Origin of the sequence: Bradyrhizobium lablabi (assembly GCF_900141755.1) — a bacterium.
GTDB classification, from domain to species: Bacteria; Pseudomonadota; Alphaproteobacteria; order Rhizobiales; family Xanthobacteraceae; genus Bradyrhizobium; species Bradyrhizobium lablabi_A.
Window position 1 is genome coordinate 7,671,810 of sequence record NZ_LT670844.1, and the last position, 57,671, is coordinate 7,729,480.

At 62.1% G+C, this 57,671-nt stretch carries 53 protein-coding genes (1 of these 53 only partly in view); 39 read left to right on the forward strand and 14 right to left on the reverse strand.

The features are described from left to right. Positions 1-245: 245 nt before the first annotated feature. The 5 genes from B5526_RS35980 to queF all read right to left on the reverse strand — a co-directional run bounded on the left by B5526_RS35980 (position 246) and on the right by queF (position 4,525). Positions 246-473, reverse strand: coding sequence for a cysteine rich repeat-containing protein (locus tag B5526_RS35980; protein WP_079544364.1), 228 nt, complete (start codon positions 471-473; stop codon positions 246-248). A gap of 133 nt (positions 474-606) precedes the next feature. Then, complete coding sequence (locus tag B5526_RS35985) at positions 607-840, reverse strand: hypothetical protein (RefSeq protein WP_079545943.1); 234 nt, start codon at positions 838-840, stop codon at positions 607-609. 458 nt (positions 841-1,298) lie between these two features. Then, positions 1,299-2,459, reverse strand: a complete 1,161-nt coding sequence (locus tag B5526_RS35990) for an IS30 family transposase (RefSeq protein WP_079544645.1) — start codon at positions 2,457-2,459, stop codon at positions 1,299-1,301. Between the two features lie 163 nt (positions 2,460-2,622). Beyond that, the gene (locus B5526_RS35995) at positions 2,623-3,663 is read right to left on the reverse strand and encodes a Spy/CpxP family protein refolding chaperone (RefSeq protein ID WP_244562148.1); all 1,041 of its coding nucleotides are present in this window, start codon (positions 3,661-3,663) and stop codon (positions 2,623-2,625) included. A 385-nt stretch (positions 3,664-4,048) separates the two neighbouring features. Beyond that, entirely contained in the window at positions 4,049-4,525 is a 477-nt protein-coding gene (gene queF / locus B5526_RS36000; protein WP_079544366.1) for a preQ(1) synthase, read from the reverse strand. A 134-nt stretch (positions 4,526-4,659) separates the two neighbouring features. On the opposite strand from queF, the gene eno reads away from it, so the two are divergent. Next, a complete protein-coding gene (gene eno, locus B5526_RS36005; protein ID WP_079544367.1) occupies positions 4,660-5,943 on the forward strand; it encodes a phosphopyruvate hydratase in 1,284 nt (427 codons plus the stop codon). 350 nt (positions 5,944-6,293) lie between these two features. Here eno and B5526_RS36010 read toward each other — a convergent pair whose 3' ends face one another. Then, positions 6,294-6,989, reverse strand: a complete 696-nt coding sequence (locus B5526_RS36010) for a hypothetical protein (RefSeq protein WP_079544368.1) — start codon at positions 6,987-6,989, stop codon at positions 6,294-6,296. Positions 6,990-7,325: 336 nt separating this feature from the next. Further along, a complete protein-coding gene (locus B5526_RS36015; protein ID WP_079544369.1) occupies positions 7,326-7,742 on the reverse strand; it encodes a VOC family protein in 417 nt (138 codons plus the stop codon). Positions 7,743-8,062: 320 nt separating this feature from the next. Here B5526_RS36015 and B5526_RS39835 point away from each other — a divergent pair, with 320 nt between their 5' ends. Next, positions 8,063-8,296 carry a BrnT family toxin gene (locus tag B5526_RS39835; RefSeq protein ID WP_433994674.1) on the forward strand — a complete coding sequence of 78 codons (234 nt, stop codon included), beginning with the start codon at positions 8,063-8,065 and terminating at the stop codon, positions 8,294-8,296. Next, positions 8,253-8,627, forward strand: coding sequence for a helix-turn-helix domain-containing protein (locus B5526_RS36025; RefSeq protein WP_349642754.1), 375 nt, complete (start codon positions 8,253-8,255; stop codon positions 8,625-8,627). Before B5526_RS39835 ends, B5526_RS36025 begins: the two co-directional genes overlap by 44 nt. 536 nt (positions 8,628-9,163) lie before the next feature. Here the strand turns inward: B5526_RS36025 and B5526_RS36035 are convergent. Continuing rightward, positions 9,164-10,048 carry an alpha/beta hydrolase gene (locus B5526_RS36035; protein ID WP_079544373.1) on the reverse strand — a complete coding sequence of 295 codons (885 nt, stop codon included), beginning with the start codon at positions 10,046-10,048 and terminating at the stop codon, positions 9,164-9,166. A 171-nt stretch (positions 10,049-10,219) separates the two neighbouring features. Between B5526_RS36035 and B5526_RS36040 the strand changes: the two genes are divergently transcribed. The 15 genes from B5526_RS36040 to B5526_RS36110 all read left to right on the forward strand — a co-directional run bounded on the left by B5526_RS36040 (position 10,220) and on the right by B5526_RS36110 (position 27,012). Continuing rightward, on the forward strand, positions 10,220-11,362 hold the full coding sequence (locus tag B5526_RS36040) for a zinc-binding dehydrogenase (protein ID WP_079544374.1): 1,143 nt from the start codon (positions 10,220-10,222) through the stop codon (positions 11,360-11,362). A gap of 110 nt (positions 11,363-11,472) precedes the next feature. After that, positions 11,473-11,865, forward strand: coding sequence for an MAPEG family protein (locus tag B5526_RS36045; protein WP_079544375.1), 393 nt, complete (start codon positions 11,473-11,475; stop codon positions 11,863-11,865). Between the two features lie 158 nt (positions 11,866-12,023). Continuing rightward, positions 12,024-13,022 (forward strand): MBL fold metallo-hydrolase, encoded by a 999-nt coding sequence (locus tag B5526_RS36050; protein WP_079544376.1) that lies wholly within the window; start codon positions 12,024-12,026, stop codon positions 13,020-13,022. A gap of 209 nt (positions 13,023-13,231) precedes the next feature. Continuing rightward, complete coding sequence (locus tag B5526_RS36055) at positions 13,232-13,789, forward strand: NADPH-dependent FMN reductase (protein ID WP_079544377.1); 558 nt, start codon at positions 13,232-13,234, stop codon at positions 13,787-13,789. 55 nt (positions 13,790-13,844) lie between these two features. Beyond that, on the forward strand, positions 13,845-14,162 hold the full coding sequence (locus B5526_RS36060) for an FtsB family cell division protein (protein ID WP_079544378.1): 318 nt from the start codon (positions 13,845-13,847) through the stop codon (positions 14,160-14,162). Positions 14,163-14,366: 204 nt separating this feature from the next. Continuing rightward, positions 14,367-15,395 carry a pyruvate dehydrogenase (acetyl-transferring) E1 component subunit alpha gene (gene pdhA / locus B5526_RS36065; RefSeq protein ID WP_079544379.1) on the forward strand — a complete coding sequence of 343 codons (1,029 nt, stop codon included), beginning with the start codon at positions 14,367-14,369 and terminating at the stop codon, positions 15,393-15,395. Positions 15,396-15,444: 49 nt separating this feature from the next. Next, positions 15,445-16,872, forward strand: coding sequence for a pyruvate dehydrogenase complex E1 component subunit beta (locus B5526_RS36070; RefSeq protein ID WP_079544380.1), 1,428 nt, complete (start codon positions 15,445-15,447; stop codon positions 16,870-16,872). 22 nt (positions 16,873-16,894) lie between these two features. Beyond that, a complete protein-coding gene (locus tag B5526_RS36075; RefSeq protein WP_079544381.1) occupies positions 16,895-17,347 on the forward strand; it encodes a nucleoside deaminase in 453 nt (150 codons plus the stop codon). A gap of 10 nt (positions 17,348-17,357) precedes the next feature. Then, positions 17,358-17,663: a DUF5076 domain-containing protein gene (locus tag B5526_RS36080; protein ID WP_079544382.1), complete on the forward strand. Its 306-nt coding sequence runs from the start codon at positions 17,358-17,360 to the stop codon at positions 17,661-17,663. 2 nt (positions 17,664-17,665) lie between these two features. Beyond that, on the forward strand, positions 17,666-19,024 hold the full coding sequence (locus tag B5526_RS36085) for a pyruvate dehydrogenase complex dihydrolipoamide acetyltransferase (protein ID WP_079544383.1): 1,359 nt from the start codon (positions 17,666-17,668) through the stop codon (positions 19,022-19,024). A 4-nt stretch (positions 19,025-19,028) separates the two neighbouring features. Then, on the forward strand, positions 19,029-19,439 hold the full coding sequence (locus tag B5526_RS36090; RefSeq protein WP_079544384.1) for a hypothetical protein: 411 nt from the start codon (positions 19,029-19,031) through the stop codon (positions 19,437-19,439). After that, on the forward strand, positions 19,432-20,850 hold the full coding sequence (gene lpdA / locus B5526_RS36095) for a dihydrolipoyl dehydrogenase (protein ID WP_079544385.1): 1,419 nt from the start codon (positions 19,432-19,434) through the stop codon (positions 20,848-20,850). Before B5526_RS36090 ends, lpdA begins: the two co-directional genes overlap by 8 nt. 205 nt (positions 20,851-21,055) lie before the next feature. Continuing rightward, a complete protein-coding gene (locus B5526_RS36100; RefSeq protein WP_079544386.1) occupies positions 21,056-22,297 on the forward strand; it encodes a threonine synthase in 1,242 nt (413 codons plus the stop codon). Positions 22,298-22,459: 162 nt separating this feature from the next. Continuing rightward, entirely contained in the window at positions 22,460-23,431 is a 972-nt protein-coding gene (locus tag B5526_RS36105) for a tripartite tricarboxylate transporter substrate binding protein BugD (protein WP_079544387.1), read from the forward strand. Positions 23,432-24,042: 611 nt separating this feature from the next. Then, positions 24,043-27,012, forward strand: coding sequence for an autotransporter outer membrane beta-barrel domain-containing protein (locus tag B5526_RS36110; RefSeq protein ID WP_244562149.1), 2,970 nt, complete (start codon positions 24,043-24,045; stop codon positions 27,010-27,012). An 827-nt stretch (positions 27,013-27,839) separates the two neighbouring features. Here the strand turns inward: B5526_RS36110 and B5526_RS36115 are convergent. Beyond that, the gene (locus B5526_RS36115; protein ID WP_079544389.1) at positions 27,840-29,672 is read right to left on the reverse strand and encodes a tetratricopeptide repeat-containing sulfotransferase family protein; all 1,833 of its coding nucleotides are present in this window, start codon (positions 29,670-29,672) and stop codon (positions 27,840-27,842) included. Between the two features lie 561 nt (positions 29,673-30,233). Between B5526_RS36115 and B5526_RS36120 the strand changes: the two genes are divergently transcribed. The 6 genes from B5526_RS36120 to B5526_RS36145 all read left to right on the forward strand — a co-directional run bounded on the left by B5526_RS36120 (position 30,234) and on the right by B5526_RS36145 (position 38,486). Continuing rightward, complete coding sequence (locus B5526_RS36120; RefSeq protein WP_079545945.1) at positions 30,234-33,107, forward strand: autotransporter outer membrane beta-barrel domain-containing protein; 2,874 nt, start codon at positions 30,234-30,236, stop codon at positions 33,105-33,107. A 37-nt stretch (positions 33,108-33,144) separates the two neighbouring features. Next, positions 33,145-33,924 carry an adenylyl-sulfate kinase gene (locus B5526_RS36125; protein WP_244562150.1) on the forward strand — a complete coding sequence of 260 codons (780 nt, stop codon included), beginning with the start codon at positions 33,145-33,147 and terminating at the stop codon, positions 33,922-33,924. A 99-nt stretch (positions 33,925-34,023) separates the two neighbouring features. Further along, complete coding sequence (locus B5526_RS36130) at positions 34,024-35,235, forward strand: cytochrome P450 (RefSeq protein ID WP_079544390.1); 1,212 nt, start codon at positions 34,024-34,026, stop codon at positions 35,233-35,235. A gap of 168 nt (positions 35,236-35,403) precedes the next feature. Further along, on the forward strand, positions 35,404-35,631 hold the full coding sequence (locus tag B5526_RS36135; RefSeq protein WP_079544391.1) for a hypothetical protein: 228 nt from the start codon (positions 35,404-35,406) through the stop codon (positions 35,629-35,631). 316 nt (positions 35,632-35,947) lie between these two features. Beyond that, entirely contained in the window at positions 35,948-37,672 is a 1,725-nt protein-coding gene (gene ilvD / locus B5526_RS36140) for a dihydroxy-acid dehydratase (RefSeq protein WP_079544392.1), read from the forward strand. Beyond that, positions 37,659-38,486 (forward strand): tetratricopeptide repeat protein, encoded by an 828-nt coding sequence (locus B5526_RS36145; protein ID WP_079544393.1) that lies wholly within the window; start codon positions 37,659-37,661, stop codon positions 38,484-38,486. The genes ilvD and B5526_RS36145 overlap by 14 nt, the downstream gene beginning before the upstream one ends. 4 nt (positions 38,487-38,490) lie before the next feature. Here the strand turns inward: B5526_RS36145 and xth are convergent, their stop codons facing one another. From xth to erpA, 3 genes are read right to left on the reverse strand one after another with little or no spacing between them, the layout of a single operon-like run. Continuing rightward, positions 38,491-39,282, reverse strand: coding sequence for an exodeoxyribonuclease III (xth, locus tag B5526_RS36150; protein WP_079544394.1), 792 nt, complete (start codon positions 39,280-39,282; stop codon positions 38,491-38,493). A gap of 43 nt (positions 39,283-39,325) precedes the next feature. After that, positions 39,326-39,634, reverse strand: a complete 309-nt coding sequence (locus tag B5526_RS36155) for a HigA family addiction module antitoxin (RefSeq protein WP_079544395.1) — start codon at positions 39,632-39,634, stop codon at positions 39,326-39,328. A gap of 26 nt (positions 39,635-39,660) precedes the next feature. After that, positions 39,661-39,990 (reverse strand): iron-sulfur cluster insertion protein ErpA, encoded by a 330-nt coding sequence (gene erpA, locus B5526_RS36160; protein WP_079544396.1) that lies wholly within the window; start codon positions 39,988-39,990, stop codon positions 39,661-39,663. Positions 39,991-40,100: 110 nt separating this feature from the next. On the opposite strand from erpA, the gene B5526_RS36165 reads away from it, so the two are divergent. The 13 genes from B5526_RS36165 (at position 40,101) to surE (ending at position 53,744) form a co-directional block, all read left to right on the forward strand. Beyond that, complete coding sequence (locus B5526_RS36165) at positions 40,101-41,309, forward strand: deoxyguanosinetriphosphate triphosphohydrolase (protein ID WP_154071626.1); 1,209 nt, start codon at positions 40,101-40,103, stop codon at positions 41,307-41,309. 54 nt (positions 41,310-41,363) lie between these two features. Continuing rightward, on the forward strand, positions 41,364-43,157 hold the full coding sequence (gene argS, locus B5526_RS36170; RefSeq protein ID WP_079544398.1) for an arginine--tRNA ligase: 1,794 nt from the start codon (positions 41,364-41,366) through the stop codon (positions 43,155-43,157). Between the two features lie 110 nt (positions 43,158-43,267). Continuing rightward, positions 43,268-44,800 (forward strand): SPOR domain-containing protein, encoded by a 1,533-nt coding sequence (locus B5526_RS36175; protein WP_079544399.1) that lies wholly within the window; start codon positions 43,268-43,270, stop codon positions 44,798-44,800. A 46-nt stretch (positions 44,801-44,846) separates the two neighbouring features. Continuing rightward, positions 44,847-45,875 carry a beta-N-acetylhexosaminidase gene (gene nagZ, locus B5526_RS36180; RefSeq protein ID WP_079545950.1) on the forward strand — a complete coding sequence of 343 codons (1,029 nt, stop codon included), beginning with the start codon at positions 44,847-44,849 and terminating at the stop codon, positions 45,873-45,875. After that, positions 45,872-46,699 carry a segregation and condensation protein A gene (locus B5526_RS36185; protein ID WP_079544400.1) on the forward strand — a complete coding sequence of 276 codons (828 nt, stop codon included), beginning with the start codon at positions 45,872-45,874 and terminating at the stop codon, positions 46,697-46,699. The genes nagZ and B5526_RS36185 overlap by 4 nt, the downstream gene beginning before the upstream one ends. Positions 46,700-46,717: 18 nt before the next feature. After that, positions 46,718-47,434: an SMC-Scp complex subunit ScpB gene (gene scpB, locus B5526_RS36190; protein WP_079544401.1), complete on the forward strand. Its 717-nt coding sequence runs from the start codon at positions 46,718-46,720 to the stop codon at positions 47,432-47,434. 161 nt (positions 47,435-47,595) lie between these two features. Continuing rightward, a complete protein-coding gene (locus tag B5526_RS36195; RefSeq protein WP_079544402.1) occupies positions 47,596-47,832 on the forward strand; it encodes a twin-arginine translocase TatA/TatE family subunit in 237 nt (78 codons plus the stop codon). Between the two features lie 135 nt (positions 47,833-47,967). Then, positions 47,968-48,504 (forward strand): Sec-independent protein translocase protein TatB, encoded by a 537-nt coding sequence (gene tatB / locus B5526_RS36200; RefSeq protein ID WP_079544403.1) that lies wholly within the window; start codon positions 47,968-47,970, stop codon positions 48,502-48,504. After that, positions 48,501-49,325, forward strand: a complete 825-nt coding sequence (tatC, locus tag B5526_RS36205; RefSeq protein WP_079544404.1) for a twin-arginine translocase subunit TatC — start codon at positions 48,501-48,503, stop codon at positions 49,323-49,325. Before tatB ends, tatC begins: the two co-directional genes overlap by 4 nt. Before the next feature lie 163 nt (positions 49,326-49,488). Then, positions 49,489-50,826: a serine--tRNA ligase gene (serS, locus tag B5526_RS36210; protein ID WP_079544405.1), complete on the forward strand. Its 1,338-nt coding sequence runs from the start codon at positions 49,489-49,491 to the stop codon at positions 50,824-50,826. A gap of 212 nt (positions 50,827-51,038) precedes the next feature. Continuing rightward, positions 51,039-51,485, forward strand: coding sequence for a hypothetical protein (locus B5526_RS36215; protein ID WP_079544406.1), 447 nt, complete (start codon positions 51,039-51,041; stop codon positions 51,483-51,485). Positions 51,486-52,112: 627 nt separating this feature from the next. Then, positions 52,113-52,802, forward strand: a complete 690-nt coding sequence (locus B5526_RS36225) for a Crp/Fnr family transcriptional regulator (RefSeq protein WP_079545953.1) — start codon at positions 52,113-52,115, stop codon at positions 52,800-52,802. A 174-nt stretch (positions 52,803-52,976) separates the two neighbouring features. Beyond that, positions 52,977-53,744 carry a 5'/3'-nucleotidase SurE gene (surE, locus tag B5526_RS36230; RefSeq protein WP_079544408.1) on the forward strand — a complete coding sequence of 256 codons (768 nt, stop codon included), beginning with the start codon at positions 52,977-52,979 and terminating at the stop codon, positions 53,742-53,744. A 156-nt stretch (positions 53,745-53,900) separates the two neighbouring features. Here surE and B5526_RS36235 read toward each other — a convergent pair whose 3' ends face one another. After that, on the reverse strand, positions 53,901-54,278 hold the full coding sequence (locus tag B5526_RS36235; RefSeq protein ID WP_079545955.1) for a response regulator: 378 nt from the start codon (positions 54,276-54,278) through the stop codon (positions 53,901-53,903). 283 nt (positions 54,279-54,561) lie between these two features. On the opposite strand from B5526_RS36235, the gene B5526_RS36240 reads away from it, so the two are divergent. Next, positions 54,562-55,212, forward strand: a complete 651-nt coding sequence (locus B5526_RS36240; RefSeq protein WP_154071627.1) for a protein-L-isoaspartate(D-aspartate) O-methyltransferase — start codon at positions 54,562-54,564, stop codon at positions 55,210-55,212. 108 nt (positions 55,213-55,320) lie between these two features. Beyond that, on the forward strand, positions 55,321-56,664 hold the full coding sequence (locus B5526_RS36245; RefSeq protein WP_079544409.1) for a LysM peptidoglycan-binding domain-containing M23 family metallopeptidase: 1,344 nt from the start codon (positions 55,321-55,323) through the stop codon (positions 56,662-56,664). A 217-nt stretch (positions 56,665-56,881) separates the two neighbouring features. On the opposite strand, the gene B5526_RS36250 is transcribed toward B5526_RS36245, so the two are convergent. After that, positions 56,882-57,671: the 3' portion of an ATP-binding protein gene (locus B5526_RS36250; RefSeq protein WP_079544410.1), read on the reverse strand. Its footprint extends 164 nt past the window's final position; 790 of the gene's 954 nt are visible here — the last part of the coding sequence; the start codon falls outside the window, past its right edge; its stop codon occupies positions 56,882-56,884.

A 57,671-nucleotide genomic window follows, 5' to 3' on the forward strand; every position in this document is an offset into this window, starting at 1 on the left:
CGACAACGAAAAAAGAGGGCATTCGCGTCACTTTGACCGTGTGCCGATGATTTCCGGTCTACCCCTGATAAGCGGATATCCTCGGGTTCAGCCGGCATGTCTCAAAGGTGCCAGACTCGGACATCAGGCCACTTCACTCGATCACCACGTCGGCGCTGCCGAGCAGTAGGGCCGGAACTCGACATCTGGAAGACGCCGAAGGGCGATCAAATTATTTGGCCGATTAGATGGCAAATCTTCGTCTGCTACATGCCATGGCTTTGAAACACCTGTCGACAAGCGGCGCTTAACTTATTTCGGTGTTGCTGGAGGCATTGCTGGACAGCGCCATCGTCCCCTAGTTGCTTTCGGCAAAAGCGGGAAGCATCGCGCGAGCAAGCCTGCTGCTCTTGTTTTGTGCCCGCGTGGCCTTGAGCGAGAGCAAAGGAAAGCTGGAAAAACAGTAGGACGAGCGTCAATAGCGATCTTAGCATTTAGATAGCTCTCTCAGATTATGCGCTGAAAGAACGAAGCTCAACGCCGTTGGGCTTCGTTCTTAGCGTCAGTGTAAATGGCCGATCAGGTACACGCCGGGGACCGGCATGTTTTCCTCCTGGGTGATTTTTCTTACTGCGAAGTACAGACCTTAACGGTCTTCATCCCGGTTTCCGCTTCAGTCCGAGTCTTGTAGACAGTGCCGGATGGGCTCACGACGGTCATCGACGACTCGGTCGGTTTCTTGTCGACGATGGTGCATTTCTTTGTCTTGGCGTCCTGCACGACATAGAACTCATCGGCTGCGAAAGCCGGAGCAGCGAAGGACGCAACCAAAGCCGCTGCAGCAACTAGCTTAATTTTCATTGTCATCTCCTCCAGTTCTCGTACCCACGAGGAATTTTCCTTGTGGGACAACGCATCGAAACCTTAGCGGCCGTTATTTGAATGACATCAGAACGGGAGATTTAGCTTGCGTTCATCGCCGTGCGGCCAGATCATTGGCTATCCGGAATCTCAAGCCACCAACCTGCCCCTCGTTCTGAGAGCCCGACCCAAATAGGTATCAGGGTCTTGCGAGGCGCCGAGAAAGCAGCCGCGCGCTAGCAATCAGGAACTAGGCTTCCGCGCTGGGGATGGATGCTGCCTCGAAGTCTCTGGTGAGGCGACGGGTTGCGGCCGAAACATGCGAATGTGCGCTCGACGACCCAGCGTCGAGGCTCTGCCCTTATCCGGGCGAACTCAGACTGGTCCCAATGTCCGAGTTGGGGTCACAAGCTGAAGTCTGAGCCTTTAATCGCGATGTCGGCTTTGCCCCTGCCGGCTCAACCGGTCGACGCAACACAGGCGCTAAATCTCTCTGCTGGGGTTTCAAATTGCAAGGTCTCACGTGGTCGTTCGTTTAGCTGACGAGCCACTTTGTTCAGGTAGGCTTGTGAGTGCACCGACAAGTCGGTGCCCTTCGGAAAGTACTGTCTCAGCAGGCCATTGGTGTTCTCGTTCGACCCGCGCTGCCACGGGCTTTGCGGATCGCAAAAATATACGTCGATTTTGGTCGCCAACGTAAAGCGACGATGATCCGTAAGTTCCTTTCCCCGATCCCAGGTCAGGGACTTATACAGCTCCTTTGGTAGCTTCTTCGCCTGCTTGATGAGCGCGGTGACGACCGTTCGGGTGTCCTTACCGGCCACCTTGGCCAACATCACGTAGCGCGTATGACGCTCGACCAAGGTCGCGATGTAGCTGTTGTTCGGCCCGGACAGCAGATCGCCTTCCCAATGGCCAGGCACCGCTCGATCTTCAACCGCCGCCGGTCGCTGGCGGATTGAGACGATATCCTTGATATGCCCCCGTCTATCGCCATCCGGATCGACCGGCTTGGAGCGACGCATCGAGCGCTTCGATCGAAGATGACTAAGCAGCTCTTTCTTGAGCACGCCACGGGTTTGTACAAATAAGCTGCGGTAGATCGTCTCGTGTGACACCTGATTACACTCGTCTTCAGGATGCGTTCTCTTCAGCCAGCCGGCTATCTGCTCGGGTGACCAATCCAATCTGAGCTTCCCCGCGACAGCTCGCCGTAGCCGCGGACTGCTCGCCAATTTACAGCATTTTGGACGACGAGCTCGCGCCCAGGCATTCTCGTCCGCAAGCGTCGCTCGGTAGCGATCATAGCCGCCATTGCGGCTCATTTCCCGGCTCACCGTCGAGGGTGAGCGGCCAAGCAACTTGGCGATCGATCGGGCCGATCGATGTGCCGTAACACCTCTGGAAATCACCTCGCGTTCCGCGAGCGTCAATGCCAGCCTGGAGCGACGCCGCTCGGCAGGACGAATCCCACCATGCGGAGCCACCAAAAAATAGATCGACGATGACTGCTTACCAAAAGCGCGTCCGATCGCCTTTAGCGACTCCCCGCGCTTCCAGCGATCCCATAACTCCGTTTTCTCTGCCGCAGTAAACCCTCTATGAAATTTGTGAGCCATCAAACCACACTCCATCTCTCCTTTAAGATAAAGTGTTGCGTCAACCGGTTGAGACCACCCCCCAAGATCGGACACCGCGCGACGCATCCACGACAGCATCGGCGATCGCTCGCATCCAAATTGCGGGTCCGATCACCCCTGCGGCGATGGCACGGATCGGAAATTACGCCGTTCGTTTTTGTCCGATCGCCTCGAACTGCGCCTTCTGCTCGTCGCTCAGCGTCGCATAGAAGCCCTCGAGCGCGGCGCTCACCAGATGGACCGCCCGCTGCATGGCATCGAGCCGCCCCTCCGCTGCGTCAAGGCGAGTGGGTAGTGTGATCGCGTCTTTCGGCTGGCATGCACTGTTCAGGATGTCGAAAGCCCCGGCGTTGGCGTCCTGCAGCACTTTAAGAGCAGCGCGTTGCGCGTCGTTCGGATGCAGCCTGGCCTCGATCTCGTCCGCCGGCCATCGCAACGCGGTTGGCTGCGCCGCGCCGCAACCTTGGGCAGGCGCTTCCGTGGCCCCGTTTGCGGCGGATATCTTGTGCCGATCTTCGGCGAGTGCATTGAGCCGTGCTTCCTGCTCGTCATCCAGCACGTCATAGAATTTATCCAGCGGCTGCTGCACGGCTAACTCTGCCTGGATCATCGCCCCGATGCGCTGCTGCATCACGGCCAATCGGTCCGGTGCTGTGAACGCCGTCTGGGTCGGACACGACGCCCGGATCATCTGGGCGGCCGAGATCAATGCGTTGGCAAGATCGTCCAAAGCGGCCCGCTGCGCCTCATTGTTCGGCTGTATCGCCTGCTGAAGCTGATCGATGAGGCCGGCAATTTCGCGGCTGTCATCGCCACAGAGCTGCTGTAGCTGAGGGACTCTGCGATGTCTTCGGCCGGACGGGCTCGGTTCGGTATAGGCGGCGAGATCACCATGGCCGTAAGGCGCGAAGATCGCGGCATAGATGTCAGGATAACCGTAGTCCCAGAAGCCGATGCCGTCACCCCAGATGGCGTAGTCGTAGATATCGTAAATGGCGAATGGCCAGAATAGCGGCCCGACCCAGCCATATCCGCCGTCGCCATGTCGCCACCACCCGTTCGCGGTGCGGCCGCCATGCCAGCCGGCCAGCGCTGCAGCCGCGACGATCTGCCGGCGCACCGCCGGGTCGGTAAGCCCGGAATCAATGGCGTTGCGGATGTCTTGCGGTCTGAGGGCAGCCATTCGGACATGGCCGTGACGAGCAAAAGCACGAGCGTGATGTAATCCCCCGAGCGACAATACGCGGGCTACTGCAAATCTTGCGACCCCAACGGGACCGATGACAAGACGCACTCCGGCCAGGGCCGCACTTGACAGCAGGGTTGCCAGAACGACAACGGCAATTCCAATGCGGGTCTTCGACATGGCACCCTCCCGCGCCAAGCCCTATCGGGTTACTTTGGATGACGAGATGACGCCGAGAGGGACCGAAAGTTCCCTGCATTTGTCATGCAGACCAAGACATCGCGCTGAAAGCCAGAGGCAATCAGATCGCAACGCGCGCTTTGTTGCCGCAGCACCGCATGCTGGTTCAGAACGTCTTCGCGACTTGCATCCCAATTGCCGATCACCCCCGCCCGCGATAGGGCGCGACGCCCTGATCCGGAATCCACATGCCCTTCGGCAGTTTGCCGGTCTGCCAGAATACGTCGATCGGAATGCCGCCGCGCGGATACCAGTAGCCGCCGATGCGCAGCCATTTCGGCTTGATTTCGTCCGCGATCCGTTTGCCGATCATCACCGTGCAATCCTCGTGGAACGCGCCGTGATTGCGAAAACTCGCGACATAGAGTTTTAGCGATTTTGACTCGAGCAGCCATTTCCCCGGCACATAGTCGATGACGAGGTGCGCAAAGTCCGGCTGGCCGGTAACCGGACATATCGAGGTGAATTCCGGCACGGCGAAGCGCACCACGTAGTTGGTGTCTGTTCGCGGATTGGGCACGCAGTCGATTTGGGCTTCTTCGGGCGTCTTGGGCCATTCGACGGCGCGACCGAGCTGCAGGACTTTCGATTTCGACGATTTGGGGGGCGTTTTCAACATGGTGTTTCTCCGGTGGCGCGTTATTAGACAATTCGCACCAAGACGTCACGGGCATCGCGGCCTTTTCCGCGCCAAAACCTTGCTGTAGAAGCAGCGCCAACCCTTAAGTTCCGGCATTTTCCAAAGAGGCACCCATGACCGCCATCGTCGACATCATCGGCCGCGAAATTCTCGATAGCCGCGGCAATCCGACCGTCGAGGTCGATGTGGTGCTGGAAGACGGCTCGGTCGGGCGGGCGGCGGTGCCGTCGGGCGCCTCCACCGGCGCGCATGAGGCGGTCGAACTGCGCGACGGCGACAAGGCGCGCTACCTCGGCAAGGGCGTGCAGAGGGCGGTCGCCGCCGTGAACGGCGAGATATTGGAAGCCTTAAGCGATATGGACGTCGAGCAGCAGGTTCAGATCGACCAGGTCATGATCGATCTCGACGGCACGCCGAACAAGAGTCGTTTAGGCGCCAATGCCATCCTCGGCGTCTCGCTCGCCTGCGCCAAGGCCGCAGCCGAGTCCTTCGACATGCCGCTCTATCGTTATGTCGGCGGCACCTCGGCACGGACGCTGCCGGTGCCGATGATGAACATCATCAACGGCGGCGTGCATGCGGACAACCCGATCGACTTCCAGGAATTCATGATCATGCCGGTCGGCGCCAAGACCTTTGCGGAAGCGCTACGCTGCGGCTCGGAAATCTTCCACACCTTGAGGTCGGAACTGAAAAAGGCCGGCCACAACACCAATGTCGGCGACGAGGGCGGCTTTGCGCCGAACCTGCCGTCGGCCGATGCCGCGCTCGAGTTCGTGATGGCCGCGATCGGCAAGGCCGGCTACAAGGCCGGTGACGACGTTATGCTGGCGCTGGATTGCGCGGCCACCGAATTCTTCAAGGACGGCAATTACGTCTATGGCGGCGAGAACAAGACCCGCACGCGTTCCGAGCAGGCGAAATATCTCGCCGATCTCGCATCGCGCTATCCGATCGTCTCGATCGAGGACGGCATGTCCGAAGACGACATGGACGGTTGGAAGGAACTGACCGATTTGATCGGCGGCAAATGCCAATTGGTCGGCGACGATCTGTTCGTCACCAACGTGACGCGGCTTGCCGACGGCATCAGAGGCGGCCGCGCCAATTCCATCCTGGTCAAGGTCAACCAGATCGGCACGCTGACGGAAACGCTTGATGCCATCGAGATGGCCTACAAGGCCGCCTACACGGCCGTGATGTCGCACCGTTCCGGCGAGACCGAGGATTCCACCATCGCCGACCTCGCGGTTGCGACCAACTGCGGCCAGATCAAAACCGGCTCGCTGGCGCGCTCGGATCGCACCGCCAAGTACAACCAGCTCTTGCGGATCGAGCAGCAGCTCGGCAGCCAGGCGAAATATGCGGGGAAGGCGGCGCTGCGGGCGCTGCGGTAAGGCGGTTCTGTTGGCTCGAGAGCTGGTAGTTCGAATCTAACAGGGGGCGCCATTTGCTAACCGTCGGCCAACCAGCAGCAATCCGCACCCGCAGTTGCGACGTCCCCGTGAGCGGTAGAGCCGGCTTAGGACGGCTATCTTGACTAGCATCGCAAATGACCGATTGCCGAAGTAGCAGGGGCCGGAGCTCGCGAAACGCCAGCGCGTTCGCTTGCGATCGCCGCGCCGGCAAGAGGTTGTCACGACGCGAACCAATGCCAACCATGCCTCTCAATATCTGGACAGGTCGTAGGTCGTCTGGTTAGCGATAGGATAGCCGAAATGCGAAGCTCTCTGTGGTGAGAACATACTTATGTGGCCCCGCTAACGTGAGAAATCCGAGTCAATATTGCGATCCTATACTCATTGGATTTTTCTGATACCCAAATCTGCTTGCGGACAGAATTTACGTTTAAGAAGAACTCGCCGTAAGGCCAGCCATGCTTGTCGGGGAGCACAACCTTCATTCGTGCGGTGAAGCGGCCCTCGTCAGGGATGACAATTCCCCGCAACATAATTAGCTCACAGATCACTGCGGTCTTTTCGGGCAAGGCTGGATGAGCCAACGGCTCATAGCCGAAACATCGCTCAAGCTTGCGGAGCACCTGAGTAGTACGTTCGCCATGTGAGACTAGCGCCAACTCTCGTGTCGGATGGCCACGAGGAATGATCCATTCCTGACGTTCTTTCAAGATCGGGCCTCGACGTCCCTTCTCCCAAACCTCAACGGCATCCGTATTTCCGCCATCGGACAATCCGAGAACAAGACCGAACCCTGCCAAGCTGCCGGCTGAATTAGTTGTGGCATCGATCCAAAGCTGCTTGTCCCATCTCCATTCCGCGATATCGAACACGTACGCTTCAGAACCTGGGATAAAATCCTCGGGGTCGCCCGCGGGATCGGTTCCGCCCACCCAACGCGCTCCTTTGGGCAATTCTCCGTAAAGTCCCTCCGGTGTCGGCCCATGCGTTGGTGGCTTGGGCTTCAGCCAATCGAACAATCCCATCCCGCGTCTCCGGAAACTACGTAAATCGGCAACGTCTCCTAGTCAGAGCACACGCAATTCTCGCGTGCAAGTTGCGTCGCCGTGTTGAGGCTCTCCAGTATCTTCCGCCGGCCGGAATCCCTGCCTACCAGAACCGTCCAGCTCTCACTGCGTCTCAGCGCAGTGTCCTAGGCAACCCCAGCGCATGCTCGTCGTTCTGATAGCGTTCCCGGTGTGATCCTCATAGCGCCATGGCGAAACAATATTGCCCATCTTCATCGGCCGTGGCGCGCCATTCTACGCCAGAGCACGCCACGACGCGCTGGAGCAATCCGCCTCTTGGCGCGGCGTCGTCGGCTAAGGACTGGTTTCGCAGCCGTGCGTCGACTTGCGCTGGATCAGGTCCCAACAGTTGCCACAGAGATCCTCGAAAACCGCGACGACGCCATAGGCCTCATGCCGTGGCTCCTCAACGAACCGCACGCCGGCTGCGATCATGCGCGCATGATCGCGATCGAAATCATCCGTCTCTAGGAACAGGAAGACCCGCCCCCCGGTCTGGTCACCGATGCGCGCCACTTGGGCCGGACCGTCAGCCCGCGCCAATAGCAGGCCGGAGCCGGCACCGCCCGGTGGGCGCACGACCACCCAACGCTTGCCGCCGCCGAGCGGCGTGTCCTCGCAGAGCTCGAAATCCAGGGCGCCGGTGAAGAAGGCGATCGCCTCGTCATAGTCCGCGACCACGAGGCTGACGAGGGAAAGATGCTGATTCATCGCTCATACCAAGCCGAATGCGACAAGCTGGCCGTCAAGTCGCGGGGTGGCGCAACTTTACCAACAGGAGCGCGTGGCGGGCTGCCGTATCATAGCGCCACGGCGAAGCAATAGTGCCCATCTTCATCGACCGCGGCGCGCCATTCTACGCCACAGCACGCTACGGCGGCCGACTGCCTCCGTTCCCGATCAATTCACGCCAGAGCACCTCGTGAACGCGCCCCAGTTACTTGCGGGCACTACCGGTATCCGGTACTGTCGTATGTGTGCAATATGAATGGGACAATGGCAAAGCCGCCGAGAACCTTCGTAAGCATGGCGTGGATTTTGCGGATGCGATTGCTGCCCTCGAAGATGCGAACCGGTTAGAAGAAATCGACACGCGGTTCGAGTACAGCGAGGAGCGAATTCAAGTCATCGGAATGGCTCGCGGCGGTGTCCTGTTCGTGATCGTTACACTGCGTGGCGAAGATAGTTGCAGGATCATATCGGCCCGAAAGGCCACACGACATGAGCAAGACCGGTACTACGCGGGTGACCATGAAACCTGGTGATACATTGCCTCGGGGCGACACCGATTGGGCACGGCTCGATGCCATGACCGACGAGGAGATCGTGGCCGCTGCGCTATCCGACCCCGACGCCCAGCCGCTCACTCCGGAACAACTGTCCAGGATGCGCCGGGTGTCGCGCGTAAAGGTGCTGCGGCAACGCCTCGGCATGACGCAGATGCAATTTGCTGACGCATTTCACCTGCCGATCACCACGCTGCGCGATTGGGAGCAACATCGAAGCACGCCCGATGCGCCGGCGCGGGCGCTGCTGTTGGCAATCGAACGTGACCCGGAAGTCATGCGGCGGTTACTGGCGGAAGCGGTAGCGTAGCGTTTCGGATTCCCTCGCGTCTCGGCGGATCACATCATAGCGCCACAGCGAAGCAATAGTGTCCATCTTCATCGACCGTGGCGCCTTATTTAACGCCGTATGAGCCAAGATCGGTTGTGCTCCACGGCTCGGGTAGATCGGACTGCTTGCAGTATCTAAAGGACGCCTTCCCATAAGGGGTCATGCGCATAAATTCGGTGCGACTGGGAACAGCATACGTTGTGGTGAGAGCTGTCCATGGGCCACCGCGTCCCTGCGTATCCCTGCAATGTTCCGTGATCTGGAAGGAGCCATCGGCGAGTTTTTGGATCGCGGGTTTTCGGCATTCGAGATGTGCATTCCCGAAAGAAATGCCATTAAAGAGCGTTATCGTGGCGTTCGACGCCTGCTGACAAGGGGTGTCGCTCCGGACGTAATAGCCCCTTTCTACCGGCACCGAGTCCGCCCGTGCCGCCGTTGCTGCGCTCAGTATCGTAGCCACCGCCAACATCGCCATATTTCTCATTCTTGAGCTTCCTGACTCGCCTGAAAACACTCTAGAGATGCCGGCGGATGAATTCGCCGGCAATCTCGAGCGCGCGCCGGCCGGGCTCGAGATGCGCATTCCACATCGGCCAGGCGTGGATCATGTCCGGCCAAATCTGAAGTGTAACGGCAACGTTGGCGCTTCCCGCAGCCGCGGCAAAACGTGTGGAATCCTCGAGCAAGGTTTCGCATGCGCCGACCTGGATCAGCGTCGGCGGAAAACCCTTCAGGTCCGCATAGAGCGGCGAGACGCGCGGATCCTGCAGGTCGATCTCGGCCGGCAGATAGGCCTCGACCAGTTCGGCCAGATACGGCTTGTGAATGATGGGGTCGACGGCATCCTTGGTGGCAAGCGTCGAACCCGACAGCGTCAGATCGGTCCAGGGCGAGAGCAGCCACGCACAGCCGGGGATGGGTTCGCCGGCCTCGCGCAGGCGGTTGATCAGCGCCACCGTCAGGCCGCCGCCGGCGCTGTCGCCGCCGACCACGACATGTTCGGCCGCAATTCCTGATTTCCGCAGAAAATTCCATGCCGAGAGCGCATCCTCCAGCGCGGCGGGGAAGGGGTGTTCGGGCGCCAGCCGATATTCGATCGCAAGCGTTCGCACTTTGGCCGCGCGGCCGGCTTCGGTGACCAATCTGCGATGGCTGAGGATCGAGCCCGAGCAATAGCCGCCGCCGTGAAAATACAACAGCGCGCTGGAAGCTTCGCTGCCGGGCGCCATCGACCATTCGCCCGCTAGTCCCCCGATATTGACTTGCTCACATGCGATGTCGCTGGCCGCGGGCCATGCCGAGCCGACTTCCTCGATGCGCTGCCGGCCCGCCCGCCAGCCCACCGGGCGCGGTTTTGAGCTTAACAGCGCGCGGACCGCGTCGATCTCGCTTTGGCTCATGGTCAAATTCCCTAGGCGATGCGCGCAAACATAGCGCGAGCGAGCGGTCTCTCGCAAAGGCGGACAGCAAAACAAACGAAATTGTGTCAGGCGATCAGGCTTGCGTTTCCGGGCCAACGTGAGAACACTCCCGGCCGAATTCGGTAAGGCCGAAAAATAGGGAGGTTTTAGATGAGCGCCGACACCAAAACCGGGTTGCAGCTTCGCTCGCTGATCAAGAAGAGCGGTGAACTCGAGATATCGCTTCAAAGCGTGCCCGTGCCTGAGCCCGGTCCCGATGAAGTCGTTGTCCGCGTCGAGGCGTCTCCGATCAACCCGTCGGACCTCGGACTGCTGGTTGGCGCCGCCGACATGTCGACCGCCAAAGCGTCCGGCACGAAAGAATCACCCGTGGTCACCGCGAAGGTGCCGGAAGCGGGGATGCGAGCGATGGCGGGGCGGCTCGACGAATCCATGCCGGTCGGCAATGAGGGCGCCGGCGTCGTCATCAAGACAGGGTCATCGGATGCCGCAAAGGCGCTGATGGGCAAGACCGTCGCCATCCTCGGTGGCGCGATGTATGCGCAGTACCGCTGCCTGAGGATTGCCGAATGCCTGCCGCTGCCGGCGGGCATCACCCCTGCCGAGGGCGCTTCCTGCTTCGTCAATCCGCTGACCGCGCTCGGCATGACCGAGACCATGCGCCGCGAAGGCCACAAGGCGCTGGTGCATACCGCGGCCGCCTCCAATCTCGGGCAGATGCTCAACAAGATCTGCCTCAAGGACGGCATCGGCCTCGTCAATATTGTGCGAAGTGAAGAGCAGGCCGGCATCCTGCGCAAGATCGGCGCCAAGCATGTGGTCGATTCCACCGCAGCGAGTTTTATGGACGATCTGACCAATGCGCTGGTTGAGACCGGCGCGACGATCGCGTTCGACGCCATCGGCGGCGGCAAGCTGGCGGGGCAGATTCTCACCGGCATGGAGACGGCGATCAACAAGACCGCAAAAGTCTACAGCCGCTACGGATCGAGCGTGCACAAGCAGGTCTATATTTATGGCGGCCTCGATTTGCGTCCGACCGAATTGAACCGGGGGTTCGGCATGTCCTGGGGCGTCGGGGGCTGGCTGCTAACTCCCTTCCTGCAGAAGATCGGACCGGCCGATGGTGCGAGGCTGCGCCAGCGGGTCGTCGACGAGCTCAAGACGACATTCGCCAGTCACTATACGCAGGTAGTCTCGTTGCAGGAGGCGCTGCAGCTCAATCACATCGCCGTCTACGCCAAGCGCGCGACCGGCGAAAAATATCTGATCAATCCGAACAAGGGCGGGTAGTTTTTTTCAGCCCAAGCGACGCGGCCGGATGCCGCGTCGCAGGTCTGGAGCTCAAGGGATCAAGCGACGGGGGTTTTGAAAAGCATCTTTTGGAAAAAGGGGGAAATTCAATGTCGACAGATCTGAAATATCTCGCCTTTACCGCCATTCTCACGGCATCGCTGTGGATCCCCTATGTGGTCTCACAGGTGGCGACCAACGGCGCGCTGAAACCCCCGAATTATGTCGATCCGACGCCGCGGCCATTGCCGGCCTGGGGCAAGCGAGCTGATAGGGCCTACATCAACGCGGTCGAGAATTTTGCACCGTTTGCGGCGCTGGTGATCGTCGCGCATCTGGCCGGCAAGGCCAATGCGGCGACGGCGTTCTGGACGATCGCCTTCTTCTGGCTGCGGCTGGCCCATGCCGTCGTCTACCTGCTCGGCATTCCCTATTTGCGGACGCTGATTTTTACGCTCGGCTATGTCGCGGTCGTCGGGATGTTCGTGCAATTGATCAAGTAAGTTCTTGCATCATTTGATGCGAGGCTTCTACTTTCGGCTAGGGTATCGCATCGCAATCCGACTTGTAACGAGACTTGCGTTCCAACCGCGATCGGACGACATTCGCGCCGAAATTTCGTGCGCAAGAGCGTAAGCACTCAACCAGGGGAGAATGCGCCATGATCGGTCTCGACCGTCGCCAACTTCTAACAGGTGCCGCCGCCGCTGGCGCTGCGGCCGCCCTCACACCAATCGCCGCGCCGGCCGCGCGCGCCGCGGTGCCGCCGGCAGGCGCGCAGGCGCCGGGCTTCTATCGCTACAAGGTCGGGAGCTACGAATGCACCTCGATCAACGACGGCGCATTTGTGCGCCCGGTAGATAATTTTGTCAGCAATATCTCAAAGGACGAGGCGCAAGCTGCGTCGGATGCCGCCTACATGCCCCAGGGCAAGGTGGTCGTGCCGTTCAACCCGCAGCTCATCAACACCGGCAGCAAACTGGTGCTGATCGACTGCGGCAACGGGATCGCCTCCTTCGAGCCGACCAAGGGCGCGGTCGGGCGTACTTTGCAAAATCTTGCCGCCGCCGGCGTCGATCCCAAGAGCATCGACGTCGTGCTGATCTCGCATCTGCATCCCGACCACACCAACGGCATCCGCGCGCTCGATGGCTCGATGGCGTTCCCGAACGCCGAGCTGATGGTGCCGGCCAAGGAATGGGAATTCTGGATGAGCGACGAGAATGCCGCCAAAGCTCAGTCCAGCGAGATGATGAAGAACTATTTTGCCAATGTGAGAAAAATCTACACCGGCATCGAGTCGAAGGTGACGAAATATGACTGGGGCAAGGAAGTCGCGCCCGGCATCACCGCGATCGCGACCCCGGGCCACACGCCTGGCCACACCTCGTTTGCGGTCGCCTCCGGCAATTCGAAAATCCTGGTCCAGTCCGACGTCACCAACGTCCCGGAATTCTTCCTGCGCAATCCGGACTGGCACGTGGTTTATGACACCGACCCTGATATGGCGCAGGCCACCCGTCATAAATTCTACGACATGGCGGCGGCGGAGAAGGCGACGGTGGTGGGCTTCCATTTCACCTTCCCCTCGATCGGCCATGTCGAGAAGGACGGCACGAAATATCGGCTCGTTCCGGCGGCCTGGAGTCCGGTGATCTGAGCGCGGCGGCAGGATTGAGAGGACGGGCCGCTCAAGCAGCGGCCCGTTCCGTTTTAGCCGAGGGTGTTAGAGACGGACGGCTGTTGGCGATGGGTGCCTTTTCGCAAACCCACCGTTTCCGATTTGAGCAATCCATGCACTTGCATCGTTTGCCGACTTGGCTAGGGTGATGGGGAAAGCCGCTCCGGCGTCCGCACAGAGGAAATTCCATGGCCACCCCCTACAACGTCGTCATCATCGTCGGCAGCCTTCGCAAGGAGAGTTTTACCCTCAAGGTGGCCAATGCCCTGGCAAAACTGGCGCCCGATACGCTCAAGCCCAACGTCGTCACCTTGAACGATATTTCGTTCTTCAATCAGGACCTGGAAGCATCACCCCCGGCCGATTGGCTGGCGTTCCGCGAAAAGCTGCAGAAATCAAATGCGGTCCTGTTCGTGACCCCGGAATATAACCGCTCGATCCCCGGCGTGTTGAAGAACGCCATCGACGTCGGATCGCGCCCCTATGGCAAGAGCTCGTTCCTCGGCAAGCCGGTCGGCATTGTCTCTAATTCGCCGGGACCGCTCGGCGGCGTCAGCGCGGCAAAACATCTGCAGAATATCCTGCCCGGCATTTGCGGTCCGATCCTGGGGCAGCCGGAAACCTATCTGACCGGCATCGGCGATGCCTTCGACGAGAAGGGCGAACTGGTCAAGGAATCGCTGAAGCCGGTGCTGAAGCAATATATCGACGCGTTCGCCGCCTTCGTCGACAAGCAGAACAGATAGGCGGGGCGGCGACGCCTTAGGATTCCGTTAACCGGGGCCGTCGCATCTTCGCGCCATGGTTTCCCGCGCGCGACTCAAATCCTTTCTGACCGGCCTCGCCCTCTACACGATGGCGGCCGCGTTGATCGGCTATTTCGGCGTCAACGCCTATACCGGCAAATATGGGTTGAACGCGCGGCAGGAGCTCGATCAGGAGATCATCGCGCTGACGTCGGAATTGGCGCGGCTGAAGCGGGAGCGTGTCGAGGGCGAGCAACGGGTGTCGCTGCTAAGGTCGGACCGGGTCGATCCCGACATGCTGGACGAGCGCGCGCGCTATCAGCTCGATTACGCCAATCCCCACGATCTGGTTCGGATCAACAATCCGAACTGACGCGCTCAGACCCAGCCTGTTACAGCGGGATGACGGCTTTTCCCGCGTACCGGTTGCGCAAATTACAAAACCCGACGAATTCAATTTCGAAAATGTCGCCGCGTTGCACTGCGGCATAGCGAAATTCCCCCGCCATCACGCAATCCTTTCATGGCGGTTTGAGTTGGGATAGAGAGGGCTATCTTTCTCTCATCCGGAATTGCCATGGCCGCACCGAAGAAAAGCGTTGCTCAAGAAACGAGCCAATCAAAAGGCAACGGCTCCCAAAGCCCCCTGGAATTCACCCGAGATCAGGAACTGAGCGCGCTGCGCGACATGCTCTTGATCCGGCGGTTTGAGGAAAAGGCCGGCCAGCTCTACGGCATGGGCGCGATCGGCGGCTTCTGCCATCTCTATATCGGCCAGGAAGCCATCGTCGTCGGCATGCAAATGGCCCTGAAAAAGGGCGATCAGGTCATAACCGGATACCGGGACCATGGGCATATGCTGGCCACCGGAATGGACCCCAAGGGCGTGATGGCCGAACTGACCGGCCGGCGTGGCGGCTATTCCAAGGGCAAGGGCGGCTCCATGCACATGTTCAGCAAGGAGAAGAACTTCTTCGGCGGCCACGGCATTGTCGGCGCGCAAGTGTCGCTCGGCACCGGGCTTGCCTTCGCCAATCGCTATCGCGGTAACGATTTCGTCAGTCTGGCCTATTTCGGCGACGGCGCCTCGAACCAGGGCCAGGTCTATGAAAGCTTCAACATGGCGGAGCTGTGGAAGCTCCCGGTGGTCTACATCATCGAGAACAACCGTTACGCGATGGGAACTTCGGTGACGCGCTCCTCGGCCCAGACCGATTTCTCCAAGCGCGGCATCTCCTTCAATATTCCGGGCGAGCAGGTCGACGGCATGGACGTGCGCGCGGTGAAGGCCGCCGCCGACAAGGCGGTCGCGTGGTGCCGCGCCGGCAAGGGCCCCTACATCCTGGAAATGCAGACCTACCGCTACCGCGGACATTCGATGTCGGATCCTGCGAAATATCGCACCCGCGAGGAAGTCGAGAAGGTGCGGCACGACCAGGATCCGATCGAGCAGGTCCGCAATCGGCTGCTGGCTGCGAAGATGACCGAGCAGGAATTGAAGGCGATCGACGCCGAGGTGCGGGAAATCGTCAACGCCGCCGCCGATTTCGCCCAGCACGACCCCGAACCCGAGCCGTCAGAACTCTACACCGATGTCTACCGCTGAGCGGGCGGCGCGCGTCCCAGCCTAAGAAGCGAATTTTTCCGGAGCTACCATGCCAATTCAAGTGCTGATGCCCGCGCTGTCGCCGACCATGGAGAAGGGCAACCTTTCGAAATGGCTGAAGAAGGAAGGCGAGCCGATCAAGTCGGGCGACGTCATCGCCGAGATCGAGACCGACAAGGCGACGATGGAGGTCGAGGCCACCGATGAGGGCACCCTCGGCAAGATCCTGATCCCCGAAGGCACCGCCGACGTCGCCGTCAACACACCGATCGCGACCATCCTGGCCGATGGCGAAAATGCTTCCGATCTCGCCAAAGCACCTGCTCCTGCAAAAGCGTCCTTCGAGACGCCTGCTGCGCAGGCTCCTCAGGATAAGGGCCCTCACCCTGAGGAGGGTGCGTCAGCACCCGTCTCGAAGGGCGATGGTGCAAAGCCTGCGCCCGCCGCTCCCAAAGCCGTCACTGAACCCGATCCCGAGGTGCCCGCCGGCACCGAGATGGTGACCATGACTATCCGCGAGGCGCTGCGTGACGCGATGGCGGAAGAGATGCGGCGCGATCCCGACGTCTTCATCATGGGCGAGGAGGTCGCGGAGTACCAAGGCGCCTACAAGGTCACGCAAGGGTTGCTGCAGGAATTCGGCGCGCGACGCGTCATTGATACGCCGATCACCGAGCACGGTTTTGCCGGCGTCGGCGTCGGCGCCGCGATGGCCGGGCTAAAACCGATCGTCGAGTTCATGACGTTCAATTTCGCCATGCAGGCGATGGACCAGATCATCAACTCCGCGGCCAAGACGCTCTATATGTCGGGCGGACAGATGGGCGCCTCGATCGTGTTCCGCGGCCCCAACGGCGCCGCCGCCCGCGTCGCCGCCCAGCACAGCCAGGATTATTCGGCCTGGTATTCGCAAATTCCAGGCTTGAAGGTGATCGCGCCGTTTTCGGCGGCCGACTACAAGGGACTCTTGAAGGCCGCGATCCGCGATCCCAATCCGGTGATCTTCCTTGAGAACGAAATGCTGTACGGCCATTCCGGCGAGGTGCCAAAACTCGACGATTACGTGATCCCGATCGGCAAGGCGCGCGTCGTGCGCACGGGCAGTCATGTCACTATCGTCTCGTGGTCGAACGGCATGACCTACGCGCTGAAAGCTGCCGACGAACTCGCAAAAGAAGGCATCGAAGCCGAGGTGATCGACCTGCGGACGCTGCGTCCAATGGATACCGACACCATTGTCGCCTCCGTGAAGAAGACCGGCCGCGCGGTCACCGTTGAGGAAGGCTGGCAGCAAAACGGCGTCGGCGCCGAAATCTGTGCCCGCATCATGCAGCACGCCTTTGATTACCTCGACGCGCCGGTGGCACGGGTCTCGGGCAAGGATGTGCCGATGCCCTACGCGGCGAACCTCGAAAAGCTCGCACTGCCTTCGGCGGCCGAGGTGGTCGAGGCCGCCAAAGCCGTTTGTTATCGCTAGCTTCCGAACGAGGGCGTGACCTGTGACCATCGAACCCTATCATTTTGAATTCATGGCTGAAGCCATTCGCGAAGCCGAGATGAGCATCGCCGAGGGCGGACTACCGATCGGCGCGGTGCTGACGCGCGACAAAAAGATCATTGCGCGCGGTCACAATCGCCGGGTGCAAGAGAAAAATGTTATTCTTCACGGTGAAATGTCATGCATGCGCAATGCCGGGCTGACGTCGTTTCACGACACGGTCATGTATACGACGCTGTCACCCTGTTCGATGTGTGCCGGCGCGATCGGACTTTTCAAGCTTTCGCTGCTTGTCATCGGCGAGTCCGTGACGTTTCCGGGCAGCAAGGACATCCTTTCTCAATTCGGCATTCCCTATATCGATCTGGCAGATCAGCGGTCGATCGATTTGATGAAGTCATGGCGATCGGTTCCGGCTAACGAGCGTCTCTGGCAGGGCGATATCGGGAATTGAAGGAAGACGCATGGCCGGTCCCAAAGAGCAGCCTTTACCCCCCGACGTCATCGGCCGCGACGATGCCACCGAGGTGTTGCGCGCCTTCATCCTCGACGGCGGCCTTTCGATCGCGTTCACGCGCGCATTTGAAGAGCCGGACATGTGGGGGCTGCTGCTGGTCGACATCGCCCGCCATGCCGCGCGGGCCTATGCGCGCGAGGGCGACTTCACCGAACAAGAGGCGCTGACGCGGATCATCGACATGTTCGAAGCCGAAGTCGCGCGGCCGACCGATCTGGGCAACACCGCGCCGCGGTCGCAACAAGGTCACTGACAATGCCAATCAACATTCTGATGCCCGCGCTGTCGCCGACGATGGAAAAGGGCAACCTTGCCAAGTGGCTCAAGAAAGAGGGCGACAAGGTCAAGTCCGGCGACGTGATCGCGGAAATCGAGACCGACAAGGCGACCATGGAGGTCGAGGCGGTCGACGAGGGCACCATCGCCAAGATCGTGGTGCCCGAGGGCACGCAGGACGTTCCGGTCAACGACGTGATCGCGGTGCTCGCCGGCGATGGCGAGGACGTGAAGGCGGCCGGAGCGGGGGCGGGCGCGGCAAAACCCACGGCTTCCAGCGCTCCGCCGCCGAAGGCTGCCGAAGCGCCCGCCGCTGCAAAACCGGCTCCGGCGCCCGCACCGGCCGCGGCACCCGTTCCTGCGGCTCCCGCGCCAGCCGCCGCAGCACCAGCGCCTCAAACCAACGGCCATGGCCGCATCTTCTCATCGCCCTTGGCCCGACGACTGGCCAAAGAGGCCGGCATTGACGTGGCGCGCATCACCGGCTCCGGCCCGCATGGTCGCGTCATCGCCCGGGATGTCGAGGAAGCAAAGTCAGGCAAGGGGCTGAAGGCGCCGGCCGCCGCGCCTGCTACGGCGCCGATGATCGCGCCGTCGATGTCGGACAAGCAGATCCTCGCGCTGTTCGAACCGGGCTCCTACGAGATCGTGCCGCATGACGGCATGCGGCGAACCATCGCACAGCGGCTGACGGCGTCAGTGCAGACCATCCCGCACTTTTATCTCACCATTGACTGCGATATCGGCAAACTGCTCGCGGCGCGCGAGGAGATCAACGCCGCCGCGCCGAAGGACAAGGAAAAGAAGCCGCTCTACAAGCTCTCGGTCAATGATTTCGTCATCAAGGCGATGGCGGTGGCGCTGCAGCGGATTCCCAATTGCAATGTGAGCTGGACCGAGGGCGGGATGCTGAAGCACAAGCATTCCGATATTGGCGTGGCGGTCGCGATGCCTGGCGGCCTGATCACCCCGATCATCCGTCAGGCGGAAACCAAATCGCTGTCCACGATCTCGGCCGAGATGAAGGATTACGCGGCGCGCGCCCGCGCCCGCAAGCTCAAGCCGGAAGAGTATCTGGGCGGCACCACCGCGGTCTCCAATCTCGGCATGTACGGCATCAATCATTTCACCGCCGTGATCAACCCGCCGCACGCGACCATCCTTGCGGTCGGCACCAGCGAGGAACGCCCTGTGGTGCGCGGCGGCAAGATCGAGATCGCGCATATGATGAGCGTGACCTTGTCCTGCGATCATCGCGCGATCGACGGCGCGCTCGGCGCCGAGCTGATCGGCGCCTTCAAGATGCTGATCGAAAATCCCGTCATGATGATGGTGTGACGCGATGCGTCTCGCCTCAGCTCACCTGCTTGCTCTGGTCGCATTTGTTTTTGCGCTCTATTGCTGCTTTGGCTTTCTTTTAGGCTTGTCCGGCAACTTGCGGTACGGCTTCAAGTTTGATCTTAAGGCTTTCGAGTTCGCCGCAATCTACATGATGTTTATCGGGCCTTTTGCCTTAATCCTAATGCTCGTCTATTTCGCCCTGCTGCGGGCCAGCAAGGTCGCCATCATTATCCTGTTTGTGTTGTCGATCGCGCTCAGCCTCGCTTTCCTGTTCAGAACTGGGATCATCAATGGCAACGTCTATTTGTTCATTGGCGTAGTTTGGGCGGGCGTGACGGCGGCACTGGCCCACCACCTCGTTTATGCCGTGCTTAGACCGCGCGTGATCAAGGAATCGGTATCGCATGCCTGACACATCCTTCGACGTCATCATCATCGGCTCCGGTCCCGGCGGCTATGTCACCGCGATCCGCGCGGCGCAGCTCGGCTTCAAGACCGCGATCGTGGAAAAATCCTATCTCGGCGGCATCTGCCTGAACTGGGGCTGCATCCCGACCAAGGCGCTGCTGCGGTCGGCGGAGATTTTTCATTACATGCAGCACGCCAAGGATTACGGGCTTTCGGCGGAAAAAATTTCCTACGACCCGAAGGCCGTGGTGCAGCGCTCGCGCGGCGTGTCAAAGCGTCTCAACGACGGCGTCGGCTTCCTGATGAAGAAGAACAAGGTGCCGGTGATCTGGGGCGAAGCCACCATCGACGCGCCCGGCAAGATCACGGTGAAGAAATCTACTGTCGAGGCGCCGAAGGGCGCGCTGGGCGAGGGGACCTACCAGGCAAAACACATTATCCTTGCGACCGGCGCGCGGCCGCGAGTGTTTCCGGGGCTCGAGCCCGACAAAAAACTGATCTGGACCTACTTTGAGGCCATGATCCCTGAAAAAATGCCGAAATCGCTGTTGGTGATCGGCTCCGGTGCGATCGGCATCGAATTCGCCTCGTTCTTCCACACCATGGGCAGCGACGTCACCGTGGTCGAGGTGTTGCCGCAGATTTTGCCCGTCGAGGACGCCGAGATCGCGGGCCTGGCGCGCAAACGTTTTGAAAAACAGGGCATCAAGATTCTCACCAATACAAAAGTGACAAAACTGGAGAAGAAGAGCGACAGCGTGGTCGCGACCATCGATGACGGCAAGACGCCGCAAACGGTCGAGTTCGACCGGGTGATTTCAGCAGTCGGTGTGACCGGCAATATCGAAAACCTTGGCCTGGAAAAATTGGGCGTCAAGACCGATCGCGGGGTGATCGTGATCGACGGTTTTTGCAAGACCAGCGTCCCCGGCATCTACGCCATCGGCGACGTCGCGGGTCCGCCGATGCTGGCGCACAAGGCCGAGCATGAGGGCGTGATTTGCGTCGAAGCCATCAAGGGGCTTCATCCGCATCCGATGGACAAGAACCTCATTCCCGGCTGCACCTATTGCAATCCGCAGATCGCTTCGGTCGGCCTCACCGAGGCGAGCGCGAAAGAGGGCGGCCGCGAGATCCGGGTCGGGCGCTTTCCGTTCGTCGGCAACGGCAAGGCGATCGCGCTCGGCGAGGATCAGGGACTGGTAAAGGTCATCTTCGACAAGAAGACCGGGCAATTGCTCGGCGCCCACATGATCGGCGCGGAAGTGACCGAACTGATCCAGGGCTACGTCATCGCCATGAATCTCGAGACCACGGAAGAAGAGCTGATGCACACGGTGTTCCCGCATCCGACGCTGTCGGAGATGATGAAGGAAGCGGTGCTGGATGCCTATGGGCGCGTATTGAACATATAGAACCTGATAATGTTAGGTCAAAGGGGCACACTCAACCCTCATCCTGAGGAGCTTGCGAAGCAAGCGTCTCGAAGGATGGGCAAACAGGGACTCGCGGCCATCCTTCGAGACGCGCGCAAGAGCGCGCTCCTCCCGAGTGAGCGCAATTGCGCTCATCCGGGGATGAGGCCGGAGCTATCCCACTCTAACAACCGAGATCGCATCCGTGAAAGACAACGACAATCTGACGATCGAACGGCCGACATTCGTGACCCATCTCGAATGCGCGATGGAAGGCGATCATTATCCCGCCGACCAGATCCATAATCTTTCCAAGGCCGGCAAGCCGCTTCTGGTGCGCTACGATCTCGCCGGCGTGAAGAAAGCGCTGACAAAAGATGCGCTGAAAGAACGCCCGGCCGATCTCTGGCGTTACCGCGAGATGCTGCCGGTTCGAAAAGTCACCGACATCGTCAGCCTCGGCGAAGTCACGACGCCGCTGATAAGGCTGCCAAAACTCGCCAGGAAAATCGGCGGCGGCGAGATCATCGTGAAAGACGAGGGGCGGCTTCCCACTGGCTCGTTCAAGGCGCGTGGCCTCGTGATGGCGGTGTCGATGGGCAAGGCGCTCGGCATCAAGCACATGGCGATGCCGACCAACGGCAATGCAGGTGCTGCGCTGGCGGCCTATGCGACGAGCTGCGGCATCAAGACCACGATCTTCTGTCCCGCCGATACGCCGGAGGTGAATGTCAGCGAGATCGAATTGCAGGGCGCGACGGTTTATCGCGTCAACGGCCTCATTGACGACTGCGGCAAGATCGTCGGCGAGGGCAAGGCAAAGGCCGGCTGGTTCGATACCTCGACCTTGAAGGAGCCGTATCGCATCGAGGGCAAGAAGACGATGGGGCTGGAGCTTGCCGAACAGCTCGGCTGGGACGTGCCGGACGTGATCTTCTACCCGACCGGCGGCGGCACCGGCCTGATCGGCATGTGGAAGGCTTTTGCCGAACTCGAAGCCATCGGCTTCATCGGCTCGAAGCGGCCGCGGATGGTCGCGGTGCAGGCATCAGGCTGCGCGCCGATGGTGCGCGCGTTCGAGAACGGCACCGAGCACGCGCCGCGCTGGGAGGACGCTCACACCATTGCGTCAGGCATCCGCGTGCCGCAGGCAGTCGGCGATTTTCTCATTCTCCGCGCGGTGCGGGAGAGCAAGGGGTTTGCCATTGCTGTGAGCGACGAGAAGATTTCCGCGGCGCTCAACGAAGTTTCGCGCGAGGAGGGACTGTTGCTTTGCCCGGAAGGTGCGGCCACTTACGCCGCCTACCAGCAAAGCCTTGCCGACGGCCGGGTGACAAAGAGCGATCGCGTGATGCTGTTCAACTGCGCGACCGGCCTCAAATACCCGCTGCCGCCGGTCACCCGCACGCTCGATCGCCACGCGCCCATCGATTATGCGAAACTCTGAGGACCTCATCCTGAGGAGCGCGCTTTTTGCGCGCGTCTCGAAGGATGGCCGCGAGTCCCTGTGTTGCCGATCCTTCGAGACGCTTGCTTCGCAAGCTCCTCAGGATGAGGTCAGTTAGCTGGGTGGGCGAAGTAAAGCGGTGTGGCGTTGCGGGAGGGTGTGATGCGAAGGGCAATTCTGGCGGCGTTGGCGGCCTTGCTGATATCGGGTAGCCATGCGCACGCGCAAAATTTCCCCTCGCATCCCATCACCATCGTGGTGCCGTTCTCGGCCGGCGGACCCTCCGATGCGATGTCGCGGATTCTGGCCGAGCGGATGCAGCGAACGCTTCGCGAAACCATCCTGATCGAGAATGTGACCGGCGCCGGCGGCTCGCTCGGCGTCGGGCGCGTGGTGCGCGCCGCTCCCGATGGCTATACCATCGGCTTCGGCCATCTCGGCACCAACGTCGCCAACGGTGCGATCTACAAGCTCGGCTACGACCTCGTGACCGATCTCGAGCCGGTGGTGCTGCTGCCGAGCAATCCCATGATCATCGTCAGCAAGAACGCGGTTCCCGCGACATCGCTGAAGGAATTGCTGGCCTGGCTGAAGTCGCGGCCCGCGCCGCCGACCGCCGGCACCGCCGGCGCCGGTTCGGGAAGCCACATCGCCGGGCTCTACTTTGAGAACGTCACCGGCATCAAATTGCAATTCGTGCCCTATCGCGGCACGGCGCCGGCGCTAACTGATCTGGTCGCCGGCCAGATCGATATCATTGTCGATCAGCTCTCCAATTCCATCGCCCAGGTCCGCGCCGGCACCATCCGCGCCTATGCCGTCACCGACGACAAGCGCGTGGAGTCGGCCTCCGACATTCCGACGACAGACGAAGCGGGCCTCCCCGGATTCCACATGACGCTGTGGTCCGGCCTGTGGGTGCCGAAAAACACGCCGAAGGACATCGTCGCAAAACTCAACGCTGCGGTCATCGACGCCCTGAACGATCCGGCGGTGCGCAAGAAGTTCGAAGATCTGGGATTGCAGATGCCGCCCGCGGATCAGCTCACGCCGGAAGCGCTCGGCACCTGGCAGAAGGCGGAAATCGCAAAATGGTGGCCGATGATCAAGGCAGCCAATGTGAGGCTGGAGTAGCAATGGCTTCATGGTTCGAGTGCGCGACGTTGCCGCGCGAGAAGACCTCATCCTGAGGAGCGCGTCTTGCGCGCGTCTCGAAGGATGGCCGCGAGTCCGATGGCCACATGGTTCGAGACGCACGGCGTTGCCGCGCTCCTCACCATGAGGGTCTGGCAAGACCTCATCCTGAGGAGCGCGCTTGCGCGCGTCTCAGAGACCTCATCCTGAGGAGCGCGCCTTGCGCGCGTCTCGAAGGATGGTGGCGAGTCCAATTGTTGCGTCCATCCTTCGAGACGCTTGCTTCCCAAGCTCCTCAGGATGAGGTCGGTATTTCTCCAACGGTGGGCACGGCGCAGGCGCCGCTTCCGATCGGCGATCAACTGTTGCACGGTTGGCACAGCCGGGGACAATCGATACGGGAGCCCGCACCTTGTCCGCTTCGATGGTGGCGGGCCACCCTCGGAGCCGCTACGAAACAGTCGGATGCATCGGCAGGTGTGTCGCAAGGAAGGTCCGTCTGCAACGGCGGCCGGGGTTGCGGGATGAAGTCGAAATTTTCGGGCATTTGGCCCTGTCGCGGACGCGGCGCGCCGAAGAGGGCGGCAGCGCGATTGCCGCCAGGGTCCGGCTTGGCACGCTCACATTGTTTTCACAAGTCGTCGCCTTTCACGCTGGGCAGCGTTCTGCTCGTCGTCGGCTGGCTCGCACTTTTATCGCGGCCGACATTCGCCGGCGGCGGCGCGGGGGGGACTGACGGCCTCGCGCCCGGCGGAACCGGCGGCGTCACATCGGCGACCGGCACCGGCGGGACCGGCGGAAACGGGACGGGTAGTTCAGGCGGTGGCGGCGGCGGCGCCGGCGCGATCGGCGGCGGCGGCGGCGCCGGCTTCGGCGGCAGCACGCAGCCTGGTGGCGCCGGTGGCGCGACGGCCGGCGCCGCTGGCGTCAATGGGACTGGTGCCGGCGACAGCGGCGGCGGCGGCGGCGGCGGCGCCCATGGCGCGGTCGTCACGACGACGACAACCAATGCGGCAGCCGTGGCCGGCGGCAGCGGCGGCGGCGGCGGCGGCGCCCTCTTCGGCGGCGGCGGCGGTGGCGCGGGCGGCTATGGTGTCGTCGTCAATGGCAGCGGCTTCACTTACACCAATAACAGCGCGATCGGCGGCGGCAATGGCGGCAGGGGCGGCGACTCCACGATCGTCTTCGCGACAAGCGGCAATGGCGGCGACGGCGGCATCGGCATCGATTTCACCGGCAGCGGCACGCTCATCAATTCCGGCTCGATTACTGGCGGCAACGGCGGCGCCGCCGGCGCCGCGGCGGGAACCAACGGCAGCGCTGGCGCCGGCGCTGCGGGCATCGTCGGCTCAGGCCTCACCATCACCAACAGCGGCACCATTTCGGGCGGGTTCGCGGGTGACGGCACGACCCGCGCCAACGCCATCACCTTTACCGGCGGCATCAACGCTCTGACCTTCACCAATGCGACCTCTGGCCTCACCGGCAACATTGGCATTGGCGTCACGGGCTCAGTGAATTTCGCGCAGGCGACCAACGTCACGGTCAGCAACGTCATCACCGGATCGGGGCAGGTGATAAAGACCGGCGCGGGCACCCTGACGCTCACCGGCACCAATACTTTTCAAGGCGGAACGATCATCGATCAAGGAAGGATCAGTGTCTCATCTGATGCCAATCTCGGCGATGCGTCCGGCTCCGCTTTCTTTGCAGGCGGCACGCTGGAGGTGACCGGTGCCGGCTTTACCGCCGGGCGAGCCATCTTTCTCGCCGCCGGGGCGGGCGGCACCATCCAAGTCGATGCGGGCACCTTGACGCTTTCCGGCGTCGTGGCCGACTTCAATTTCGGTGGCCCGCTGATCAAGACCGGTGCCGGCACGCTGATTTTGTCCAATGCCAACACCTATATCGATCCCACCTTCGTCAATGGCGGCACGCTGGTGGTGGACGGCTCGATCGCGACATCGAGCCTCACGACCGTCAATTCCGGCGCCACGTTGAGCGGCACCGGCACCGTCGGTCCGACCACCATCACGGGCGGCGGCATCCTGGCGCCGGGCAATGCTTTCAATCCGACCGGAGTTCTTGCCGTCACCGGCAACCTCGCATTCCAATCCGGCGCCGTCTATCTGGTGCAGGTCACGCCGTCGGCGGCCGCACGCACCAGCGTCTCGGGCACCGCGGGGCTCGGCGGCGCCACGGTGAATGCGGTTTTTGCCAACGGCAGCTACATCTCCAAGCAGTACACGATCCTGACCGCCGCCGGCGTCAGCGGCACCTTTGGTTCGCTCGTCAACACCAACCTGCCTGCTAACTTTTCGAGCAGCCTGAGCTACGATTTCCACGATGCCTTTCTCAACCTGACGCTGAACTTCACCCCGCCCTCGGCCCCAAATTTTGGCGGCGGCCTCAATGGCAATCAACAGAACGTCGCCAATACGCTCGTCAATTTCTTCAACACCACCGGCGGCATTCCGCTGGCGTTCGGTACGCTCTCGCCGGCTGGTCTCACGCAAGCCTCCGGCGAAATCGGTGCCGGCTCGCAGCAGACCACGTTCAATGCGATGGGCCAGTTCCTGGGCCTTTTGACCGATCCCTTCATGGGCCGCGGCAATGGCGTTGGCGGCGCGTCGGCAACGCCTTATGCGGAGGAGAGCGCGAGCAGCTATGCCGCACGCCGGCGCAACGATGCGTTCGCGATGTTCACCAAGGCGCCGCCCGCGCCCTTCGTGCCGCGCTGGAGCGTGTGGGCGGCCGGTTTCGGCGGCTCGCAATCGACCGACGGCAATGCGCTCGTTGGATCGAACGACACAAGAAGCAGCATCTTCGGCACCGCTGTCGGCGCCGACTATCTGTTCTCGCCGAACACGCTGGCGGGCTTTGCGCTGGCGGGCGGCGGCACGAATTTCAGCGTCAACAATCTCGGCTCGGGAAGGTCGGACCTGTTCCAGGCCGGCGCCTATGTCAGGCACACCGCCGGTAATGCCTATATCTCGGGCGCGCTCGCCTATGGCTGGCAGGACATCACCACCAATCGCACCGTGACCATCGCCGGCTTCGATCAACTGCGCGCCGAGTTCAACGCCAACGCATATTCGGGGCGCCTCGAAGGCGGCTATCGCTTTGTCGCGCCGTGGATCGGCGGCGTCGGCATCACGCCCTACGCCGCCGGCCAGTTCACCACCTTCGACCTGCCGGCCTATGCGGAGCGCGTGGTCACGGGCGCAGCGAACTTTGCGCTGAACTATGCGGCCAAAAGCGTGACCGATACGCGCAGCGAACTGGGCATCCGCACCGATAAATCCTTTGCCGTTCAAAACGGCATCCTGACGCTGCGCGGCCGTTTGGCCTGGGCGCATGATTTCGATCCGGACCGCAATATCGCCGCGACCTTCCAGGCGCTTCCGGGCGCAAGCTTTGTCGTTGGCGGCGCGGCGCAGGCGCCGGACTCGGCCCTGACCACCGCTTCCGCCGAAATGAAATGGATGAACGGCTGGTCCGCGGCGGCGACCTTCGAGGGCGAGTTCTCCAATGTCACGCGCTCCTACGCCGGCAAGGGCACCGTGCGGTATACTTGGTGATGCGTCCGCCGATCTCTCCCCGTCATTGCGAGAAGCGAAGCGACGTGTCCGCCGTAGCTCGAAGAGCGAAGGCGGAAGCAATCCAGCTTTGGTGCCGCGACACAGAAAGCTGGATTGCTTCGTCGCTCCGCTCCTCGCAATGACGGGGAGAGAGTGCGCCCAGCCGTAACTGATTTGCCCGACGGGCAAATCAACGAGCTACGGCGGCCTGCGCCAAAACGCTAATTTGTTGAACCGGATCAACGTGATTTGGGTCGTCCAGTCCCATTGCGAAAAATATTCCGCTTCGCATCTGACCCAAATCACTTTTAAAACTCCCCCGTCTCGTTCCACTCGAGGGGCGTATCGCGATCGTCACGGACGCGGAATGAGATGCGGTGGACGCGATGGCGCTCTTGACGAACAGCGCTCAAGCGGACGGCGAAGTCGTGTGGTCCTGACACCCCGACGCTGGTGTCAAGTCGGTGGAAGCAATTCCACCGGCGACGGTGGCAAGAAAGCCCGGTCGCCGGGGAGAGCACGAAATAAGCCGTAAACCATTGCGCGGGGAGTGCCGGGTGATTCCGGTGTGACCTGACTAACGCGTGTGCGTTCTACCTCTACCTCTGCACACGCGGCTATCGGGCGCATCGGGCGCCCGGCATTCCCTGCGCCCTCTTTGGGCGAAAGGTTCATGCACAACTCAGGCGCTAAGCGTCGTGAGATTGCGGACGTATATCTCCACGTCATTGCGAGAAGCACTTGCGACGAAGCAATCCATTCTTTCTTTACGCGGCACGATGGATTGCTTCGCTGCGCTCGCAATGACGATCAGGAGACGAACAGCCCTAATCAATCGTATACCCGAGCGCGTAGATCGCCGGCTCCAAAATCGGAATCACCGGCGCCAGCTCCTTCAGATAGGCGCGATAGCGATAGCGCGAGCGGTCGTAGAGTTTTTCGGTCACCTGGGCGTAGCTCGCGGTGCGTGCATAGCGGCGGTTTTCATGGAAGTTGAGACAGCGCTTATCGAACGGCACGCCGACAAAACTCATGATCTTGCGGACATTACTTTCCTGATCGTCGACGATGTCTTCATAGCGAACCGGCAGATAGCGCAGCGTCATCTCGCGCCGGTAGTGCTCGACCAGCCCCATGACCAGCACATAGTGCCGCGCGATGCTTTCGAGATCATAGGCGCAGTAAAATCCGTGCGTGAGATGATTGGAAAACACCGAGAGCACGACGTCGAGCGGATGGCGCAGCAGATGGATGATCGGCGCTTGCGGAAACATCAGGGCAATCAACCCAAGATGGGTCTCGTTGAGCGGCATCTTGTCGGTGAACCAGCTTGCGCCCTTGCGCACGGCGCCGAGCTGGCGGGCGCGCTGCAGATAATAGTCGCGCAGATTGTCGAGGCCTTCGATCTGATCGCCGAGCCAGAGATCGGCGAACGCCTCCGGGTAAGCGAGCGGGCTGTTGAGCATGCGCGGGATGATGGCGGTGAGCTCGTTGATGGTCGGCAATTCGTCGCCGGCCGAAATCCGCGGGTGGGCGGTGAGCGTCTGCTCGACCATGGTGGTGCCGGAGCGCGGAAAGCCGACGATGAAGATCGGCTGCGCCACGTCGTTGCGCACGCTTGCGCGCGGCAGAATGCTCAGCCGGCTCGCGGTGAAGAAGCCGCGAAGGCGCTCGACCAGGTCGCGCGCCTCGTCGGCCAGATAGGTCTGGCCGGTCATCGCGCGCAGCGTGCGCTTGCCGGAATCATACGCCGCAAACGCTTCCTGATAGCGCCCCATCTTGTCGAGCAACTGGCCCTTCTCGGTCCATTCGAGCGGCCCCAGGCCGTTGCCGTCAGGCGACCGCTCGATCTCGTCGAGGAGGGCGACCGCGCTCTGAAAATTCTTGGTGCGGCCGTGGAGCACGGCGCGCGCCAAACGCACGGTGCGGTTGCCGGGCGACAGCCGTTCGGCGGCATCGAGCAATTCGCGGGCGCGGGCGAAATTGCGGTCGGTCTCCTCCATCTGCGCCCAGCCATAGACGGTCTGAAACACGTTGGGCTCAAGCCGCACCGAGGCTTCGTAGAGCTTTCGCGCTTCCTCGATCCGTCCCTGGTTCTTCAGGTTCCACGCGAGATTGGCGGAGAGGATCGCGTTCGACGCGCCGAGCAGCTCCATCACACGGCGGTAGTGATATTCGCCGACCTGGGGCCGGTGCGCCTCGGTCATGATCATGCCCATCAGATTGTGCGACTGGGCATCGGCCGGCGCAAGCCGCACCGCGTTGCGCGCGTGGATCTCGGCCTCCGCCAGCGCGCCCTTGGCGAACAGCAGCGATGCAAGCGCCTGCGTGGCGCTAAGATCGTTGGGATCGAGCCGCACGATCCGGTTGAGCAAAACTTCCGCTGGCATCGCCTGGTTCTCGGCGCTGCGGATCTGATAGAGCGATCGCAACGCGTCGAGATGGCGCGGAAATTTTTCAAGCAGATCGATCAGGAGCCGCGTCGCCTCGGCCACAGCGCCGGCGCCAAGCGCGGCGCGGGCGCGGTCCAGTTCAGGCGTCTCCCGCGTAGCCTCCGGCGCGACGCTCCAGTCGAGCCCGCAACAGCGGACGTTCCGCAATCCGCTGCCGCAGGCGCAGGGCGCGTCGGCAGGCGGAACTTGTGCTGGCGATGACGTCATGATCGGGAGATTACCGTGCTTGGTGGATTTGAAGCTGTGCCCGATGTTGCAGCACGCGCGCGGCGGAAGTTCAAATCGAAAATCATGCAGGGTTCAGGAATCGGGCGGTCCTCATCCAGAGGAGCTTGCAAAGCAAGCGTCTCGAAGGATGGCAACACAGGGACTCGCGGCCATCCATCGAGACGCGGCGAACACGCCGCTCCTCAGGATGAGGTCCGAAGTAAATTCCATGCAAAAAATTCCATCTTGTTGCGCCGTCGCCACACCGAGAGACTTTTCCCCGCTCCACGTCGGATGCCCTTGGTCCAGGGGTGGCGTTGCGATAGTGAAAGAACAACGGTGGGCGAGGCAGGATCCCTGCTGCCGGACTGGCGGGTAGGCGGCATGGTTTTGGAATCTGGCTCTCGGGCCGCGAGCATTCGATCTACCACTGCTGTCTCCACGTCCCAGCCCCGTTTCGCTGTCCCCGTAAGCTCCCGGCCGCGTTCCGGCGGCGCGCTTGGCCGTATTCGCGCCCGGCTGTTGAGCGGTGCGTCGGCCATCGCGCTTCCGGCGGCCTCCATGGTGCTTGCGCTGGGCGTCTCTCTCTCGAGCGCGGCGAGCGCGCAAACTGTGATCCCCAGTGGGAATACGACCTACAACCTCAACCCCGCCAACAATCCCTTCCTTATCAATTCCGGTACGACGCGCACCAGCGCCGTATTCTACGACGCCATCTATGGCAGCAACGCCACGCCATGGACGCTGACCAACAACGGCTCGGTGACGGGAAACCAATCATCGGGCGTCCATCTCCAATCGCAGGGCACGGTGACCAACGCCGGGAGCATCACGGGGACGAATAATTTCGGCATTTACCTCCAGGGCGGCGGCATCGTCACCAACCGGGCCGGGGGTGTGATCCGCGGGTGGTACGGTGGTGTTTACTTTTATCGTGGCCCCCTCGGCGCGGACACGGTGACCAACGCCGGCACCATCACGGCGACGAACCCGAATAGCATCGGCGTGTTCCTGGGAGGGGGCGGCAGCGTCACCAACCAGGCCGGGGGTGTGATCAATGGCGGGAACGTTGGCGTTTCGGTGGTCGGCAACGGCGCCACGGTGACGAACGCCGGCACGATCACTGGGGGGAATCAAATAGGCGTCGTTCTGGGGAGCGGCACGGTCACGAACCAGGCCGGGGGTGTGATCAGCGCGAACTACCGGGGTGTAGTCATCACCGGCAGGGGCACGGTGACCAACGCCGGGAGCATCACGGGGACGAATAATTTCGGCATTTACCTCCAGAGCGGCGGCAGCGTCACCAACCAGGCCGGGGGAGTGATCCGCGGGGGAAACATTGGCGTTTATTCCAGCTTCGGCAGCAGCGCCACCAACCAGGCCGGGGGTGTGATCAGCGGGGGAAACATTGGCGTTTATTCCCGCGGCCCCGGCACGGTGACCAACGCCGGCACCATCACGGGGGGAACGAATTCGGTTCGATTCGAAGGCAACGGCCCCCACACGCTGATCTTGCAGACCGGCTCGGTGCTGAACGGCACTGCGAGCAGCACGACCCCAGCGGCAACCAGCGCGCTGATCTTGCAAGGCACCGGCACGGCCAATAATAATTTTATCAATTTCAACACCCTCGACGTGCAGGCGTCAGGTACCTGGACCTTGGGCGGCGCGTCGACGATCGGCGGCACCGTCACGGTCGAGAGCGGCGTGCTCGCGGTGACGGGAAGCCTCAGCTCGACCAATACGCTGACGGCGAACGCCGGCGGCACGCTTGGCGGCACCGGAACGCTTGCGACGACCAACGGCGTCTTCATCAACGCCGGCGGCGCGGTGCAGGGCGGCGTGCCCGGCACGATCGGCGCGCTGCAGGTGAACGGCAATCTCACGTTCAATTCCGGTAGCTTCCTCGCGACCGTGATCACGCCCTCAGGGACCAATAGTCTCGTCAAAGTCGGCAATGCCGCGACGCTCACCGGCGGCACCGTGCAGGTGACGGCGTCCTCGCTGTTCACGCATACCCAGACCTTCACCATTCTCACCGCGAATACCATCAACGGCGCATTCTCATCGGCCTCGCTGGTGGGTACGGCGTTCGCGCGCAATCCACGCCTGGCGGAGGACGCGCATGACGTGTTCCTCACCGTCGATTCCGGCTCGTTCGCCGCTGTGCTGCCGACCTCTGCGACACTCAATCAGGTCAATTCTGCCACACTCAATCAGGTCAATATCGCGAAAGCGATCGATAACGGGCTTGCCAGCAGTGGCATGCTGCCGGCCGGATTCCTGGCACTCGGTAATTTGCCGGTGACAAATCTTCCCAACGCGTTGACGCAGCTTTCCGGCGAGAACGCTACTGGCAACCAGCAAACCACCTTTGGTGCGATGACGCAGTTTTTGGGCACCTTGCTCGATCCGTTTGTTGGCGGGCGGGGCGAAGCATCGAGCCCGGCGTCGGGTGCGACGGGATTTGCGGAGGAGGGGGAGGCAAGCGCTTACGCCGCCGACAGTAAGAAGCGCAGCAAGAGCGAACGCGATGCCTATGCCGCTGTCTATACCAAGGCCCTGCCCACTGCTTCCTTCGAGCAGCGCTGGAGCGTGTGGGCGGCAGGCTTTGGCGGCTCGCAAACCACCGACGGCAATACGACGCTGGGATCGAACGGTGCCACCAGCCGTATCTACGGCACGGCAGTCGGCGCCGATTATCGTTTCTCGCCGTACACCATCGCCGGTTTTGCGCTTGCTGGCGGCGGCACCAATTTTTCCGTTGCGAATGCTCTCGGCACCGGCCGCTCCGACCTGTTTCAGGCCGGCGCTTATGTGCGGCATACGGTTGGACCGGCCTATATCTCCGGCGCGCTCGCCTATGGCTGGCAGGACATCACCACCGATCGCACAGTGACGGTCGCGGGCCTCGACCGCTTGCACGCGGAGTTCAACGCCAACGCCTTCTCCGGCCGTGTCGAGAGCGGTTATCGTTTTGTCACGCCGTGGACGGGCGGCATCGGGCTCACGCCTTACGCGGCGGGCCAGTTCACGACCTTCGATTTGCCGGCTTATGCAGAATCCGTTCTCGCCGGCACCAATGCATTTGCTTTGGCCTATGGTTCGAAGAGCGTCACCGACTCGCGCTCAGAACTCGGCCTCCGCACCGACAAATCCTTCGCGATGCAAAGCGGCGTTCTGACCCTGCGCGGCCGTCTTGCCTGGGCGCATGACTACAATCCGGATCGCACCATCGCCGCCACCTTCCAGGCCTTGCCCGGTGCGTCCTTCGTCGTGGGCGGCGCCGCACAGGCGGGCGACTCGGCGCTCACCACCGCTTCCGCCGAGATGAAATGGATCAACGGCTGGTCGGCGGCTGCCACTTTCGAAGGCGAATTTTCCAATGTGACGCGGAGTTATGCCGGCAAAGGTGTTGTGCGCTATACGTGGTGAGTGCTCCGCCAATTCCGTCAAAGCAAAGTCCAAAAAAATGCAACGCAAAATTCTCGTCATGGGGCTGCCCGGTAGCGGCAAGACGACGCTCTCCGCCGCGCTCGCGCCGCTACTCAATGCGGTCGTCTTCAACGCCGATGCGGTGCGCGCCAACCTCTCGCGCGACCTCGGCTTCAGCCACGAAGATCGTGTCGAGCACGCCCGCCGCATGGGCTGGATGTGCGATCGGGTGGTGGAGGCCGGCGGCACGGTGATCGCCGATTTCATTTGTCCGACATTGGAGACGCGCGCGGCCTTTGGCGACGCGTTTGTCATCTGGGTCGACCGGATCGAAGCTGGGCGATTTGAAGACACCAACCGGATGTTTGTCGCGCCCGACCGGTTCGACCTGCGCGTCACCGCCGACGGGGCGCCGCAATACTGGGCGGAGCACGCGCTGGCGCAGCTTCGGCCGGCATTCGATCCGCAGCGGCCGACTGCTTTGTTCATCGGGCGCTATCAGCCCTTCCATCCCGGTCATCAGCGTCTGATCGAAGAGGGATTGCGGCGGGTGGGCCAGGTCTGCGTCGCCGTGCGCGACACCCACGGCATCGATATAAAGAATCCGTTGCCATTCTTTGCGGTGAAGCAGCGTATCGAGGCCGGGCTCTCCGCCTATGCCGGGCGCTTCGTGGTGGTGGCGCTGCCCAACATTACCGACGTGTTCTATGGCCGGGACGTCGGCTATAACGTCGAGCGGATCGTTCTCGACGAAGCCACCGAGGAAATATCGGCAACCAAGATACGTCGGCTTGCGGCGCGTCCCGGCGAACATTAACGCCCGCAAACGCCTTTATGGGTTCCCTATAGGTTTTCGAATCGTCCGATCTGGAATTACTATGGCGAACTCCCCAGCTTGTGCGTGAAGGAGTAGCCCATGACGCTCCAGGCAGACTTCGCCAGTCAGGACTATTTTCGTGATCCCACTGCCGCGGTCGAAAAGCTCCGTACCGCCGGGCCCGTGGTGGAAGTGCGCTTTCCCCTCATGGGCAAGGTCTGGACCACAACGACGCAAGCGCTCGCCGATCGGGTGCTGAAGGATACCGAGACCTTCGCCATGCGGAAGGACGACGGCACCCTTGCCGGACTTCAGTGGTGGATGCCGCCGATCGTGCGCACGCTCTCCAACAGCATGCTGTCGATGGACGAACCGGATCACAAACGCCTGCGCGACATCGTCGACGAGGCCTTTCGCCGCCGCGCCGTGCTCGAGATGGAGCCGCATATTCAAGCCTTGGGCCATGAGCTCGCCGATGAACTGTTTGCGGAAGGGACCCCGGCCGATCTCGTCGAGCGCTATGCGCGCAAGCTGCCGCTGTCGGTGATCTGCGAACTGCTCGGGCTGCCGCTGGCCGACCGGCCAAAATTCATGGCCTGGGCGTCAGGCTTCACCCGCTTCACCGGCGCGATCGGGTTCCTGTTCGCGATGCCGAATCTCTATGCGCTGAAGCGCTATCTCGAGCAGCACCTCGCGACCGTTCGCGCGCACGGCGGGGAAGGGTTGATCGCCGAGATCGTGCGGGTCGAGAAGGAGGGCGGACGCATCAGCCCCAATGAAATCGTATCGATGGTGTTCTTGTTGCTGCTGGCCGGGCACGAGACCACCACGCATCTGATCAGTGGATCGGTGTTCGAGCTTCTGAGAAATCCGCAATTGCGCGACTGGCTCGAAGAGGACTGGAGCCGCGCCGATCTCGCGGTAGAGGAATTTCTGCGTTTTATCACGCCGGTGCAATTTACAAAGCCGCGCTATGTGCGGAAGGATGTCGAACTCGGCGGCGTCAAGCTGCGGAAGGGCGACAGGATCATGGTGATGCTGGCAGCGGCCAACATGGATCCGCAAGCTAATCCCCACCCCGAGCAGCTCGATTTGCAGCGCAAGCCGAACCGGCACATCGCCTTCGGCACCGGAATCCATTTCTGCCTCGGTCATCAGCTCGCGCGCATCGAGGGCAGGTGTGCATTGAAATCGCTGTTGCAGCGCTGGCCCGAATTGACGCTTGCGGTGGGTGAGAAGGAAATCAGGTTCCGCGAGCGGCCCGGCATCCGGGCGATCGACCGGCTGCCGGTCGCCCCCGGCGCGGCCTAGCGTGATGAATATCTAGCCGAAAAAATTTTTGACCAAAGAATTTGCTCGCCGCTTCGTGATGGCGCGCTCGGTAATAACCGTCGTCTTCAATGGCTATCTCGCCTGAACCAAACGCGGGATGCGCAGCGTGTCACGCTTCGCGAACGCGGCTGATCAAGGGAGAACAAAATGCAAAAGAAGATTTTGACGATTGCCGGTTCAGTGCTGATTGCCTTTTCCACTGTCCAGTTCGCCGCGGCCTCCGAGCACCAGGGCAAAACCCATCACCGGATCACCGCGACCGCGCAGTTCCGCCACAGCAATGCGTATGTGGAACCCGCGCCTCAACCGGAGTGGCCGGGCTACGGCTATGGCGGCTATTACAGCGGCGGCTATTCGGCGCCCGCCGGCCACTGATCTCGCGAGAAGTTGCTGATGCGAGGGCCGGTCAGGGGTGACTGGCCCTCTTTGCTTGGCGCCGCCGGCTTCCTAGATCCCATAGCAAATGGTTGCCGCAAGGCCACGATTGTTGCTTACTCGCAACACTCAGTGAACATTTAACCCTCACACCGGCAAACTCTTGCATGCGCCGCTATTTAGCCACACCCCTCAATGAAATCATCTTTCGTAGGCTGACGGCCACGGCGCTCGCGAAGGCGAAGGAAAATCCTGTCGTTTCCAGGATCTGCTTTTTCCGGGACTAACAAGAGATGGCTGGGGAAACAGGTTCGCGATGGACGCCAAGACCAGCATCAAGAAGAGACTGCCGAGCCGTCATGTGACGGAGGGCCCGGAGCGGGCGCCGCATCGCTCCTATCTCTATGCCATGGGGCTGACCACCAAGCAGATTCACCAGCCATTTGTGGGTGTTGCATCGTGCTGGAACGAGGCCGCGCCGTGCAATATCGCGCTGATGCGCCAGGCCCAGGCGGTCAAGAAGGGCGTAGTGTCGGCCGGCGGCACCCCGCGGGAATTCTGCACCATCACCGTCACCGACGGCATCGCCATGGGCCATGACGGCATGCGCTCATCGCTGCCGTCGCGCGAATGCATCGCCGATTCCGTCGAATTGACCATACGCGGCCATGCCTACGACGCGCTGGTTGGTCTCGCCGGCTGCGACAAATCGCTGCCGGGCATGATGATGGCGATGGTCCGGCTCAACGTGCCTTCGATCTTCATCTATGGCGGCTCGATCCTGCCCGGCAATTTCCGGGGCCAGCAGGTCACCGTGCAGGACATGTTCGAGGCGGTCGGCAAGCATTCGGTCGGCGAGATGTCGGATGCTGATTTGGACGAAATCGAGCGGGTGGCGTGCCCGTCGGCCGGCGCGTGCGGCGCACAATTCACCGCCAACACCATGGCGACGGTGTCCGAAGCCATTGGACTGGCGCTGCCCTATTCGGCCGGCGCGCCCGCGCCTTACGAAATCCGCGACGCCTTCTGCATGACCGCGGGTGAGAAGGTGATGGAGCTGATCGCTGCCAATATCCGCCCGCGCGACATCGTCACGCGGAAGGCGCTGGAAAACGCCGCCGCTGTCGTGGCCGCCTCCGGCGGGTCGACGAATGCTGCGCTGCACCTGCCCGCGATCGCCCATGAATGCGGGATTAAATTCAATTTGTTCGATGTCGCCGAAATCTTCAAAAAGACACCATATGTCGCGGATTTGAAGCCCGGTGGCCGTTATGTTGCCAAAGACATGTTCGAAGCTGGCGGCATACCGCTTCTGATGAAGACGCTGCTCGACAACGGCCATTTGCACGGGGATTGCCTTACCGTCACCGGCCGCACGATCGCTGAAAACCTCACGAGCGTGAAATGGAATCCGCACCAGGATGTGGTGCGGTCCGCCGACAAGCCGATCACCGTCACTGGCGGTGTGGTCGGCTTGAAGGGGAATCTTGCGCCCGAGGGCGCGATCGTGAAGGTCGCGGGTATGTCGAATTTGAAATTTACCGGACCGGCCCGCTGCTTCGATTGCGAAGAGGATGCGTTCGAATCGGTCCGCAACCGGACCTACAAAGAGGGCGAGGTCATCGTGATCCGCTATGAGGGGCCGCGCGGCGGTCCCGGGATGCGCGAGATGCTCTCGACCACGGCGGCGCTGACCGGGCAGGGCATGGGCGGCAAGATCGCGCTGATCACCGACGGCCGGTTTTCCGGGGCAACCCGCGGCTTCTGCATCGGCCATGTCGGGCCGGAGGCGGCGGTGGGCGGGCCGATCGCGCAGTTGCAGGATGGAGACATCATCGAGATCGACGCCGTGGTCGGGACTCTTAACGTAAAGTTGACCGATGCTGAGTTGGCTGAGCGCAAGACCAAATGGAAGCCTCGCGCGACCAATCATACATCAGGTGCACTTTGGAAATATGCCCAACAGGTGGGGCCGGCGGTAGATGGCGCTGTAACCCATCCGGGCGGGTCGCACGAGAAACAGTGTTATGCGGATATCTAGGCGTGCCATTTTTGCGTTGATTTTAGCCGCGCCGGTGGCGGCTCCCGGATTCGCCTTCGACGGCGCGCCCGCCGCCTCCCAGGATGCCACGATCCCCGTCGTTTCAGCTCAGCCTGGCGCTGGCGCCGCCGCCGCGCTGAAGAAGGTCATTGCCCCGGCCGCGCCCGACACCACCTCGCTGACCTCGTTGCAATATGCCGCCGAAGGCGGTCATCCCGTCGCGCAATGGAAATTGGGCCGGATGTATGCCGATGGTGACGGCGTCGCCCAGGACGATCTGCGTGCGTTTGAATATTTCAGCCGCATCGCCAATGCGCATGCCGAGGACAGCCCGTCGGCGCCGCAGGCCGCGATCGTCGCCAACGCCTTTGTCGCGCTCGGGCGGTATTACCTCAATGGCATCCCCAACTCGAAGGTGAAATCCGATCCGGAGCGGGCGCGGGAGATGTTCTCCTATGCTGCGTCTTATTTCGGCAATGCCGACGCGCAATACGATCTGGCGCGGCTCTATCTGCACGGTGCCGGCACCTCGCGGGATGATTTCCGCTATGGCGCGCGCTGGCTCGGGCTTGCGGCGCAAAAGGGCCAGCACCAGGCGCAGGCCTTGCTCGGCCAGATGCTGTTCAACGGCGACCAGTTGCCGCGCCAGGCAGCGCGCGGCCTCATGTGGCTGACGCTGGCGCGCGACAGCGCCGCGCCGGACGAGACCTGGATCAAGGAAAGCTACAACAAGGCGATCGCTAAGGCGTCCGAGGACGACCGCGCGATGGCGCTGCAGATGCTCGAGCACTGGGTGCAGGGCCGGCGGGATTGAGGCGTCACGCGGCCTCGAGATCGAGATCCGCCCACACCGGCACATGGTCCGACGGCTTTTCCCAGGCCCGCACGTAACTATCGATCCCGACATCGATCAGCCGGTCGCTCGCCTGCGGCGACATCAACAGATGATCGATGCGCAATCCCTGATTCTTCTGCCAGGCGCCGGCCTGATAATCCCAGAACGTATACTGGCCGGGCGCGTCGGTGACGGCGCGGAGCGCATCGGTGAGGCCTAAGCCCAGCAGCGACTGGAAGCTTTCACGGGTGGTGGGCCGAAACAGGGCATCGCCGACCCAGGCCGGCGCGTTATAGACGTCCTCGGCCTTCGGGATGACGTTGAAATCTCCCGCCAGCACCAGCGGTTCTTCCGCCATAAGCCGCTCCTTCGAATACTCAAGAAGTCTCGACATCCATTTGAGTTTATAGGGGTATTTTTCCGTATTCGGCGGGTTGCCATTGGGCAAATAGAGACAGGCGACCCGAAGCACGCCGCGCTTCAGTGGGACCACGCCCTCGATAAACCGGGCGTGGGAGTCTTCGTCGTCACCGGCGAGGCCCGATTTGGTCTCGTCGAATGGCAGTTTTGACAGCAGCGCGACGCCGTTGAACGTCTTCTGGCCGTGGGTGACGACGTTGTAGCCGAGCGATTCGATCTCAAGCCGCGGAAACGCCTCGTCGACGCATTTTGTCTCCTGCAGGCAAACAATGTCGGGCGAGCAATCCTTCAGCCAGGCGAGAAGCGGCTCGATCCGCTGCCGGATCGAATTGACGTTCCAGGTGGCAATGCGCATCAGTGGTTTTCCATTCGACTTCTAGACGTTTCCGATTCTGGGCTCACGCAGCTGCTCCCAGCGGGCGGGCGCGTCTAATCCGCTCCAGTTCACGCGGCGAATGCATGGCCTCCCACAAATCGTTGCGTCGCTGGACGTTCAGCCAGAAGTCCGGGCTGTTACCGAATACGCGAGCAAGGATGAGCGCAGTCGGCGCGGTCACGGCCCGCCGGTTGTTGCAGAGCTCATTGACGTGCTTCCGTTGCACGCCCATGGCCTCGGCCAACACGGCTTGCGTCAATCCCATCGGTTCCATGAATTCCTGAACCAGGATTTCACCGACGCTTGCCGGTTTGCGCTTCGTCATCAGCATGGCTTGAGCATGCCTTGTGCGCGAGCTCAGATCGAGAAACTGGTGCCGCAGCCGCAGGAGCCGGTGGCGTTGGGATTGACGACGCGGAAGGAGGCGCCGATCAGGTCGTCGACGAAATCGACTTCGGAGCCTGCCAGGAACGGCACCGAGGCCGGATCAACCAGCACCACGGCATTTTCGCTCGATATCACGAGGTCGTCCTCGGCTTGCGCGCGCTCGATGTCGAATTTGTATTGAAAACCCGAGCAGCCGCCGCCCTCGACGCTGATCCGCAGCATGGCGCCCTCGCCCTCGACTTTAAGGATTTCGGAGATACGGCGGGCCGCTCTCTCGCTGATGCTGACTGCGGTGGTCATGGCAAGGTCTCCAATATCGGGCGCGTCATCCCCAATTCATTTGGTCTGGCGCGCCCGGCATAGTTAAGTGCACCGTAGAGCAGAATCAAATGGATAGGGACTAAATCGCTGTGTCGGTCGGAATGGCTGCTGCTCGCTCCCCCTATGGCTGCGACCCCGATCGCAGCCGCGGACGGCTGTTTTCGGAGCCGCCGAGCCGGACCCGGAGCCCGTTCCGGCGCGATTGCGACCGGGTCATCCATTCCACGGCGTTCCGCCGCCTAAAGCACAAGACGCAAGTGTTCGTGTTCCACGAGGGCGATCACTACCGCACCCGGCTGACCCATTCGCTGGAAGTGGCCCAGATCGCCCGGGCGCTCGCCCGCCAGCTAGGGCTCGACGAGGATCTTACGGAAACACTGGCGCTCGCGCATGATGTCGGCCATCCGCCGTTCGGCCATGCCGGCGAGCGGGCGCTCGACGCCTGTCTGCACGCCCATGGTGGTTTCGACCACAACGCCCAGACGCTCCGTGTCGTCACGGCGCTGGAGCATCGCTATCCCGGTTTCGACGGCCTCAATCTGACCTGGGAAGCGCTGGAGGGCATCGTCAAGCACAACGGTCCGCTGACCGCGCGAAACGGCACCGCGGTCGGGCGCTATCGCGAGCACGGCATTCCCGTCGCCATCTCCGAATATAACGCGACCTACGACCTGGAATTATGGAGCTTTGCTTCGCTCGAGGCCCAGGTCGCGGCGATCGCCGACGACATCGCCTATGACGCCCATGACATCGACGATGGCCTGCGGGCGGGCCTGTTTAGCGTCGACGATCTCAAGGTGATGCCGCTGACCGCCGAAATGATCGCCGAGATCGACCGGCATTATCCCGCTCTCGATGATAACAGGCGCGGCGCGGAACTGGTGCGCGAACTGATTTCCTATCTGATCGGCGGGGTGTTCTCGGAATCGCGGCGGCGCCTGGAAATAGCCCGGCCGAAATCGGTCGACGATGTCCGCAACCATGGCGAGGTGCTGATCGCGTTTCCTTCAGGCGTCGCGGAGGCCGAGGCCGAGATCAAGTCGTTCCTGAAACTGCGGATGTACCGGCACGAGCGGGTGATGCGGGTGATGGGGGAAGCGGAAGCGATCCTGTTCGACCTGTTCGCGCGCTATCAGAAGACGCCTTCGGACCTGCCGGCCGAATGGCTGCCGCCGGCCGGCGGCACCGCCGAGACCGAGCGGGCGCGGCGGATCGGCAATTTTATCGCGGGGATGACGGACCGCTTTGCCATCACCGAACACCAAAGGCTTTTTGACTCGACCCCGGATTTGCGTTAGGCGGCGGCCTCAAAGCCGCGACGTCGGCGCAATTTCCGGTCTTAAGTCTTAGCCATGGTCGACAAAACCCCAGCGCCGCACCTGTTTGCCGATGTGCTCGCCCGCGTGCACGCGGTATGCGGCGCGCTGGCCGCCGAAGGCGGCTGGCCCGCGGGCATCGATCTATCCCGCGTGGTGGTCGAGCCGCCGCGCGACGCCGGTCATGGCGACATGGCGACCAACGCCGCGATGGTGCTGGCAAAAGAGGCAAAGACAAAACCGCGCGATCTCGCCGAAGCGATCGCGGCCAAATTGCGCGCCGATGATTTGATCGCTTCCGTCGATGTCGCCGGTCCCGGGTTTATCAACCTGACCTTGAAGCCAAAGGCCTGGTCGGATGCGCTGCAGACGGTGCTCGGCGAGGGCGAGAGCTACGGACGAAGCTCATTGGGTGCGGCCCAAAAGGTCAATGTCGAATATGTCTCCGCCAATCCGACCGGACCGATGCATGTCGGCCATTGCCGCGGCGCGGTGTTCGGCGACGCGCTGGCTGGGCTGCTGACGTTTGCAGGCTACGACGTGACGCGGGAATATTACATCAACGACGCCGGCGCCCAGGTCGATGTGCTCGCGCGCTCGGCTTACTTGCGCTATCGCGAGGCGCTCGGCGAGGCCATCGGCGAGATTCCGGAAGGGCTTTATCCCGGCGACTATCTGAAGCCGGTCGGGCAGGCGCTGGCCGCCCAATATGGCGACAAGCTCCTGACGATGCCGGAATCCGCGTGGCTGCCGCTGGCGCGCGGCAAGGCGATTGCGATGATGATGGACGAGATCAAGGGCGATCTCGCCGCGCTCAACATCAAGCACGATGTGTTCTTCTCCGAACGGTCGCTGATCGAAAGCGGGAATAACCGCGTCGCCGAAACCGTCGATTATCTTCGTTCCAAAGGCGACGTTTACGAGGGCCGTCTGCCGCCGCCGAAGGGGGCGCCGGTCGAGGATTACGAGGACCGCGAGCAGACATTGTTCCGCGCCACTGCCTATGGCGACGATGTCGATCGGCCGCTGTTGAAGTCCGATGGCTCCTACACCTATTTCGCCTCCGACATCGCCTATCACAGGAACAAGTTCGATCGCGGCTTCACCGACATGATCGACGTCTGGGGCGCCGACCATGGCGGCTATATCAAGCGCGTGCAGGCGGCAATCAAGGCTGTCACCGCGGGCAAAGCCGCGCTCGATGTGAAGATCGTGCAATTGGTAAAACTGCTGCGCAACGGCGAGCCGGTAAAGATGTCAAAACGCTCCGGCGATTTTGTCACCCTGCGCGAGGTGGTCGACGAGGTCGGCAAGGATGCCGTCCGCTTCATGATGCTCTACCGCAAGAACGATGCGGTGCTGGATTTCGACCTCGCCAAGGTGATCGAGCAGTCGCGCGAGAACCCGGTGTTCTACGTCCAGTACGGCCACGCCCGCGGCCATTCGGTGTTCCGCAACGCCCGTGAGGTGGTGCCGGACCTGCCGGAGGAGGCCCCCGCGAGGGCGGCCTTCCTCGCCAACGCCCCGGTCGAGCGGCTGACCGATCCGGCGGAGCTCGATTTGCTGCGGCGGCTTGCGCTCTACCCCCGGATCGTCGAGGCGGCGGCTCTTGCACATGAGCCGCACCGAATCGCTTTTTATCTGTATGATCTCGCCAGCGAATTTCATGCGCTGTGGACGAGGGGCCGCGATTTGCCCTATTTACGCTTCATTATCAATAATGATGCAGAGATCACAAAGGCGCGACTGGCGTTGGTCCAAGGCGTCGTCTCGGTCCTGGCATCGGGTTTGGCCATTTTGGGCGTCAATGCTCCGGACGAGATGCGGTAGTTAGGGGCATTTATACCGCTCACATGGGGATCTGTGGGGGTATCTGGCACAGGCTGGGTCGCTCGGAAGAGTGAATTGGCAAGCTTTCCCGAAGGGGACGCATCATCACGATGGCTGATCGGTATCAGGACAGACCTTTCCCCGCGGACGACGGTTACGACCGCGGCGGCGATCCGCGTGCCCCTGCCAGGGGCGAGAGCGATCCTTTGGCCGAACTTGCACGGCTAATCGGTCAGACCGACCCGTTCGGCACCACGGGCCGCGCCAATCAGCCGGCCCCTTCGCGCACGGCTGCCCGCGATCCCTACGAGCGCGACGCTTACGAACGCGATGCTTACGAAGATCAGCCGCCGCAGGCCGAGCCGGACGAACCTCCGCCCGCCGGCCCGCCACCATGGATGCAGCGCGCCAATCGGCAGGAAATCCCGCGGCAGGAAATCCCGCGGCAGGAAATCCCGCGGCAGGAAATCCCGCGGCACGAAGTCCCGCAACAGGATTATCCGAGCGCGGTGCATCCGCTGCAGCGCTACGCGACGCCGCGTGCCGCGCCCGAGCCGGTCTATGAGCCGGAGCCGGCTTACGACGATGCCGAGCACGAGGCCGATCCCTCGCGCTATGACGAGGCACTCTACGGACAGCTCGACACCGGGGAACATCAGCCGCAGCAGGCCTATGCGGACGACCCTTACACCTATCAGGATGGCTATGACGACGGCGCCGAAGAGGTGGCCCCGAAACGTCGCGGCGGCATGTTCACCGTCGTGGTGGTCCTGGCGCTGGCGGTGGTGGGGACTGGCGCCGCCTTTGCCTATCGCACCTATGTCGGAACACCCCGCAGCGGCGAGCCGCCGATCATCCGGGCTGACGCCGGTCCGACCAAGATCGTGCCTGCGCCGTCCGACGGCAGCGCCAAGGTGCCGGACCGCATGTCGGCCGGCGATGGCACCGAGAAGATCGTTCCGCGCGAGGAAGCCCCCGTTGACGTCAACTCCCGGGCCGGTCAGGCCGGCCCCCGCGTGGTGTTTCCGCCGCTGAACCAGAACGGCAACCCGCCGTCCGCGGCGAGTGTGGCGCCGACCGGTTCGGCGCTGGCAACTAACGGCACCCTGCCCAACAACGAGCCGCGAAAGATAAAGACCTTATCGGTCCATGGTGACCAGCCCGATGGCGCCGCGACGCCCGCTGCTGCCGCGCCGCCGCCACCGGCAGCGCCGGGGGCAAAACCGGTCACGACAGCGAAAACAACCGCCGCGCCGCGCAACCCGCCATCGTCGGCCAACGCGAGCGCCAATGGGCCGCTGTCGCTGGTGCCGGGCGGCCAACCGGCCCCAGCTGCGCCTCCGACCCGAATCGCCGCAACAAACCCGGTCCAGACCGCGCCGAGCGGCGGAGGCGGCAGCTACCTCGTTCAGGTGTCCTCGCAGAAGAACGAGGCCGACGCCCAGGCCTCCTATCGCGCTTTGCAGGGCAAGTTCCCGTCCGTGCTGGGATCGCGCAGTCCCGTGATCAAGCGCGCCGATTTGGGCGACAAGGGCGTTTATTACCGCGCCATGGTGGGGCCGTTCGACAGTTCCGAGGAGGCAGCGCAGTTCTGCGGCAGCCTGAAGACGGCCGGCGGGCAGTGCGTCGTCCAAAGGAATTAGTGGCCGTTTCCTTGACCCTTGGACCATGCGCGGGCTAATCGGCCGCATGAGCACGCGCGCATTCATCACAGGCGTATCCGGCCCGGCGCTCCGCGCCGACGAGCGCGATTTTCTGCGCGCGCAGCTTCCGTGGGGATTTATCCTCTTCAAGAGAAATATTGAGACGCCGCGTCAAGTTACGGCACTCATTCGGGAATTGCGGGATTCGGTTGGCGAGCCGGAGGCGCCGGTCCTGATCGACCAGGAGGGCGGCCGGGTCCAGCGCCTAGGACCGCCGCATTGGCCGGTCTATCCGCCGGGAGCCGCCTTTGGGGTGCTTTACGACATCGATCCGGCGCTTGGTCTATCCGCGGCGCGCCTGAGCGCGCGCCTGATCGCCGCCGATCTGGCCGATCTCGGCCTTACCGTGGACTGCTTGCCGCTGGCGGATGTCCCGGTTGCCGGAGCCGATGCCGTAATCGGCAACCGGGCCTATGGAACCGAACCCAAAAAGGTCGCGGCAATCGCCCGCGCGGTGACGGAAGGGCTGGAGCAGGGCGGCATATTACCGGTGCTCAAACATATTCCAGGGCATGGAAGGGCTACCGCCGACACCCATTTCAGGCTTCCGCAGGTCGATACGCCCAAAATGGAGCTGGAATTGACCGATTTCGCCGCTTTCCAACCGCTGGCGGACCTGCCCATGGCCATGACCGCACATGTTGTGTTTAGCGCGCTCGACCCCGCCCATCCGGCGACGACTTCTGCGACAATCATCAATCAAGTGATTCGCGGCGTGATCGGGTTCCAGGGTTTGTTGATGAGTGATGACGTGTCCATGAACGCACTCTCGGGATCGATCGCCGAGCGAACCCGGGCTATTTTTAGCGCCGGCTGTGACATGGTCCTGCACTGCAACGGCAAGCTCGACGAAATGCGTGAAGTCGCGGCAGAAACGCCCGAATTGGCGGGCTTGGCCCTGGATCGTGCCCGGCGGGCGCTGGCGTCGCGCAAACGCGCGCAAGCCTTCGATCGGGGCGCGGCACGGGCTGAATTGGACGTGTTGCTCGAACGGGCGGGAACCATAGGCGCATGACCGCGGAAATCTTGTCATTTGAAACGGGACGGCCGGCCGAACTGTCCGACGAACCGTCGCTCGTCGTGGACGTCGAGGGCTATGAGGGCCCGCTCGACCTCCTGCTCGCGCTGGCGCGGCAACAAAAGGTTGATCTCGCCAAAATTTCGATTCTGGCGCTGGCCGACCAATATCTGGTGTTCATCGAGGCGGCCCGGAAAATCCGCCTCGAGCTCGCCGCCGACTATCTTGTCATGGCGGCGTGGCTGGCTTTCCTGAAATCGCGCTTATTGCTGCCCGAACCCGCCACCGCGGACGGACCGAGTGCCGAGGAGATGGCAACCGCGCTCGCCAACCGGTTGCGCCGGCTGGAGGCCATTCGTGAAGCGTCGAACCGGCTGATGAATCGCCCGCAATTGCAGCGCGACATTTTTCCGCGCGGCAATCCCGAGCAGATCGCCGAGATCAAGCATCCCAAGTTCACCGCGACCTTGTTCGACCTGCTCACCGCCTATGCCGCGCAGCGCCAGCAGCGCGTGCTGGCAACCGTGCATCTGGCCAAGCGCACGGTGTGGTCGCTCGCCGAGGCGAGGGCCTCGCTGGAGCGTCTGGTCGGGATCGCCGAGGACTGGAGCCGTCTCGACGAATATCTTTTGAACTACGTGGTCGACCCCTCGCAAAAGGCGACGGTTTTTGCCTCCAGCTTCGCCGCCGCCCTGGAACTGGTGCGGGAAGGCGAGGTGGAACTGCACCAAAAAGAGGCTTTTGCGCCTTTGTATTTTCGTAAGCGTCCGCCGCAACCAGCTTCCGGCGCGATGACCGCGCCGGATCTGTCGGCTGAGTAAGTAGAAGGAGACCTTGCCATGGCAAGCCTGGCGGAAAAACGCAAAGCCGATGCCGAGGAGCGCGCGCCCGATTCCCAAGCGCGGCCCGAGGAACTGCGGCTTCTCGAAGCGCTGCTGTTTGCCGCCTCCGAGCCGCTCGATCAGGCCACCCTTGCCAAGAAGATGCCCGACGGCGTCGACATCAAGGTCGCGCTTGCGCAGTTGCAGGCGGATTACGCCTCGCGTGGCGTCAATCTGGTTCGCATCGCGAATAAATGGACGTTCCGTACCGCTGGCGATCTGTCCTGGCTGATGACGCGGGAGACGACCGAGACGCGGCGGCTGTCGCGCGCGGCGATCGAGATGCTGGCGATCATCGCCTACCATCAGCCGGTGACCCGTGCCGAGATCGAGGAAATCCGTGGCGTCGTCACCTCCAAGGGGACGCTGGATGTGCTCTTGGAAACCGGCTGGATCAGGCCGCGCGGCCGCCGCAAGACGCCGGGCCGTCCGCTCACCTTTGGAACCACGGAAGCCTTTCTGTCGCAGTTCAGCCTCGAGGCGCTCGGCGATCTGCCGGGTCTTGAGGAATTGAAAGGGACGGGCCTGTTGGATTCGCGCCTGCCGACCGGCTTCAGCGTGCCTACGCCGTCGGATGACCCGGCGTTGCGGGAGGACGAGGACCCGCTCGAGGTCGGCGATCTGGAACTGGCGCTGGCGCCCGCAGCCGAGCCGGAGAACGAGGGCGGAAGTTAATTCCCGCAAAGAGGCTGCGACACAACGTCGTCACCGGTTAACGTTCCGCCACGTTAACAGCGTTTTAACACAGCCTAAGTCCTTGTTTTTGACACCTCCTGAGCCTACTTTCCGGACAGATTAGGTCGGGTCGCCGGCCACTTGTTTTGGAGGGTTGCAGGATGGGTTCGCTAAGCATTTGGCACTGGATCGTCGTGATCGCAGTCGTCCTGCTGTTGTTCGGCCGCGGCAAGATTTCCGACCTGATGGGCGACGTGGCGCAGGGCATCAAGGCGTTCAAGAAGGGCATGCAGGACGATGAGAAAACTGCAGAAAAGCCCGAGCCCGTGAAGTCGATCGATCATAACGCTGCGCCCGCCACGACGGCGCGGAGCGATGTCGGCAGCAAGGCGGTTTGAACAGCTAAGCCTGCACGCTGGTCCGCAAGGCCTCGCCTTGATTTGCGGCGGCTGGACGGTTGAGGAATACGCGGGCGGCCCAAATCTTGTTTGGCAAGTATTGGGGTAAATCGTCTCGCGTGAGCGGAATTTTTCATGTTCGACATTGGGTGGAGTGAACTGGTCCTCATCGGAGTTGTGGCGCTGATCGCCATTGGCCCGAAGGAGTTGCCGGGCGTGCTGCGCACGGTCGGGCAATGGATGGGCAAAGCGCGCAAGATGGCCGCCGAATTCCAGGGCCAGTTTCAGGAAGCCATGCGCGAGGCCGAAATGGCCGACCTCAAAAAGAGTTTTGACGAGGTCAAGGAAGCCGCGGCTGGCTTTACCAGCGGCAACATCATGACTTCGCTGGAGAAGGACGTCGGCAGCGCGCTCCGCATCGACGACATCGACAAGCCGGCGACGGCCGCAGCAGAGACGCCCGCAATCGAGCCGCCGGTCACTCCAACGACGCCGGCGACGTCGAAGATCGACGCGCCGGAGCCGCCGGTCCCCGAAACATTCACCGAGGCCGACGCGCATGCGCTTGCCGCGCAGCCGCTGGCGATCACCCAGGAAGTCCAGCCTCAGCCCGCGCCGCAGGATACCGCGCCCGCCGCGCCTGACCTCCTCAAGGACGCCAAAGCGTCATGAGTGCCGAAGATATCGAGGCCAGCAAAGCGCCGCTGATGGATCATTTGATCGAGCTGCGCTCGCGCCTGATCAAGGCGCTGCTCGGTTTCGGCGTCGCCTTCATCTTCTGCTTCTTCTTTGCGAAGCAGATCTACAACGTGTTGGTATGGCCGTTCGTCTGGATCGCGGGCGCGGAAAACTCGAAATTCATCTACACGGCACTGCTGGAATATTTCATCACCCAGTTAAAACTCGCGCTGTTCGGCGCCGGTTTTATCTCGTTTCCGATCGTGGCGACGCAAATCTATAAGTTTGTGGCGCCCGGCCTCTACAAGCACGAGCGCGGCGCGTTCCTGCCCTATCTGATCGCGACCCCGATCTTCTTCCTGCTCGGGTCGATGCTGGTTTATTTCGTGGTGATGCCGATGCTGGTGCGTTTCTCGCTCGGCATGCAGCAGGCCGGCGGCGCCGAGACCGCGCAAATCCAGCTATTGCCGAAGGTCGGTGAATATCTGTCGCTGATGATGTCGCTGATTTTCGCCTTCGGGGTGGCGTTCCAGTTGCCGGTGATCCTGACGCTGTTGGGCCGGATCGGAATCATCACTTCGCAGCAGCTCCGCGAAAAGCGTCGCTATTTCATCGTGGTCGCCTTCATCATCGCCGCCGTCCTGACGCCGCCCGACGTGCTCAGCCAATCCTCGCTGGCGCTGCCTCTGCTGGCGCTGTACGAGGGCTCTATCATCGCCGTGCGCATGGTGGAGAAGAAGGCGGCAGCGGCCAGGGCGGCTGCCGGTACCCCGCCATCCGCCGCCCCGCCGCCGGCCGCGAATCCGGCGGAGTAGGGGCGGACCGCGCGGCGGCGCCTCATACCGGCTGTCATACTCCGTGAAAGCGGGGTATCCAGTACGCTGCGGCCTCACGGCTCTATCACTAACGCCTCTGGAATACTGGATGCCCGCCTTCGCGGGCATGACGGTTACAGGAATGCTTCAGGACTGAACGACAATGCACGACATCAAATGGATCCGCGAAAATCCCGAAGCTTTCGACGCCGGACTGAAACGGCGCGGGCTCGCGCCGATGTCGGCGTCGCTTTTGGCGATTGACGAGAAGCGCCGCGCGGCGATCCTGAAGTCAGAGCAGGCGCAGGCACGGCGCAATGCCGCGTCGAAGGAAATCGGCGACGCCAAGAAGGCCAAGGACGACGCACGCGCCTCTGCCTTGATGGCTGAGGTCGCCGAGCTCAAGACGACCATGCCGCAGCTCGAGTTGGCCGCGAAGGCGGCGGACGAGGAGCTCAACAAGGAACTCGCCGCTATTCCGAATCTTCCACTGGATGAAGTGCCTGATGGCACTGACGAGCATGGCAATGTGCAGCATCACGTCTTTGGAGCAGCGCGCAATTATGGCTTCGCGCCGAAACCGCATGACGATCTCGGCGATGCGCTCGGCTTCATGGATTTTGAAGCCGCTGCAAAGCTGTCTGGCGCGCGCTTTGTCGTGCTGAAGAAAGGTCTGGCGCGGCTGGAGCGCGCGATCGGGCAATTCATGCTTGACCTCCATACCAACGAGCACGGCTACACTGAGATCAATCCGCCGCTGCTGGTGCGTGACGAAGTGATGTTCGGCACCGGACAACTGCCGAAATTTGAAGACGATCAGTTCTGGGCCATCAAAGGTGAATTGCTGGCCGCTCCAGATGGCATCGGCAGATTAAGGAGCGAACGCCTCGGTCTCATCCCCACCGCCGAAGTGTCGCTGACCAATCTCGTCCGCGAATCTATCGTCGACGAAAAACAATTGCCAATGCGCCTCACCGCGTTGACGCCGTGCTTTCGCGCCGAAGCCGGTGCTGCCGGCCGCGACACCCGCGGCATGATCCGCCAGCATCAATTCACCAAGGTCGAGCTGGTCTCGATCACCACGCCGGAGACAAGCAAGGACGAGCACGAGCGCATGCTCGCCTGCGCCGAGGAAGTTTTGCGCCAGCTCGACCTGCATTACCGCGTGATGACATTGTGCGCCGGCGACATGGGATTTTCGGCGCAGAAAACCTATGACATCGAGGTCTGGATGCCCGGCCAGGGCGACGGCGGGGCTTTCAGGGAAATCTCAAGCTGCTCGGTGTGCGGCGATTTCCAGGCGCGGCGCATGGATGCGCGCTATCGCGGCCCCGACGGCAAGCCGCGCTTCGTGCATACGCTGAACGGCTCCGGCACGGCCGTCGGCCGCGCGCTGATCGCTGTCATGGAAACCTATCAACAACAAGGCGGCTCGATCGCGGTGCCCGATGTGCTGCAGACCTATATGGGCGGCGTCAAAGTCATCGACAAAGACCAATAGAGCCTGATTCAACTGAGTTGAATCAGGCTCTATGGTTATCTCCTTGTTTGAGCATGATCTTTTCGGAAAACCGGTTTCCACTTTTCCGGATCATGCTCTAGAGGCTGATTTATTCAACACGCACCGCCTTCGTTGTTGCGAAGGCTGTGCGTGCAAGTATCTTCGTCTCCTGCCTGCGGCGAGCGCCACATCTCGCGGAAACGAACCCTCTCATGGCCCTGCATCGCGATATTTTTTGGGTGGGCAGACAATGGGCCGTCACTGGCTATGGGCTGCAGGCGGTCGACCAGAAGCTGAAGGGCAAATTCGATATTGAGGCAGCGAGGATATGGGAAGACGGCCTATTGGAAGGCCTGCGCGCCGAGGCGTGGCTCAATGCCGATGATTTTGCCAAGGCACTCACTGTTGCCCGAAAGCGCTTTTCGGAACCGCCCCCAAAGGTTGCGCCGCCCGAGGAGCGTCTTTTGGGCCTCATCGAAACCGTCCTGAAGGAACCGGGTTCGAAAGAATCGAACCTGAAAGAAACGAAGGCGAAGGAAGTTGGCTTGAAAGAGAATCCGGTCGAGACGCAAAAACCTCCGGTTCATAAATTTGACATGCACATCGAAGGCTCGATCGCGAAATTCGTGCCGCAATGGCGCATCCGCGTGAAACGGTAACGACATCCGCAGCCGTTTGCAGAAAATCCGGCATTTGAGATACACTGGCCGCGATCATCATTCGATCCCTTCATCTTCCCTGATTAAGTTTTTCGAAGTGAGCGATTTTGAACACGGCACGTGACGCCGAAGAGTTCATTGTTCTAGTCGGCCGTCGGCCTCTCGCTGTGTTGGTCTTGTCAACTCCGGTCACACTCCAAATTCAAGCGATACGCCATGCCCGAATTTCAGCCGATATCGTCAGCGAATATTTCCGCCATCAAGCGTCCGAGCTGCCCGAGCTGCCGGCACAAGCGCATGCTGCTGTCGAGGCTTGAACCAAGATCATCCGCCTTCGGCCTCGGTACCTTCGAATGCCAGAAGTGCGGTTGCGTTCACACCGCGGTCATACCGAGCGACCCCATGACCTCGCGCATGCGCCGCTGGCTCGCGGGTGGATTACGGCGGCCGACGTAAGGTTGTTCCCCGCCTGGAACTGCTCGCCTCGGAAAATTCGGACCGAGCATGTTGGCCCTGCCAAGCCGGATTTATGTCGCCTACCGGACATCGCCGGATTATACTGGCGCCACGGCGGAATATGCCGGTGCGAAGAGCGTTCTGTTCTCCACCGGACGACGGACAGACGCCATGTCGTACGCACCACAATTTAAAGTAGATACCGCCTTTGATCCCCGGGTTTTTCTGGGCGGGGCCGGGCTCGGGAAAACCGTCGAATGCTACGCGAAGAACCAGAAGGTCTACAGCCAGGGCGACATCGCCGACACCATCTTCTTTATCCAGAAGGGCAAGGTGAAGATCACGGTTTTGTCCGAGCACGGCAAGGAAGCGGTGGTCGGGATATTCGCGGAGGGGCAGTTCTTCGGCGAAGGCTGTCTGGAGGGATCGGAATTACGCACCGCCACCAGCCAGGCCATGGAAGAGTGCCTGATCACGTCGATCACCAGGTCCGAAATGCAGGCGACGCTCGCGAGGGAACCGAAATTCTCCGAATTCTTCATCGCCTATCTGTTGTCCCGCAACAGTCGGATCGAAGACGATCTGATCGACCAGCTCTTCAACTCCAGCGAAAGACGGCTCGCGCGCCTATTGCTGCTGCTTGCGAATTTCGGCGAGGAAGGCTCAGCCCAGCCGATCGCGATCACGCTCAGCCAGGAGACCTTGGCGGAAATGATCGGCACCACCCGATCGCGGGTGAGTTTTTTCATGAACAAATTCAGGAAAAAGGGATACATCGACTACAACGGCAAGATCGAGGTGCACCGCTCGCTGTTGGACGCGGTGCTGCGCGAAAAGCCGGAGATCGGCGGGGACGATTAGCCCGCGAGCGTTCGAGCCTACTGCCGTTTCTGAATAATCCATTCGCCAGCCGCGCGGAAAGCGGCCCGCTGACGGGGCATATTGGCTGGATTACCGGGTTTGCCTCAAGGGCGCTAGCGGGATAAGACGGCGCACGGACAGCGACGGAACCGGCCGCAAAGGGCATCTGAACGCATGCGAATTCTCTGCACCAATGACGACGGCATCCATGCCCCTGGCCTGAAGATCGTCGAGGAAATCGCCCGCGCTTTGTCCGACGACGTCTGGGTGGTGGCGCCGGAGCTCGATCAGTCCGGCGTCTCGCATTCGCTGTCGCTCAATGATCCGCTTCGCCTGCGCGAGGTCGGCCCGCGTCATTTCGCGGTCCGCGGCACGCCGACCGACTGCGTCATCATGGGCGCGCGCCATATCCTCGGCGAGACCATGCCGGACCTCGTGCTGTCGGGCGTCAACAAGGGCCGCAATGTCGCCGAGGACGTCGTTTATTCCGGCACCATCGCCGGCGCCTTGGAAGGCACCATTTTGGGAATTCCGTCGTTTGCGCTGTCGCAGGAATTTTCCATGGAGACCCGCCACGCGCCGTTGTGGGAGACCGCGCTGAAATTCGGCCCGGAAATCCTGCGCAGGGTGATCGACGCCGGCGTGCCGAAAAACACCGTGATCAATGTCAACTTTCCCGCCTGCGCGCCGGACGACGTCGCGGGCGTGCGGGTGACGCGGCAGGGCAAGCGCAATCTCGGTTTTCTGAAAGTCGACCAGCGCCGCGATGGCCGCGGCAATCCTTATTTCTGGATCGGATTCGAGCGCCTCGCGCAGGTCGACGTGCCGGCCGAAGGCACTGATTTGGCGGCGCTCGCCGCGCGCTATGTCTCGGTGACGCCGCTCCGGCTCGACCGCACCGACGACGAATTCGCGCAGGCGCTGACGGCGACGCTGAAATAGGGAGCGGGCAGGGCGCTGCGTCATATTTTGGCTGTCATACCCGCGAAAGCGGGTATCCAGTACGCCGCGGCCTATCGGCTCAATCACCAGCGCCTCTGGAATACTGGATCGCCCGGTCAAGCCGGGCGATGACGGCTCTGTTGCCTGGGCACAGCCCTAAACGGTGGCGCTCTTCAGCGCAGTATCGATCATCCGCGCCAAGGTCTCGATCTGGAAGGGCTTTTGCAGCGCCGGGCGGTCGCGGTATTCCTCGGGCAGACCCGACGAGCCATAGCCGGTGGCAAAGATGAACGGGCGGTTGCGCGCCGTGATCAATTCGGCGACCGGCGAGATCACCTTGCCGTTGACGTTGACGTCGAGAATGGCGAGGTCGAACTCGGCGGTTTGCGCAAGCCGGATCGCCTCGTTGATCTCGCCGGCTTCGGCCACGACGCGGTAGCCGAGCTCTTCCAGCATGTCGGCGACCATCATCCTGATCATGACCTCGTCTTCAACGAGGAAGACAGAACCGCCCGGCGGCCGCGTCGCATTCATCAAAGGAATCCTTGCCCGTCCCAAGATCAGGTTCGCAAATAACGCCATCTGGTGCAATGTCTACGTGACGAACGCGACCCCCCATGATCGTTGTCAACGCGCGGTTTTCGGACGGTCGCTCCGCCAACATCCGCCGTGCCTCAACGCCAGGATGCAGTACGGTGTTCCCTAGCGGGAACAGGGATTTGAGGGGAAAGTTTTCCTTAAACCGGACCGCGCATATTGCCTCAAACTGGTCGGCAGCGGCGCTAGACTGCTGGGCTACACCCTTAGAGAACAGAAAATGCCCGCTGCCCAAAATCCGCCGGAAAAGATGATGTTTCAGCTTTCCCTCCGGCGGCGTGGGATCAGCGATCTGGCGGTGCTTCGCGCGATGGAGGAAGTCCCGCGGGACCTTTTCGTGGCAGCGGCCGATCGCGCCGATGCCTATCGCGACAGTGCGCTCGGCATCGCCTGTGGGCAAACAATCAGCCAGCCCTTCGTGGTCGCCTACATGACCGAGCAGCTTCAGTTGCAAAAGCAGCACCGGGTGCTGGAGATCGGCACCGGCTCGGGATATCAGGCGGCGATCCTGTCGCGGCTTTGCCGTCACGTGCTGACGATCGAGCGTTACCGGACGCTCGCCGACAGCGCCCGGTCGCGGCTCGAAGAGCTGCGCTACGACAATATCGAGGTGCTGCTGGGGGACGGTTTTGACGTCCCCCCGGGCGCGGGCCAATTCGACCGCATCATTGTCACCGCTGCGATGGAGCAAATCCCGCAAAGCCTGACGGCGCGGCTCGAGCCCGGCGGTATCCTGATCGCGCCGGTCGGGCCGCACCGGGGCATCCAGACCCTGGTCCGTGTCACCAGGACGGACACCGGTCTCGAGCGCAAGGAGCTCGTGGACGTCCGCTTCGTGCCGGCGCTGCCGGGCGTTGCCCGCGAACTGTAAATTTACGGATCGGCTGTTCCGCCAACGTCTTATTGGCAGGATTAAGCGGTTGTTTACTCCCGACGTGTTTACTCAAAACAATATTTTGTTGCGTATGAGTGAGTAACCATGTCCCTCGTCGAGTTGCTTTGCTCGCGCCGCGTGCCGCACGTCGCGGTGCTGGCGCTGATCTCGATCGGCTTTGCCGGCTGCAGCGCCGACATGTCGACCCGCCTCTCGCAAGCGCAAAATCCCTTTTCCAATCCGTATGAATCGCAACCGGAAGCCACCGGCACCGTGCCGGCGCCCGCGGTCGAGCGCCGCGAGCTTCCACAATATGCCCGTCCGCAATCGCAATACCAGTCGCAGCCGTTGCCGCCACAGGTCGTGGCTCCGCGGTCCTATCCGACGGCAAATGGCGGTGTGTCCGGAGGCGGGCGGGGGCTTGCCTCCTACGCTGCGCCCGGCCAGCCGATCGAGACCACCGGCAGCGTTGCGCCGCGCTCGGTCGCGGCGACCCGCGCGCAGGGTACCACGATCATTGTCGGCACCAGCGACACCGTCGATATCCTGGCGCGCCGTTATAATGTCACTCCCGCCGCCATCCTGCAGGCCAACGGCTATAAAGGCCCGCGCGCGCTGTCGCCGGGCCAGCAGCTGATCATTCCGCATCCCGCCGCCACGGTGGCCGCAGCGCCAGCCCTGGCCGCGCCGGCGAGCAAGCCGGTCGCGGTCGCAGCAGTGCCATCGGTTCACGTCGTCAATCACGGCGACACACTGCTCAGCATCGCGCGCCGCAATCATGTGTCGGTTGCGGAACTGGCCAAAGCCAACAACATCAATCCCCACGCAAAACTCAAGCTCGGCATGAAGCTTACCGTGCCGGCTGCGAAGACCGCCGCCGTCGCTCCAGCGGCGCCCGCGGCAGTTGCCACCGCCCAACCCGCCGCGGCTTTGGCGCCGCCTGCGACAAAATTGGCCGCAGCGATCCCCGCCGGTCCGCAGCAAACCGCGCGGCTGGCCCAGGCCACCACCAAGATCGAGGACATCCCGGCGGAGGCGCCGGTCAAGGCCGCTGAAGCAACCGGCGCGTTGCCGACGTTCCGTTGGCCGGTGCGCGGCAAGGTGATCACGAGCTACGGCGCCAAGACCAACGGCAAAGCCAATGACGGCATCAATCTCGCGGTGCCCGAAGGCACGCCGGTAAAGGCGGCGGAGGACGGCGTCGTCGCCTATTCCGGAAACGAGCTCAAAGGCTATGGCAACCTGGTTCTGGTTCGGCACTCCAACGGTTACGTCACCGCATATGCCCATGCGAGTGAACTGCTGGTGAAGCGCGGCGACACCATCAAGCGCGGTCAGATCATTGCCAAATCGGGTCAGTCGGGCGAGGTGGGGTCGCCGCAGCTCCACTTCGAGATCCGCAAAGGATCTACCCCGGTTGACCCGCTTCAATTCTTGAATGGCGCGTGAGGCGGCGCGCCGCTGAGGCTAACGTTCCATCCACATACACAACTGTCTTCGCCCGGCATAGCCGTCCGAAGGACGGCGTCGCTTCCGCTCGCCTATGACCGCGCGATCCAGTATTCCAGAGGCGGCAGTGATTAATCGAGAAGCCGCGGCGTACTGGATCCCCGCTTTTCGCGGGGATGACTGCCTACTGCGCCGTGCGCTCTGTGTTTTTTCTCCACTACGTCCCGCTCAGCCGCACGCCCAGCCGTCCCGCCAGTTCCTGCGTGAACTGCCAGGCGACGCGCCCCGAGCGCGAGCCGCGCGTGGTCGACCATTCCAGCGCCTCGCGCTCGAGTTCGTCTTCGGCGAGCTTGATGCCGAAATGATCGCAATAGCCTTTCACCATGGCGAGGTATTCGTCCTGGCTGCAGCGGTGAAAGCCGAGCCACAATCCAAAGCGGTCCGAGAGCGAGACTTTCTCCTCGACCGCTTCGCCGGGATTGATCGCGGTCGAGCGCTCGTTCTCGATCATGTCGCGCGCCAACAGATGCCGGCGGTTGGAAGTGGCGTACAAGATCACATTGTCGGGCCGGCCCTCGATGCCGCCCTCCAGCACCGCTTTCAGCGATTTATACGAGGCGTCGTTGCCATCGAACGACAGGTCGTCGCAGAACACGATGAAACGGAAATCGGAATTGCGGAGCTGGTCCATCAGCGCCGGCAGGCTCTCGATATCCTCGCGATGGATCTCGATCAGTTTTAGGCGATCCGCCGGCTTGCGCTTGAGGTTGATGTCGGCGTGGGCTGCCTTGACCAGCGAGGATTTTCCCATGCCGCGTGCTCCCCACAACAGCGCGTTGTTGGCGGGGAGCCCATTGGCAAAACGCTCGGTGTTCTCGATCAGGATGTCGCGCATCCGGTCGATGCCCCTGAGCAGGCCGAGGTCGACGCGGCTGACGCGCGGCACCGGCGCGAGCCGTCCGTTGGGGTGCCAGACGAAGGCGTCGGCGCTGTCGAACGAAGAGGCG

Excerpts from the sequence above, each read along its gene's own strand:
- B5526_RS35980 (WP_079544364.1), bottom strand. The coding sequence starts at position 473 with ATGCTAAGATCGCTATTGACGCTCGTCCTACTGTTTTTCCAGCTTTCC.
- B5526_RS35985 (WP_079545943.1), bottom strand. The coding sequence starts at position 840 with ATGAAAATTAAGCTAGTTGCTGCAGCGGCTTTGGTTGCGTCCTTCGCT.
- B5526_RS35990 (WP_079544645.1), bottom strand. The coding sequence starts at position 2,459 with ATGGCTCACAAATTTCATAGAGGGTTTACTGCGGCAGAGAAAACGGAG.
- B5526_RS35995 (WP_244562148.1), bottom strand. The coding sequence starts at position 3,663 with ATGGCTGCCCTCAGACCGCAAGACATCCGCAACGCCATTGATTCCGGG.
- queF (WP_079544366.1), bottom strand. The coding sequence starts at position 4,525 with ATGTTGAAAACGCCCCCCAAATCGTCGAAATCGAAAGTCCTGCAGCTC.
- eno (WP_079544367.1), top strand. The coding sequence starts at position 4,660 with ATGACCGCCATCGTCGACATCATCGGCCGCGAAATTCTCGATAGCCGC.
- B5526_RS36010 (WP_079544368.1), bottom strand. The coding sequence starts at position 6,989 with ATGGGATTGTTCGATTGGCTGAAGCCCAAGCCACCAACGCATGGGCCG.
- B5526_RS36015 (WP_079544369.1), bottom strand. The coding sequence starts at position 7,742 with ATGAATCAGCATCTTTCCCTCGTCAGCCTCGTGGTCGCGGACTATGAC.
- B5526_RS36025 (WP_349642754.1), top strand. The coding sequence starts at position 8,253 with ATGAGCAAGACCGGTACTACGCGGGTGACCATGAAACCTGGTGATACA.
- B5526_RS36035 (WP_079544373.1), bottom strand. The coding sequence starts at position 10,048 with ATGAGCCAAAGCGAGATCGACGCGGTCCGCGCGCTGTTAAGCTCAAAA.
- B5526_RS36040 (WP_079544374.1), top strand. The coding sequence starts at position 10,220 with ATGAGCGCCGACACCAAAACCGGGTTGCAGCTTCGCTCGCTGATCAAG.
- B5526_RS36045 (WP_079544375.1), top strand. The coding sequence starts at position 11,473 with ATGTCGACAGATCTGAAATATCTCGCCTTTACCGCCATTCTCACGGCA.
- B5526_RS36050 (WP_079544376.1), top strand. The coding sequence starts at position 12,024 with ATGATCGGTCTCGACCGTCGCCAACTTCTAACAGGTGCCGCCGCCGCT.
- B5526_RS36055 (WP_079544377.1), top strand. The coding sequence starts at position 13,232 with ATGGCCACCCCCTACAACGTCGTCATCATCGTCGGCAGCCTTCGCAAG.
- B5526_RS36060 (WP_079544378.1), top strand. The coding sequence starts at position 13,845 with ATGGTTTCCCGCGCGCGACTCAAATCCTTTCTGACCGGCCTCGCCCTC.
- pdhA (WP_079544379.1), top strand. The coding sequence starts at position 14,367 with ATGGCCGCACCGAAGAAAAGCGTTGCTCAAGAAACGAGCCAATCAAAA.
- B5526_RS36070 (WP_079544380.1), top strand. The coding sequence starts at position 15,445 with ATGCCAATTCAAGTGCTGATGCCCGCGCTGTCGCCGACCATGGAGAAG.
- B5526_RS36080 (WP_079544382.1), top strand. The coding sequence starts at position 17,358 with ATGGCCGGTCCCAAAGAGCAGCCTTTACCCCCCGACGTCATCGGCCGC.
- B5526_RS36085 (WP_079544383.1), top strand. The coding sequence starts at position 17,666 with ATGCCAATCAACATTCTGATGCCCGCGCTGTCGCCGACGATGGAAAAG.
- B5526_RS36090 (WP_079544384.1), top strand. The coding sequence starts at position 19,029 with ATGCGTCTCGCCTCAGCTCACCTGCTTGCTCTGGTCGCATTTGTTTTT.
- lpdA (WP_079544385.1), top strand. The coding sequence starts at position 19,432 with ATGCCTGACACATCCTTCGACGTCATCATCATCGGCTCCGGTCCCGGC.
- B5526_RS36105 (WP_079544387.1), top strand. The coding sequence starts at position 22,460 with ATGCGAAGGGCAATTCTGGCGGCGTTGGCGGCCTTGCTGATATCGGGT.
- B5526_RS36115 (WP_079544389.1), bottom strand. The coding sequence starts at position 29,672 with ATGACGTCATCGCCAGCACAAGTTCCGCCTGCCGACGCGCCCTGCGCC.
- B5526_RS36120 (WP_079545945.1), top strand. The coding sequence starts at position 30,234 with ATGGTGCTTGCGCTGGGCGTCTCTCTCTCGAGCGCGGCGAGCGCGCAA.
- B5526_RS36125 (WP_244562150.1), top strand. The coding sequence starts at position 33,145 with ATGCAACGCAAAATTCTCGTCATGGGGCTGCCCGGTAGCGGCAAGACG.
- B5526_RS36130 (WP_079544390.1), top strand. The coding sequence starts at position 34,024 with ATGACGCTCCAGGCAGACTTCGCCAGTCAGGACTATTTTCGTGATCCC.
- B5526_RS36135 (WP_079544391.1), top strand. The coding sequence starts at position 35,404 with ATGCAAAAGAAGATTTTGACGATTGCCGGTTCAGTGCTGATTGCCTTT.
- ilvD (WP_079544392.1), top strand. The coding sequence starts at position 35,948 with ATGGACGCCAAGACCAGCATCAAGAAGAGACTGCCGAGCCGTCATGTG.
- B5526_RS36145 (WP_079544393.1), top strand. The coding sequence starts at position 37,659 with ATGCGGATATCTAGGCGTGCCATTTTTGCGTTGATTTTAGCCGCGCCG.
- xth (WP_079544394.1), bottom strand. The coding sequence starts at position 39,282 with ATGCGCATTGCCACCTGGAACGTCAATTCGATCCGGCAGCGGATCGAG.
- B5526_RS36155 (WP_079544395.1), bottom strand. The coding sequence starts at position 39,634 with ATGCTGATGACGAAGCGCAAACCGGCAAGCGTCGGTGAAATCCTGGTT.
- erpA (WP_079544396.1), bottom strand. The coding sequence starts at position 39,990 with ATGACCACCGCAGTCAGCATCAGCGAGAGAGCGGCCCGCCGTATCTCC.
- argS (WP_079544398.1), top strand. The coding sequence starts at position 41,364 with ATGGTCGACAAAACCCCAGCGCCGCACCTGTTTGCCGATGTGCTCGCC.
- B5526_RS36175 (WP_079544399.1), top strand. The coding sequence starts at position 43,268 with ATGGCTGATCGGTATCAGGACAGACCTTTCCCCGCGGACGACGGTTAC.
- nagZ (WP_079545950.1), top strand. The coding sequence starts at position 44,847 with ATGAGCACGCGCGCATTCATCACAGGCGTATCCGGCCCGGCGCTCCGC.
- B5526_RS36185 (WP_079544400.1), top strand. The coding sequence starts at position 45,872 with ATGACCGCGGAAATCTTGTCATTTGAAACGGGACGGCCGGCCGAACTG.
- scpB (WP_079544401.1), top strand. The coding sequence starts at position 46,718 with ATGGCAAGCCTGGCGGAAAAACGCAAAGCCGATGCCGAGGAGCGCGCG.
- B5526_RS36195 (WP_079544402.1), top strand. The coding sequence starts at position 47,596 with ATGGGTTCGCTAAGCATTTGGCACTGGATCGTCGTGATCGCAGTCGTC.
- tatB (WP_079544403.1), top strand. The coding sequence starts at position 47,968 with ATGTTCGACATTGGGTGGAGTGAACTGGTCCTCATCGGAGTTGTGGCG.
- tatC (WP_079544404.1), top strand. The coding sequence starts at position 48,501 with ATGAGTGCCGAAGATATCGAGGCCAGCAAAGCGCCGCTGATGGATCAT.
- serS (WP_079544405.1), top strand. The coding sequence starts at position 49,489 with ATGCACGACATCAAATGGATCCGCGAAAATCCCGAAGCTTTCGACGCC.
- B5526_RS36215 (WP_079544406.1), top strand. The coding sequence starts at position 51,039 with ATGGCCCTGCATCGCGATATTTTTTGGGTGGGCAGACAATGGGCCGTC.
- B5526_RS36225 (WP_079545953.1), top strand. The coding sequence starts at position 52,113 with ATGTCGTACGCACCACAATTTAAAGTAGATACCGCCTTTGATCCCCGG.
- surE (WP_079544408.1), top strand. The coding sequence starts at position 52,977 with ATGCGAATTCTCTGCACCAATGACGACGGCATCCATGCCCCTGGCCTG.
- B5526_RS36235 (WP_079545955.1), bottom strand. The coding sequence starts at position 54,278 with ATGAATGCGACGCGGCCGCCGGGCGGTTCTGTCTTCCTCGTTGAAGAC.
- B5526_RS36240 (WP_154071627.1), top strand. The coding sequence starts at position 54,562 with ATGCCCGCTGCCCAAAATCCGCCGGAAAAGATGATGTTTCAGCTTTCC.
- B5526_RS36245 (WP_079544409.1), top strand. The coding sequence starts at position 55,321 with ATGTCCCTCGTCGAGTTGCTTTGCTCGCGCCGCGTGCCGCACGTCGCG.